The following is a 57059-nucleotide window of genomic DNA, read 5'->3' on the forward strand; positions in this document are numbered from 1 at the left end:
GGTTCACGCCAAGGTGGCGAGCTTGTCGATCGCTTCGGCTGGGATCGGAGCAGGAGCGGTGACGGTCAGCATCGGATTGGCGAGCGCTGTATCGGCCAGGGAACCGGATGCGGTGCTGACGGAGCTGTACCGCCGTGCCGATGCTGCGCTCTACGAGGCCAAGGCTGGCGGACGGAACCAGACCAGATGCGCGCCACCGAGGGCGGCTCCTGTAGGTCCGCAGAAGCGCCTGCTGCAGTTGGTGAGCGCCTGACTGCACGTGATCCCGACATCCGCCAGGACGATGGGGCGATACCCCTGTTCACGCTGAACCTGGTGTCAGATTATTCCGCTGTTCGCCTGTTAACGGGACTCCGGGTCAGGTGATCCCTGCAGCTTGGCCGAGGATCGGCGTTGCTCGGTATCTGCTTCCGCGGCGGCTTGATTGAGGCCCCCCTGAATAACCTGCAAAACCACCTGCGGTGCGGCCGCCGGCGTCTCGCTGGCAAAAATCCCTTTGATGATGGTTGCAACACCAGCGCCCGATCCAGGGGGATCAAACCCATCGGCAACTGCCAGCGCTTCCTGTTTGATCACCTCGGCATCGATCAGCCCAATTTTCGTCAGCTCCCGCAGAAGAAGCGTACAGAGGACGGTGTTGGCACGCATTTGATCGAACAAGGCCTGCAGGGCAGGCCCAGACCCATCGAAGAATTTACCGAGGGCCTGAAGTAGGGGCTCCAGGTCGCGTTCGGTCAGGGGTCGGTCGGGACCGGACATGGCGTTCCTCGTGCTGCCTCAAGTCCAGCTTCGATGCGACCGACACTCCATCGCATAGGGATGGCAGCATTGGACTTGGGGGAGAGTGCCGTGACCGATGTGCCTCCCTGAGAGCCCTCAGATCCGGTAACGCTCGGCCAGAGCCATCAGGGCCTGGGCGAGCTCGGTGAGGTTCGCGGAGGCGGTCTCGACCTCGCGGGTGCCCACGGCGGTCTGCTGGCTCGCCTGCCGGATGTTCTGGAGGGCGCCCGTCACCTGCTCGATCCCGAGCTGCTGCTGGTTTGTCGAGGCGACGATCTGCTGGAAGGTCTGGGCATTCTCCTCCACCCGCGCTGCCATCTCCTCGATGGTCCGCTGCGTGGCATCGGATCGCGTCTTGCCGGTGGCAGCCCGCTTCACCGCCTCCTCGGTCAGCATCACCGAGGTGTTGATGCCGCGCTGGATCTCGCCGAGGATCGTCCGCACCTGCACGGTTGCGGCCTTGGCCTGGTCGGCGAGCTGCTTCATCTCGGCGGCGACCACCGCAAACCCGCGTCCACTCTCACCCGCGGCGGCTGCGGTGATGGCGGCGTTGAGCGCGAGCAGGTGGGTGCGCTCCGAAACGTCATCGACGGTCTCGATGATGTCGCCGATCGTCTGGGTCCTCTCCGAGAGCGCCACGATGTTGCCGGCCACCGTCTCGCCCTGCTCGCGGATCGCGTCCATGGCCTTGGCGGTCTCGGTGGCGGCCCGCAAGCCCGTGCGCGCCGTCTGAGCCGTGGCTTGGGCGGTAGCGATCACCTCGTTGGCACGCTTGGTGATCTGCGCGCCCGAATGCGTGATCTCGTCCAGCGTCGCGGCGGTCTCCTGCACGGCAGCGAACTGCTCCTCCACCGAAGCGGCCTGCTGCTGCGCGGAGGCGCGGATCTCGGCGGCGGCGGCACTGAGATCATTGGTGGCCGCGCAGTTGGTGCGGGCAAGCTCGACCAGCCCGGCTGTCATCGTGTTCAACGTCATCCCGAGCCGGCCGACTTCGTTCCGGCTTGTGGCCACGACGCGGCCAGTGAGGTCGCCGGTACCGATCCGCTCGACGAAGGCGGCGACACCCAAAAGCGGTCGCACGATCAGGCGGTTGATGGCGATGCTGATCCCGAAACATATTAGAAGCGTGAGCAGGCTGCCGATCCATAGGGTCAGGCTCGCGTTGCTGCGTGCGCGGGCGAGGCGCTCGTTCTGAGCCACGCGGTTGGTCTCTTCCACGCTCTCGATCCCGGCGAGCCTCTCTCGGAAGGTATCGAACAGCTGCTTGCCTGATCCGTCCGCCTCGATGCGGATGGCCTCGGGCCGGGTTGCCGGATCTGCGGCACGACGAACCGCGGCCTCGCCGATGTCGGTCTGCCATGTGCGAGCGGCTGCGATGGCATCGGCGAGCAGGCGCGAGGTGACGGCGTCTTTACCGATCAGGAGGCTGAGGCGGTTGATCGCCTCATCCAGGGCCGGCCGACCGGCTTTATAGGGTTCGAGGCTGGCCTCGCGACCGGTCAGCAGATAGCCGCGCAGCCCGGTCTCCTGATTGAGCATCGCACTTCGGAGCTCGCCGAGGCCGCGGATGATCTGGCTCGAACGGCCGCGCGCTTCAGTTGCCTCGTCCAGTTGCCCGAGGGCGAACAGGACCGCACCGCTGCTGAGGGCCGACACGAGGGCGATGACGCCGATCGCGCCTCCCAGGGACCGGTTGAGGCCAAACGAGTTCGGCATGCTTTGGGGGCCCCTTAAAACAGGCTTCGGGGAGCGCTGTGCGATCCAGCAGGATGAGCGTCAAGGACCGGCGCAGGAAGCCTGGATCGGCCCGCAATTAATTGCGCGGCGAGCCATGCGGACCGAAGGCGAGCTCCCGCGGCCAGTTCGCGGTGAAGCGGCCTCGAACGAGATGCTGGGCTTGGCGTTACCCGTCGCGAACACCGCGATCAGATCACCATCCGGGCGCTGACGGTCGGGTGTGGCATGCGCGAAGGCGGGGGCGGTTTGGATGAAGCTGTACTGGGGGCCGCACACCTGCGCGATCGGCATCCACATTCTCCTGGAGGAGATCGGCAAGCCCTACGACGCAGAGAAGATCGACGTTGCGGGTGGCGCGACACACGAGGCCTGGTTCCAGGCGGTCAACCCCAAGGGGAAGGTGCCGACGCTCGTGCGCGACGATGGCTCGGTCCTGACCGAGTACGGCGCCATCGCGACGTGGCTGGCGCGTACGAACCCTGATGCTCGCCTCATCCCAACCGACGCCGAGGCCGAAGCGCGGGCGCTCGAGATCATGGACTACACGGTCGGCACCCTGCACCTCCAGGGCTTCGGCCGGATCTTCAAGCCGGCACTCTACGAGCCGCAGGACACCGTGCACCAGACGCTGAAGCTCGGTCAGGGTACGGTGAAGGAGCAGGGCCGCGAGATGGTCGAGCAGGCGCTCGGCATTCTCGATTGGCAGATGGCCGGTAAGCCCTACGCTGCCGGAGAGACCTTCACGATCGCCGACAGCGCCCTGTTCTACGCCGAGCGCTGGGCACCCCAGGTCGGGATCGACCTTCCCGCCAATCTCGCCCAGCACTTCGAGCGCGTGGCAGCGCGGCCGGCGGTTCAGCGTGTTCGCAAAATCTGGGGCGAGGCGTAAGGCTCAGGAGCCCGAGAGGGGTGCGCCAGCCCTCCAGAAAACTCGTCCGCATGAGGATTTCCGAGTCGGTGGCGGGCGGCCCCACGGGGGGCGTTGAGGAATAGGGGCAAAGCCGAAAACCACCCAGGCGTGTCGGGGTTTTTTTACGCCCACGATCACTCTCCTATCCGGCTCCGATTTCACCTTGCCTATGTGCATGAAGAGAAAAGCATTTCCCGGTCAATGGAGGTCGGATGTGACCCCCGCAAACCCCGCAAAAACGGGGGTCAGAAACCCGTCCACAAACCCGTCCTGGGCGGCTGTCGAAGGACCTGCGCGAGGGTAATTTATGCGTGCCTGAAGAGCCCTGATCCGCGCAATTAATTGCAGATCGCTCTCGGCAAGGCGAACGCGGCTCGCACGCTGGCATGGGCGATGCAGAGTCCACGGCTCGATCGTCGAGATGCCGGTTACCCGTGACCCCTTTGAAGCCTGCGCCGTCGGCTGAGCCACTCGCACTGGGATTGGCTCTGCTGTGTCTGCTCGCAACCGCCTTCTTCGGCTTCATCGCTCTCTGCGCCTTCGCCCCAGCTTGGATCGCGGCTCCCCTCGTGGCCGGCGGTAGCATCAACGCTGCGTTCATGCTGGGCCTTGGGGTGATCGCGCTGGGGGTCGTTCTCACCGGCCTCTATGTCGTCGTCGCAAACCGCGCCGAGGCACGTGCTGCGCGGCCGCGCGTCTGATCGCGAGGAGAACTCATGAACCTCGTCGCCATCGGCCTCTTCCTCGCCTTCGTAGCACTCACCCTTTGGATCACGTGGTGGGCTGCGCAGCGCACCCGCTCCGCTCGGGATTTCTACGCGGCCGGTGGACGGATCACTGGTTTTCAGAACGGGCTCGCCATTGCGGGCGACTTCATGTCGGCCGGCGCCTTTCTGGGTCTCACCGGGCTCGTCGTCGCCAATGGGTTCGATGGATTGATCTACGCGGTGGGCTACACGACCGGCATGCCGATCGTCGTCTTCCTGCTGGCTGAGCGCCTGCGTAGGCTCGGACGCTTCACCTTCACGGATGTGGTCTGCACGCGCCTCGCCGAGCGCCCGATCCGCATTTTCGCGGCCTGCGCCTCGCTGGTCGTGGTGGCCTTCTACCTCATCGCCCAGATGGTCGGCGCCGGCCAGCTCATCCAGCTCCTGTTCGGGCTCGACTACCTCTACGCCGAGTTCGTCGTCGGCATCCTCATGATTTGCTACGTGATGTTCGGCGGCATGGTCGCCACCACCTGGGTGCAGATCGTCAAGGCGGTGCTCCTGCTGATCGCCGGCTTCACGATCGGTGGCTTGGTGCTGGCGCGGTTCGGCTTCGATCTCGGCGCGATCCTGGCGCGGGCTGCGGCTGTGCATCCGAAGGGAACGGCTATCCTCGCACCCCAGTTTCCCGCCAAGGACCCGCTCTCGGCCTTCTCGCTTGGCCTTGCCCTGATGCTCGGGACAGCGGGCCTGCCCCACATCCTGATGCGCTTCTTCACGGTACCGGACGCACGCGCGGCGCGTACCTCGGTGTTCTGGGCAGCGGCCTTCATGAACGCGTTCTTCGCGCTGGTCTTCCTGCTCGGGTTCGGCGCCCTGGCGTTGACCGCGGGCAATCCGGCCTATGTCGATGCCACAGGTGCCCTCAGGGGGGGCGGCAACATGGCCGCGATCCATCTCAGCCACGCGGTCGGCGGCGATGCCATGATGGGCTTCGTCTCGGCGGTGGCCTTTGCGACGATCCTAGCCGTGGTCGCCGGCCTCACCCTCGCCGGTGCCTCGGCCGTCAGCCACGATCTCTATGCGAGCGTCCTGCAACGTGACCATGCCGATGAAGCCAAGGAGGTTCGGGTTTCACGTATCGCGACCTTCGCGCTCGGCTTGGTGGCGATCGGGCTCGGCATCGCCTTCAAGGGGCAGAACGTCGCCTACATGGTCAGCCTCGCCTTCGCGATCGCCTGCTCCTCGACCTTCCCGGTTCTGATCCTGGCGCTCTACTGGCGTGGGCTGACGACGCTGGGTGCGGTCGCAGGCGGCACGGTCGGTCTCTTGGGCGCACTCGGGCTCACGGTTCTGGGGCCACCCGTCTGGGTGAAGGTTCTGGGTCATGCCGCGCCGCTCTTCCCACTCGATCCACCGGCGCTCGTCACCCTGCCCCTCGCCTTCGCGACATGCTGGCTGGTGTCCCAACTGGATCATAGCCGTCAGGGCGAAACAGACCGGATGCGCTTCGACGGGCAAATTGGTTCTGCCGTTGCGCAGCCGGCCGAGTAGCGCATCCTGCAGTTCAGAGCGGGCGAATATGTACCAGCTGATCAGTGCGACCCCGAGCCCGTACGCACGCAAGGTGCGGATCGCACTCGCCGAGAAGGGCTTGCCGTTCGAGCTTTTGACGGAGGTACCCTGGGACTCGAGTACGAGCCTGCCGAAGCACAACCCGCTCGAGAAACTGCCCGTCCTGCTCCTGCCCGATGGGAGCAGCGTCTATGAGTCGAGCTACATCCTGCAGTATCTTGAGCTGAAGCATCCCGAGACGCCACTGTTGCCGGCCGATGTCGAAGGCAAGCTGGCAGCGCGCAAGCTCGAGGTTTTGTGCGACGGCGTCTGCGACGCTCTCGTGCTCACCTTCTTCGAGCGGCAGCGCGCGGAGGGTGTGAGTGCGCCTTGGCTCGCGCGACAGCGTCGCAAGATCGAGGGCGGCCTTGCCGAGATCGCGCGCCTGGTCGGAGCCCAGCAATGGGCGGTCGGTGAGGGCTTCAGCTTGGGAGATATCGCGGCCGGGACGGTGGTCGGCTACCTCTCGGTCCGGTTCGCGGAACTCCCTTGGCGTGATCTCCATCCCAACTTGGCGGCGTTAAGCGATCGCCTGGAACAGCGGCCGTCTTTCCGCACCTCTGTCCCCTATGCCCAAGCAATCACAGATCGCGTCGTGTAGGCCGAAGGTGACCGGCTACGCCTCGGCCGTGACGTGGCTGGTGCATATGAGTCCGACGTCCGCGTCAAACCCGTCCAATTTCGTGATGTCCACCTAGCCCAGCGGGCAGGGCGCCACGGGAGTGTGAGGGGGATTTGGGTGGGTGAAAGGGGCCTAGAAAATGGCTCGGCGTGTCGGGGTTTTGCTTGCCGCGTCCGCTCTCGTATCCGGGCTCGCTATCGCCGTAGCTATGTAATTGGGTTACAAAAGATTTACCCGCAGATGGCTGTCGGGAATTTCGCCCGCAACTCCTCCCAAAACGGGCTCGGGAAACCTGTCCAGGCCGTGTTCGGATCTGCCGCGCCAAGCGCGTTTTCATGGCCTTTCGGCCTCGTACCGAACCCACGATGCTCCTGCCCTCAGGCACATCTCTCATCATGACCGACCTGCTCCATCCCAGGCCTATCGCTTCCGACGATTCAGCGTGTGGACAATCCCACCTACGGGCCGCTTCGCAGTTCGGGAGCCAGCCTTGAGAAGCTCCGGAATGCGTTCGCTGCGGCCGGCGTGACCGTCAGCGGAGACGGCGGCCGGGGAGGCGTCTGTCTCGATGTTCAGTCACGGACACGCAGTGATCAACCTGTGTGAGCCATAGCTGCGAACATCCCCGAGACCAGGGGCGGAGTCGGGATCCGATTTCGAGAGCGAGCAGTTTATGACGCGAGGCGAGCAAAACGCTGAGACTAAAGCGCAGGCGGCCTGTCTGAATCTCGGAGAACCGTCAAAAGACATGAGCCGCGACTGCGTCATCATCGGCATCCATGGCTTGGCGAACAAGCCACCGGTCGATGAGAAGACCCGCTGGTGGAAAGCGGCCATGGCCGAAGGGTTGGCCCGGAACGAGGGACTGGCCGACCCACAATTCGCCTTCGCGTTCATCTACTGGGCGGACCTGCGCTACGACACCCCGCTCTCGGGGGACGACAACCGCGAACCCTACGAGCCGTACGACGGCTCCGGGCCGCTGACGGCGGGTGCGGAAGCGCCGTCCGCGACCGCCAAGGACGTGCTGGCGCCGGTCTACGCCGGCATCGACGCAGTCGAAGAGGCGACTGGCGTCACACTCCTGGACGACCTGATCTTGGAGCACCGCTTCGACGACCTGTGGCACTACCATGGCGAACGCGATTTCGCTCGGCAGGTCCGGGCAAGGCTGGCCGAGCGCCTGCGGGCGTTTCAAGACCGGCGCATCCTGCTCGTCGCACACTCCATGGGTTCCGTCGTCGCGTACGACGTGCTCCGGCAAATCGAGGGTGAGGATCCGTCAGTGCGGATCGAGCATCTCGTCACCGCGGGCGCTCCCCTGGGGCTTGCCAAGGTGAAGCTGACGTTCGAGGCCGAGCACGGGACCTTGCGGGTGCCGAACAACGTCTCAGCCTGGACGAACCTTGCCGATGGCGAGGACATCGTCGCGGTCATGGGGGCCTTGGGAGCGGATTACGGGCCCAGCGACACCGGCGTGCGTGTCGATGACCGGCGCGTCGTGAACGCCTACCGGCGATCCGGTGGCGAGCCGAACCCGCACAAATCCTACGGCTACCTTCGGACGCCGGAATTCTCACGGATTGCCCGTGCCTATGTCAGCACGGAAGGGACACCTCCGCCCGTGACGCGCAGCCTTTTCCGCTGGCCATGGCAAGCCTGAATCGGAACCTGTCACGGCCGTCGTCGGGCCCGGGCCGCCATCAATCGATCTGCGCCTCCGCCCGCGGTGGGAAATGAGCGGACGGACCGCACGCGACCCAACGACGCCATAGCCAAGCTTCTTCCGGGTCCTCGGAAGCGGTCGTTTGTGTTGAACGACAGCTCGGTCAGGCCCGGCTGGCAGCACGGCATGGTGCTTCAGCCCGTGCCCGCCTTCACGGTGCCGGTGAGGCCTTGCGCTTCAGGGACCGAGGCTCTCCGGCGGGCAGGCGCATCGGGCGGGCCAGGTGTCGCGGCGTGCCAAGCCGCCTCCGCCCCGCCGATCGACCGCGCCCCCTCGGTCGCGCTGAGGGTGCGACAGCGCGGCATTCTTCCTCGGCCGGTGGGCATAGGGCTTCGGGGGGCCCGCCGGTCATGCAGGCCTGCGCGTTGTGGCCGAAGGCTGTCTCCGGCGCCCGACCAGGGTGCGTGGGCGGACCCGCACGCCGAACGGCTTCGGCTTCAGGGCCGGGGACGCCGAGAAGGCGTTGACCGCGGCCCTGCTTGCCTGGTCCTCAGAGGCCGCGGATGAGGCCGCCGTCGATCCGGATCTTGGCCCCGGTCACATAGGAGGCGCGCTCGCTGGCCAGGAAGGTCACGACGTCCGCGAACTCCTCCGGCCTGCCGTAGCGGCCCGCCGGGATCGCCGCGATGGCCGACTTTGCGACATCGTCGCGCGTCGTTCCCGTCCGGGCGGCCGCGGCGTCGTCGAGCTGGTCGACGCGCTCCGTGTGGATGCGGCCGGGCAGCACCACGTTCACCGTCACGCCCTGGCTCGCGACCTCGGCGGCGAGCGTCTTCGACCAGCCGACAACGGCGGCACGCACGGCGTTGGAGACCACCAGCCGCGGGATCGGCTGCTCGACGCCTGAGGAGGCAATGGTGACGATGCGGCCCCAGCCGCGCTCGGTCATCAGCGGGAGCAGGCCCTGCACGAGGTGGAACAGGTTGGCCGCCATCGCCTCGAAGTGCACGAGCCAGTCCCCCCGGCCCGTGTCCCGTGCCTCCCCGGGCGGCGGGCCGCCGGAATTGCCGATCAGGATATCCACGCCTCCGCGCTCGCGCAGCGCCCCCACCAGGGTGTCGACCGTGGCGACGTCCGAGAGGTCGACGGTGATCGCCTCGACCCGTCCCCGCTGGTCCGGGGGCAGGGCCTCGATCCAGCCGGCGAGCGCTCCGGCGTTGCGGGCGGCCGCCACGACGGTCGCCCCCTCCTGCAGCAACGTCCGGGCAATCGCGGCGCCGAGCCCGCGGCTTGCCCCGACCACCAGGGCCCGCTTACCAGCCAGTCCAAGATCCATCTTCCATCCTCCGGTCAGGTCGCGAATGAAACGCCTGAGAGGCGGGTGCCTCCGGCCTGCCAGGTTCGCGTCGGTCAGCCGCGCGCATTCAACATCGGGACGCCGCGCTGGTGCCAGGCCGGATGGGCAGGAGGAACGTCGCCGGCCGCGTCGCGCCGTGCGCCCTGTCCGGCTGAGAGGCTCCAACCCAGCGCACCGATGGCCTCGATGCGCTGCTCCTCGTCGCGCGCCCCCACCACGATGCTGGCACTTGGACACCCTTGTCGCCCAGCGCAAGCGCCGGCGACCGGGTCAGGTTCGTCGCGGCCCCCGTGGCGGCGTTGGAGACGCTCATGGTCCGATCGTCGGCGATGCCAGGGGACGACCCGCTTCTCGAAGCGGGGCATGTTCGGCCTCCGTCCTGACGGGCGATGCAGGATCTCAGGCGACGGGCGGAATGACCTTCAGGTCGCTCAGCTGCCGGAACTGGTTCCGGAACATGTCCTCGGTGTCGATGCAGGCATGGAAGCCGGCCTGACGAGCCTTGATCGTGCTGCTGATGTTGTCGAAGCCGCTGGCGAAGATGAAGTCGCCGAACGGCCACGAGGCCACCTTGTCGTAGGGGATCGGCTGCAATCCGTAGCGCTCGGTCATCCTGTCCCAGAGCGGCCGCTTGTCGGCCATGTAGGTCGCCAGCGGCATCGGGACCGGATCGGCCCACGCCATGCCGAACAGGCGTGCGATCCGCGGCCACATGTGCTGCCAGCGGAAATAGTCGCCGTTGGTGATGTTGAAGATCTCGTTTCGCGCAGCGGGCGCCGTCCCGGCCCAGTCGGTGGCCTCGGCCAGGATCTCGGCCGAGCTGACCTGATAGAGGGCCCTGTAGGCGGCCTCGGTCCCGGGGAAGCGAAGCGGGATGCCGAGCTCCTTCGAGATGGCCGCATAGACGGCGATGACGGTGAGCAGGTTCATCGGGTTGCCGATGGCGAAGCCGCAGACCGCCTCGGGCCGGAGAGCCGTGAACGACCAGTCCTTCCCCTTCCGGCGCTCGCGCAGGAGATCCTCCTGGTCATAGTAGAAGTTCGGCGGCATCAGGCGCGGGTCGTCCTCGCGGGCGGGCGTCTTGAACGGGCCGAGATCGGAGCCGTAGGCCTTGCCGCCCTGGTAGAGCGTGACGTGCCGCAGGCCCGGCGAGGTCTCCTCGACGACGTCGAGCAGGTTGCGCAGGATCGCGACGTTGACGGTGCTCTTTTCTGCCGGGGTCGGCTTCTCGATGTAGGCCCCGAACACGATGTGGGTGACGTCGCGGACGCCGCCGAGGCTCTGCCGGACCCGTGCGGGGTCGAGCAGGTCGAAGGAGACGGCTTCGACGTTCGGGATGGACGGCTCGGTCCGACGGGAGAGACCCAGCACCGTCGTGTCGGGCTGCGCAGCGAGGCGGATGGCCGCCGCCCGACCGATGACGCCCTGGGCGCCGGCGACGAGGACTTTTCTCTGCATGATCGGCGGGTTCCTGTTTCCCGTAGGCTGGGGTTGCCGAGAGGCCCAAGACGCGACCGCATCGGGAGCCGGCCTGACCCAGGGGAAACGCTGCCTGCGTCGGCCGAGGTTCGCGGCCTCGACAATCGGGTCCAGGCTACGTCCCCGGGGCCGCTCCGGCGCCTCGGACGCTGCTCAACGCCCGCTCCGAGGCAGCGGGCCGTTCGACGAGAAGACGCGGCCGGTCGAGGACAGGGCACCCGGGATCGGCGACCGGCGCATGCAGCAGCCGCAGCCGGCGGGATGGGCCGCCGACGCCGAGCGCGAGTCGAGCGCGCTCGGCTCGGTGGCCGCGAAGGCGGCGCGGCCCCCCGCAGGGCCGCCGACGATGGCCGGTGCGCTCAGGAGTGTCCGGGTCGCCCCCGCGCCGCAATCCGGGCAGGCACACGGGTCCCGGAACTGCGCCATGGGCCGCAGGGTCGTGAACGGCCCGCACGCGTCGCAGGCGTAGGCGTAGATCGGCATGGCGTCCTCACGCGCGCGCCCGTCCGGCGCGATGGCGGCTCGACCGGGCGCGCGGCTGCCCGCCCGGCGTGGCACGGTGGCTGGGCGGGCCGGTCCGGTCAGGCGGCGGGCTTGAGGATCACCTTGGTCCAGCCCGCGTCGCGCGCGTCGAAGTGCCGGTAGGCCTTCGGGGCCTCTTTGAGCGGAAGCTCGTGCGAGACGATGAAGGCCGGCTTTGCGCGGCCGGTCGAGATGAGGTCGCGCAGCTGCCGGTTATAGGCCTTCACGTTGCACTGGCCGACGCCGATCGTCTGACCCTTGAACCAGAACAGGCCGTGGTCGAACACGATCTCGCCCTGCTTGTAGAGCGGGTCCTGCGGGGCCGGATCCTGGGGCGTGAAGACGCCGACCACGCCGATGCCGCCGGTGAACTTCACCGATTTGACCAGGTCGTTCATGGTCATGTTGGGGTGCTCGTGACCTTGCGGATCATGCGCCTGGTAGCCGACGCACTCGCAGCCGCGATCGGCCCCGATGCCGTTCGTCAGTTCGAGCACCTGATCCACCGGGGAGCCCTTGGAGTCGTCGATGGGCCGGGCGCCGATCGACTCCGCCAGGCGCAGCCGGTCGGGATGGCGATCGACGACCATCACCATGCAGGCGCCCTTGATCATCGCCGCGTGGGCCGCCATCAGGCCGACCGGGCCGGCCCCGTAGATGACGATCGACTCGCCGGGACGCAGCCCCGCAAGCTCGGTGGCGTGCCAGCCGGTCGGGAAGATGTCGGCCAGCATCACATACTCGTTCTGCCGCTCCTCGGCATCCGGGGGCAGCTTCAGGCAATTGTAGTCGCCGTAGGGGACGCGCAGCAGGTCGGCCTGCCCACCCCGATACGGCCCCATATCGGCGAAGCCGTAGGCGGCGCCGGCCATGTTCGGCAGGACGCTGCGATCGGCGGTGGTGAGGCAGAACGCGCTCAGGCCGCGCTCGCAGTTCTTGCAGAAGCCGCAGCCGATGTTGAAGGGGATGGCCACCCAGTCCCCGACCTTGACCCGATCGACGGCTTTGCCGATCTCGGCCACCTGGCCGAGGTTCTCATGCCCGAACACGCCCCCGCGCGGGAAATCGGTCCGGCCCTCGTACATGTGCAGGTCGGAGCCGCAGATGTTGGTGCTCGTGATTCGCACCAGCACGTCGGTCGGCCGCTCGATCCGCGCGTCGGGCACGTCCTGCACGGCGACGTCGCGGGGGCCATTATAGACGACTGCTCGCATCGCGCTCTCCTGACCTGAAGCTGTTTGTCAGGAATCACTAGCATACTCAGTCCGTCGCAATGATATAAGGATGATCTCTACGGTATTTCCCGTATCGCAGCGCGAGCTGATCAGCCGATGACACGAGTTCAGCGAGGCTTACGCTCAGGCTTCCACGCATCACGCGCCGTGTGAATTCTCTGCCCCCGTCAGCGCACGCGGTCGGCGGACCCCTCGACGGATGCGCCATTCAAGGTCGGAACTGACGCCGGTCAGGGCGCAGGCTCCGCACCGGCCCCAGTCTCACGTCTGCCAACGCCGCACGGTCCAAGACGAGGGTTGCCCCATGAACCCTGCATCGGTTCGGCAAGTCGCAGCCCCACAGCCCTATACGGACTTCGACCCACTCAAGGTGGGCAATCCTGAGGAATCCGACACGATGATCGGCCCGATCATCAACGAACAGCAGCTGAAAGGTCTGCGCCAGCGCATCGACGAGGCGCGCGCGTCCGGCGCACGACAGCTGGTGGGCGGAGAGGCACAGGGCCTCGTTCTGCCGCCCCATGTCTTCGCCGATGTCACCTCCGACATGCCGTTGGCGCGGAACGAGATCTTCGGCCCCGTCGCACCGGTCATGCGCGCCCGCGGCGAGGACGACGCGCTCAGACTTGCCAATGACTCGGAACATGGGTTGTCCGGAAGTGTCTTCACCCGCGATCTCGAACGCGGCGAGCGGTTTGCCCGGCGCCTTCAGATCGGCATGGTGCATATCAACGACCAGCCGGTCATCGATCTTCCGAACAGTCCATTCGGTGGCGAGAAGAATTCCGGGATCGGCCGCTTCAACGGCGCGTGGGTGATCGAGGCATTCACGACGGATCAGTGGCTCACCGTTCAGCATGCGCCGCGTCACCCGCCACTGGACGCGCGCTCGGTCAAGGGCGCCTGGGCGTGAGCGCCGCAAGACGACGTCTTCGAAACTGCGCTGAGGCTCGACCATGTCGATGATCGATAGCTGCCGCGACCAGATGTTCCCGAAACTGAGTCCTGCGGAAATCGGTCGTCTTCGTCGGTTCGGTCAAGAGCGGCATTACGCGGCCGGCGATGCGCTGTTCGTGACCGGCGACACCTCACCGGGCATGTTCGTCCTCGTGTCCGGCTCCGTGGAAGTCAGGCGCCACGACCCACTGGGGCATCTTGCGCCGATCACGACGCAGGACGCCGGCGAGTTCGTGGCTGAGGTGGGACAGTTGGCGGGCCGCGCGGCGCTCGTCGATGTCGTGGCCGTGAGCGACCTCGAGACCGTGCTGATCCCCTGCGAGAACCTTCGTGTGCTCCTGATTGCCGAAGCGGAACTCGGCGACAGGATCATGCGGGCCCTGATCCTGCGCCGGGTCGCATTGATCGAGACCGGCGCCGGCGGCCCGGTCCTGCTCGGGCCTGCCTTGAGCGGGGACATGATCCGGCTGGAGAACTTCCTGTCCCGGAACGCCTATCCGCACTCAGTGCTCGATCCCACCCAAGACCGTGATGCCGCCACGCTGGTCGAACAATATGACGCCAAGCCGGCGGACCTCCCCTTGTCGGTCTGTCCCAACGGCTCTGTACTCAAGAATCCCAGCGAGGCCGAGCTGGCACGCAGCCTGGGCATGACGCCGATCGATCAGCCCGGCCGCACCTATGACGTTGCCGTTATCGGCGCCGGCCCGGCCGGCCTCTCGACGGCTGTCTATGCCGCATCCGAAGGCCTGTCGGTCATCGTTCTCGAGGCCCACGCCTTCGGCGGCCAAGCTGGCGCAAGCGCACGGATCGAGAATTATCTCGGTTTTCCCATGGGCATTCCGGGCCAGGTCCTCACCGGCCGCGCCTGGGTCCAGGCGCAGAAATTCGGCGCGCATGTTGTCATTCCGAGCGAGGTCGTGAGGTTCGATTCCGCCAGCGATGGCCTCGGGCTCGAATTGTCCGACGGGCGCCGCATACACGCACGCAGCGCCGTCGTTGCCAGCGGCGCTCGTTACCGGCGGCCCGACATTCCGCATCTCCAGGCCTTCGAGGGTCATGGCGTCTGGTATTGGGCGTCCCCGATCGAAGCGCGCTTGTGCCAACGGCAGGAGGCCATCCTGGTGGGCGGCGGCAACTCCGCGGGGCAGGCCGCCGTCTTCCTGCGCGATTTTGCGGCCAAGGTGTGGATGCTGGTGCGCGGGCCCAGCTTGGCGGACAGCATGTCCCGCTATCTCATCGACCGGATCGAGGCCACGGAGAACATCGAGGTCCTGACCGAGACGGAGATCGTCTCGGTTTCGGGATCGGCGGAGCGGCAATTGGAGCGCGTGCGCTGGCGGCACAGGCCGACCGGAGAGGAGACGGAGAAGCCGATCCGCAATGTCTTCCTGATGATCGGTGCCGATCCTGCGACCGGCTGGCTGAAGGGCTCCGGGATCGCCCTCGATCAGAAGCAGTTCATCCGAACGGGCACCCGTGATCCGGCGCAAGACGCCGGTGCGGGGGGGCCATCAGGGCGTCCGCTTCCCCTCGAATCGAGCATCCCCGGCGTCTTCGCGGTGGGCGACGTCCGCTCGGGCTCCGTCAAGCGCGTCGGCGGCGCAATCGGAGAGGGTGCGGCCGTTGTGGCGCAACTGCACACCGTTCTCTCGGATGCGGCCGCCGAGAACCGGGGCCGCCGAACGGGATAGCGCCGTCTCCCACGCCCTACGGCCGAAGCCCGCCGGACCAGTGCCGCGCCGGCTCAAGTCAGGCACTCACGAAAGGCGGGCCCGTAAAGCAGCGGCACGGGCATCCGATGGAAGCGCAGCGACTGGATGCGGTGCCGGTCAGCGCAGCGACTCGCGCCCCTACATCGAGAGAGGGCGAGCGGTAGCGGGCACATAGAAAACCATGTGGCCGAGCAGAATCAGAAGTCCATCCCCCCCATTCCACCATCCATGCCCCCGCCGGGCATGGATGGCGGTGGGTCCTTGATCGGCGCTTGGGCGATCATCGCCTCGGTGGTGACGAGGAGGCCGGCGACGGAGGCCGCGTCCTGAAGGGCGGTGCGCACGACCTTCACGGGATCGACGATCCCGGCCTCGATCATGTCGACGTACTCCTCGGTCTGGGCGTCGAAGCCGAATGTCGGTGACGTGCTGTCCATGACCTTGCCGACCACGATCGAGCCCTCGACGCCGGCGTTCTGGGCGATCTGACGGATCGGGGCCTCGAGCGCCTTCAGCACGATCTTGATGCCGGATTGCACGTCGTTGTTGTCGGTCTTCAGGCTGCGGGCCACCTCCTTTGCCCGGAGCAGTGCCAGGCCGCCGCCGGGGACGATGCCTTCCTCGACCGCCGCGCGGGTGGCGTGCAGGGCATCCTCCACCCGGTCCCTCTTCTCCTTCACCTCGACCTCGGTCAAACCACCGACGCGGATCACCGCGACGCCGCCCGCGAGCTTGGCCAGACGCTCCTGCAGCTTCTCACGGTCGTAGTCCGAGGTGGTCTCCTCGATCTGCGCCTTGATCTGCGCGACGCGGGCCTCGATGTCCGCCTTCTCGCCGGTGCCGTCGATGATCGTGGTGTTCTCCTTCTCGATGCGCACGCGCTTGGCGCGGCCGAGCATGGGGAGCGACACGTTCTCGAGCTTGATGCCGAGGTCCTCGGCGATCATCTGGCCCTTGGTGAGGACGGCGATGTCCTCGAGCATCGCCTTGCGGCGATCACCGAAGCCCGGCGCCTTCACGGCCGCGACCTTGAGGCCGCCGCGAAGCTTGTTCACCACGAGGGTGGCGAGCGCCTCGCCCTCGATGTCCTCGGCGATGATCAGCAGCGGCTTGCCGGTCTGCACCACGGCCTCGAGCACGGGCAGCATCGCCTGGAGCGAGGAGAGCTTCTTCTCGTGGATGAGGATGTAGGGATCCTCGAGTTCGGCGACCATCTTCTCCGCGTTGGTGACGAAGTAGGGTGAACTATAGCCGCGGTCGAACTGCATGCCCTCGACGACGTCGAGCGTGGTCTCGGCGGTCTTGGCCTCCTCGACCGTGATGACGCCCTCGTTGCCCACCGTCTGCATGGCATGGGCGATCATCTCGCCGATCTCCTTGTCGCCGTTGGCTGAAACCGTGCCGATCTGCGCGATCTCGTCGTTCTTGGTGACCTTGCGCGCGCTCTTCTTCAGATCCTCGACGACGGCCTGGGTCGCGAGGTCGATGCCGCGCTTCAGGTCCATCGGGTTGATGCCGGCGGCGACGAACTTGGCGCCCTCGCGCACGATGGCCTGGGCCAGCACGGTCGCGGTGGTGGTGCCGTCACCCGCGACCTCGTTGGTCTTCGAGGCCACTTCGCGCACCATCTGGGCGCCCATGTTCTCGAACTTGTCGGCGAGCTCGATCTCCTTGGCGACCGTGACACCGTCCTTGGTGATGCGGGGCGCGCCGAAGCTCTTCTCGATCACGACGTTGCGGCCCTTCGGGCCGAGCGTCACCTTCACCGCATCCGCGAGGATGTCGACGCCGCGCAGCATCTTGTCGCGCGCCGTGACGGAAAATTTGACTTCCTTGGCCGCCATGACCCTGCTCCATAAAACCAGTCTTCAAAGCGAATTTTTCCATCCTTCTTTCACGGAGCGGCTCGGTCTAATCTTCTATGATGCCCATGATATCGGATTCTTTCATAACCAAGACATCTTCACCATCGAGAACCATTTCAGTTCCGGACCATTTTCCGAAGATGATTCTGTCGCCAGGCTTGACGTCGAGCGCCATGATATGTCCGTTGTCGTCGCGTATCCCCGGACCGACGGCGATGATCTCACCCTCCTGGGGCTTTTCTTGCGCCACGTCGGGGATGATGATGCCGCCTTTGGTCTTCTCCTCGGCACTGACGCGCCTGAGGACGACCCGGTCGTGTAACGGACGGAATGTCATCGTCAGTGTCCTTGATGAGTCGGTTCGGCTGATGACGGGGATCTGAATTCGTCCGACCGAGCATGGCTTTGCGTGCTCGCACGGGCATCCCCGTGCAATCCAAGTGCGCTTCAGCGTGCCTCCATCTGGCTCCTTCGTCGCAAGGAGAGCCGGCGCCACCATGTGGTTTCAATCAGGCGTCGCGCCGCGACGCGTCACGTCAAGTAGTGGAACTCCGGCAGTTTCCTCAGCTCATCCTTGCTGGCACCAGGCAGCACGACTTTTCCTTTCTCGTCATCGAATCTCAGTTGATCGAAAGGCATTGCGATCAGGTGACCGCCCAATCCGAGGAATCCTCCGACCTGTAGGACGACAAACAGGACCTTGTCCTTCCCAATGACCATGTCGTCGATGGTGCCGATCTTCTCATCCTTGTCGTTGACGACGGCGCTGCCGTGCAGTTTCGTCGTGCGCCAGCCCTTCGCGACTTCTTTTACGTCGACGCTCAGGAGGCGGACGACCTGGGACAGCGCCGGTGTTGCGACCCCGACATGCGCGATCCCGCCCCCAAACACGGCACCCGCCACGAGCATCGCAACGACGGGAAGGCGCGCTTGGCCTGCTCGCCCCAAGCCGGGAAGCCGGGGAACTGGGTGACCGGCGTCGTTGGCCGGGGTTTCCTGCCGAGCTGCGTCAGGTCGGACGTGGCGATAACGGGGCATGGGAAGACTCCCTGGCAAGGGCGCTGGACACGGCGTTCGACCGATACAGTGACCGGTGCCGTGGACAGCCACTTCGCCCGAGATGCTGCTTCCGAAATGGACCTTGCACATTGATCCGCGTCAGACGCACGCGCGATTGGTGGCCGCGTCGGTCGAGACTTGGTGTCTGTCGAGGCTTGGTGTCTGTCGAGGCTTGGCGTCGGTCGAAACTTGGCGTCTATCGAGGCTTGGCGCGGGCGGACTTCGGGCGCTGACGGTCTCCGAGGCGGACGCGGTTCTGCGCCGCGTTGCTGCCCGGCGCCGTGCGACCCGCCGCGACGATACCCCTCGCGGCACGGTCGCCTGTCCTCAGGGGGTCATCTCCAGCTCCGATCGACGCACGCGCCGGGCTGCTCGCCGCGGTCCTGCGCGAGACACGGATAATCCGTGTAGCCCTTCTCGCCGCCGCCGTAATAGGTGGTCGGGTCGTCGGCGTTGAGCGGGGCGCCGGCGCGCAATCTCTCCGGCAGATCGGGGTTCGCGATGAACTTGCGGCCGAACGCGATGAGGTCGGCCCTTCCCGCGCGGATCCATTGCGCAGCGGTCTCGGCGTCGAACCCTCCGGCGGCGATCAGCGTCCCCCGGAACCGCTCGCGGATCAGTTTGACGAGGGCGAGAGACCGCTGATCGGGAGGCGCCCCGTCCTGCATCTGCGCCGTGGCCGGATTGACCAAGTGGAGATAGGCGAAGCCGAATTCGGCAAGCCGCTCGACGAGATAGCCGAAGGTGGTCTCCGGGTCGTCGTCGCTGATGTCGTTCATCGTGCCGAGCGGCGAGATCCGGACGCCGATACGGTCGGGTCCCCAGATCCGAGAGAGGGCCTCGGCAACCTCCAGAAGCAGTCGCGTCCTGTTCTCCACGGAACCGCCATACGTGTCGGAACGACGGTTCGTGCTGCTCTCTATGAACTGGTCGAGCAGATAGCCGTTCGCGGCATGGATCTCGATCCCGTCGAAGTCCGCGGACAGGGCGTTCCTCGCCGCGCGCTCGTACTGCGCCACGATATAGGGCATCTCTTCGAGAGTCAGGGCACGCGGTCGGACGAAGGGGACGAGCGCCCCTTCACCCCGCTCGTTCTCGATGAAGGCCTTGCCCTGCGGGGTGATGGCGGATGGGGCGACGGGCAGCATGGTGTCGGGCTGCAGGGCCGGATGCGAGATCCGACCGACATGCCACAACTGGCAGACGATGCGACCGCCGGACTCGTGCACGGCTCCGGTGACGCGGCGCCACGCCTCAACCTGCTCGCCGCTGTGGATGCCGGGCGTCCAGGCGTAACCCTGCCCCTGCATCGAGATCTGTGTCGCCTCGCCCACGATGAGCGCCGCGGACGCGCGCTGCGCGTAGTAGCAGGCCGTGAGGGCACCCGGCACGGCACCCGGTAATCGCGCGCGCGAACGCGTGAGGGGTGCCATGACGATGCGATGCGGAAGTTCGAGCGGGCCCAGCCGGTAGGGCTGGAACAGCGCGTCCGTATCCGTGGATTGCGCCGGGCCGCGCGTTCGCGAGAGGGTCGCCGTGTCTTCCATGGAGTGCCTCCTTCGGACGCATTCCGGCCGACATGGCCAGGCCGCCCGTGTTGCGCGATCCGGAAGCCCTCCGCCCGCGGCGGACTCCCCGCTCGGGCTCCGAACATAGGCACGGCGCCACCGCAGGCCCTGATGTCCGTCAGCGTCGGACGACCTTCAGGCGGTTCGCAGGCGTGAAGCGCGCCGGGCGCACGGTGTCCTGGCGCCTCAGAAAGCGTAACGCAGGATCGCCGCCAGGGCGTGTCCGGCCGGCATCTCCTCGCTCCGCGCGCACACGACTCGGGCGTCGGTGCAGAGGGCACGTCGGGCCACTTCATCGAGAACCGAATAGGTTTCGGCGTCGTCGGACGTGGCGTACGTCACGCTGCCGTCGATATCGCTGACGAGGCCTGGGATCACGCGGTCGAGATCGACGACGAGCCGGTCGACAGCTGCCGCTGTCGCGGCATGAGCCGCATGCGAGACGTCGCTGGTGGCCCGATAGGGCTTCAACTCGTCGTAGAGGGCGAGGATGCCTTTCACTTCGGCCCGGTAGAGGCGATCGAGGATCGGGAGTGCAGCGTCGCCGAGCTGCGCGTCGCTGCGGTGGTCCGGGTTGCCCGCGATGCACTCCGCGATGAGATGCGGATACGTGTTCACGTTGCGGAAGATGCTGCGCATGGGCTCCGCCGCGGCCAGGACCATCGGTGTCGAGCGACCCGCAAGCGCGTCCCCAACCGCACGGTCCACCTGTCGCGCATACTGCGCTTCCAGAATCTTCTCGCCCTCGAGGTTCTGAAGGCGGCGGCGCGGGGCCCGCACGTGGAGCGAGGGCCGGCCAAGGGTCTCCGCAGGATCCTCGGAGAGATGGGCAAGAGGGACCCGCGCCGGCGGCATGTTCACGACCACGTCGAGAAGCCGCGCCCCGCCTTCCGAAATGGCGAGAACGAGAATCTCCAGCGGCGACGTCATCGTCCGGATCAGCGGAGCGAGGTGGAACCGGTCGGCGACCTCGGCGAGGGGCTTCGGCCGGATCGGCAAGCGGTACGTATGCATGGACTTCGTCTCTGGCCGCGTGAGCACTCCAAGACCGTGCGCTTGCGATTTCCAGAACTCCTCCACCGATGCGAGCGGATCCGCGCCGCTGAGCCGGTACTTGTTGTCATCGAGGCTCTTCTGGATTCTGCCCGATAGAACGCCGAACTGTCGTTCGAGATCATCGATGATGCGTTCCGAGGCGTCGGCTTCGCGCAACTGCGAAATCGCATCCTTGGCGAGATCCTTGAAGGCGATGCGGTTGGCATCCGGGTGCAGGGGCGAAGTCGGCAGATAGAGCGACACGAACACGCCGCCTCGCGCCGTCGCCAGTGCCTTGAACTCCTGCAATTCGGGGATGTCGATGTGCATCATCTCGCCATAGCCTCAGCGGCTCGGACCTCGGCGGCTCCAGGCCGTGCGAGGCCGGGCTCCGCTACCTGAGCAGGCCCTTGCCGGGACCGCCCTGACGGGCGTCAGTCCCCGCGCGATCGGCGGGTCCCGAGGCCGCCCGTGTCCATTTTCTGACGCCCGTCATGGGCACGACGGACGATCCGTCCCACCGTTCCAGGCGACGAGACCGGCCTTGGCGGGGCATTGCCTCGCATTGCCGCATCACGCTCTCCTGGGGTGAGCCATGCAGATCCAAGCGAGCAGGACACTGGTTGCTTCACCCGCGAAGGTATTCGGCCTGATCTCGAACGCGGTGGAGTGGCCTCTCGTTTTGCGGTCCGTGGAGAGCGCGGAACTCGTGACCGAGGGTGCCTTGGGCATGGGGTCACGCCTGCGCGAGCGCCGGATTCTCCTTGGCGCCGATGCCATCCTCGAGTCGGAGGTGATCGAATTCACCCGCCCGCATCGCTTCCGGCTGTGGGTCGCGAGTTCCGACCGCTCCTTCGACCGGGATTTCATGATCGACGCCTTGGACGGCGGCGGATCGCGCCTCACGCTCGTGATCCGCCCAGGGTCCAGGGCCTCCACGGGCCGTGCGCTCCTCGATCTTGTCTCGCCTGTTCTGCAGATCCGATTGAGCGACGAACTCGAATTGGACATCGCCGACTTCGCGGCAGCCCTGCGGGGCTGACGGAATCGTGCCGTTTGCTGATTGCCGTCATGGCGGGCCGGCCGGGCGGGCGCAGTCTCTCGACGCGGCTGACGCCCCCGGGAGCCGGGTCCTTATCGGACCCGGTCCCCCGGCTGAGGACGACGGGCCGGCGGCTTCGAGGCCCGAAACGGGTGGCATCACGGACGTGAGAAGGCAGGTGTATCATGACCGGATCGACAGCCCGGGCCGTCATCGTCCAACCGGGCGGCGGCTTCGAGAAGGTGACCTTCGGCGAGCGTCCCGTGCCGGAGGCGGGTCCCGGCGAGATCACGGTCCGCCTGCGGGCGAGCTCTCTCAACTATCACGACTACGCCGTGGTCAGCGGTCTGTGGGGACCGAGTGAGCCGCGCATCCCGATGTCCGACGGCGCCGGCGACGTCGAGGCCGTGGGGCCCGGCCCAGCTGAGTTCGCCGTGGGCGACCGGGTTGTCAGCACGTTCTTCCCGACCTGGCTGGAGGGCACGCCGCAGGTCGTGGGCTTCGCCACCGTGCCGGGCGACGGGGTCGACGGCTACGCGCGGGAGCGGGTCACGGCGCCTGCGACGGCCTTCACCCACGCCCCCCGCGGCTGGGACCACACCGAGGCAGCGACGCTGACCACGGCCGCCCTCACCGCGTGGCGGGCGCTCCACGCCGATGCCGGCCTGAAGAGCGGCGACGTCGTGCTGGTGCAGGGCACGGGCGGCACGTCGCTGTTCGGGCTGCAATTCGCCAAGGCGGCGGGGGCCACGGTGATCGCCACCTCGTCCAGCGACGCGAAGCTGGAGCGCCTGCGAGCGCTCGGCGCCGACCACGTCATCAACTATCGCGCCGATCCGGCCTGGGGCGAGACCGCCCGCCGGCTGACGGACGGACGCGGGGTCGACCACGTCCTCGATGTCGGCGGGCCGGCGACGCTGGAGCAATCCATGGTCGCCGTGCGGGTCGCCGGCCACATCTCGGTGATCGGCATCCTGTCGGGGATGGCGGCCGAGCTGCCGCTCGTGCCGGCGCTCCTGCGGCAGATCCGCCTGCAGGGCGTGCTGGTCGGCAGCCGCCGCCACCAGATCGAGATGGTCCGCGGGATCGAGGCCTGCGGGCTGCGGCCGGTGGTCGACAGCCGCTACCCGCTCGACCATCTCGTCGAGGCGTTCCGCCATCAGGAGAGCAACCGCCATTTCGGCAAGATCTGTCTCGAGATCTGAGGGACGTCGCTGCGACCGCCCGTCGGCAGAGTGCGGAGGGAACGCGCGGCGTCGAACATCACGGCAAACTGATAGGCGTCAGGGCTGCGGTGCGCATGATCGGCTAGTCCGATGAGATCGCGCAGCCTCGGCAGCGGACGCACACCGGGCCGAAGGCGACCCATCCGCCACGGAGGATCCACGCCATGTCCCGAGGACTCGTCGCCTTTCCGCGTTCGGGCGGTTCGATCAGGCGCGGCATGCCGAACCCGCTGTTGACGCCGTTTCTCGCCCTCTACCACGACATGAACCGCCTGCTTGAGGACGCATCGGGAGCAAGCGGTGGGGCTGCCGGTGCCGCCAACCACTCCGCGGCCACGATCCTCGTGCCGGACATCAACATAGCCGAGACGGAGCGCGCGGTGCGCATCACCGTCGAGGTGCCCGGCGCTCGCGAGGCGGATGTCGAGGTGGTGATCGATGACGACACCTTGATCGTTCGCGCCGTCAAGGAGACCGAGCATCAGGACGATCGACAGAACGTTCACGTGAGTGAGCGCGTCTTCGGCACGTTCCAGCGTGCGCTCGCGCTGCCGTTCCGCATCGATCCCGACCAGGTCGAGGCGCGCGTCGAGAATGGGGTGCTCACGATCACGCTCCCCAAGACCGAGGCTCAGCAACGGTCGCGCCGCGTGCAGGTGCGGGGTGCCGGCGCCGATCGGGCCGCCGCATCCCCGGGCTCCCTCAGTCAGAACGGCGCCGAGACAAGCCAGCAGGACAAGACCCAGCAGGACAAGACGCCCGAACAGACCCTGCCGCACTGACAGACCGGACCAGAGGCTGGTCCGTCCCGCACACGCCGAACGAGGAGGACACCCATGGCCGGTGCAAGCTCACAACCCTCAGGCCTCGGTTGGACTGCGGGCGAGATCGATGCCTTGAACCACGCGCTGGCCCAGAACTGGTGGGTGGTGGCCCTTCGGGGCGTGCTGGCAATCGCGTTCGCCATCCTGGCGCTCGCGATGCCAGTCTCGACCCTGATCTCGCTGATCCTGCTCTTCGCCGCCTATATGCTGGTGGACGGCGTCTTCGCCATCGTCGCGTCGCTGAGGGCGGCGCGGCACAGGAGGCGCTGGGGCGCCCTCTTCTTCGGAGGCGTCGTCAACATCCTCACCGGGGTGCTGGCTGCCACGTGGCCCGGCATCACCGCCCTGGTGTTCGTGGCGATCACGGCGGCGTGGTCCATCATCTCGGGAGGTGCCATGCTGGCTGCGGCGGTCCGCCTCAAGCGGGATCATGGACGGTGGTGGCTGGCGCTCGGCGGCGTGGCATCGATCGCCTTCGGCACCATCCTCGTCTTGGCTCCGCTCGCGGGCGCCGTGGTGCTGACGTGGTGGATCGGGATCTACGCCTTTGTCCTGGGCATCGCCCTGCTGGTGCTCGCCTTCAGGCTCCGCGAACACCGCCATGATCGACCAAGCCCCGCGATGGCTCAACCGGCCTAGACCGACAGGTGTTGTCCGGCCGCTTGCGGGAGCGCCGCCAGGTTGACCGAGCGCGTGATTCTCGAGCGCAGGCCGACGAAGGGGACGCCGGTTCATCGTTGTCGCGCGCTTCAGAACACGGGCTTCGAGCCGTGCCTAAACCCGAAGTGGTCGGGTGCGGCTCCAGAGGTCGGCTGATGTTTCGATGGACCGTTCACGAGGAAATGCGGCCCGTCGACGGGACGATGGTTGAGCCGGGGACAGCAACCGATGAGCGAGATGGGACGCCATATCGTCTGTCCGCATTGTGCGAGCATCAACCGCGTCCCCCTCTCCAAGCCGGCCAAGGCGGCGCGATGCGGGCGGTGCAAGCTGGCGCTGTTCACGGGGCATCCCGTTTCGGTCGGCGCCGCCCATTTCGACCAGCATATCCAAAGGAACGACATCCCGGTCGTGGTCGATTTCTGGGCCGAATGGTGCGGTCCCTGCAAAGCCATGGCTCCCGTCTTCGAGCAGCTCTCCGGCGAGCTTGAGCCCGAATTCCGGTTCCTGAAGGTCGATACCGAGGCGGAGCAGGGGTTGGCGGCGCGATACGGCATCCGCAGCATTCCGACGATGATCCTGTTCTGGAGGGGCGACGAGCTCGCCCGGCGCGCCGGCGCGGTCAACACCCAGACCCTCCGAGCTTGGCTCCGGCAGCACGAGATCCGATGAGCGCCTGCTCGGGCAAAGAACGGCACCGACCACGCCTGCCCGACGCTGAACCGCCTCGGGTTTCCCGGGGGCCATTCGGTTCGGGTCAGGCGGCCGAGATTCGCGCCTCGACCTGGGTGACGTGGCGCGCTTCGGCCCGGCAGGAGGCACAGGGCCGATGGGTTCGCGCAAGCGGCCGGCGTTGAACCGGTCGACCCATTCGCGGGTCGCGAGCGCGATCTCACGGGCTGATCGCAGTGGATCTCAGGAAAGGCCGTGACGCTCGGTCGAGGAGTCTGATTGATCCGAGCCTGCAACCGATGACGCAAAGTCACGCCCCAACCCGGACGGCTCCCAAGGAGCCCTCTCGCCACCGGCTCGGCCGCTGGGTCAATCCTAAGGGCGATACCGGATAGGCGCCTGTCCGTCCGCCCCGATGTAGCAACGCGCGGAGGGCAGAACCCTTGGACGTCCAGGCACCGACGCATCCGGTCGAACCTCCCGTGACGGGGGACCCTGCTCGCCGCAGGCGCAGGGCATGCCTCGCGGCAGCCGTGCTCGTTGTCGCGCTCTGGACGGCACGCTCCTATCTGGCCGCGGTGGTCTGGGCCGTCATCATCGCCGTTGCGATCTGGCCTCTCTACAGGAAGGCGCGGCGAGCCGGGACGCCCCGCGGTTGGCTCGTCCCCGCTCTGGTCACCCTCTTGAGCGCAGCCGTGCTGATGACGCCTGTGTTGCTGGCCGCCGCCGAGATCGGCCGGGAAGGACAGGCCGTTCTCGGATGGATCGCCCGCGTCCAGCAGAGCGGCATCGCGATGCCGGAATGGCTGACGCGCCTTCCTATCCTGGGCGAGCACGTGGATCGCTGGTGGCGGTCCCACGTCAGCGACCCGGCAGGATTGCAGGCGCTCGTCGCAGAGATGAACTTCGAAGCCTGGGCGGCTTGGATGCGCAGCTTCGGCGGAGAGATCGCCTATCGCGCGCTCCTGGCGTTCGTGACCTTCCTCACTCTCTTCGCGCTCCTCCGGGACGAAGGGAAGGCCGGAACGCGCGTGCTCTGCCTGTCTGAAGCGTGGCTTGGAAATCCGGGCGAGCGGCTGTTCGAGCGATTGGCCTTTGCGATCCGGGGCGTCGTGAACGGAACGGTGTTGGTCGCCCTCGGGGAGGGATTGCTGATCGGCTTCGGCTACTGGGTCGTCGGGCTGCCTCAGGCTGGGCTCTTCACGCTTCTGACGGTCGCGTTCGCGATGTTGCCCTTCGGCGCCTGGATTGCCTTCACGGCCGCGGCGCTGGTGCTGGTGATCCAGCGTGACGCATGGTTCGATGCGGCCAGCCTCTTCGGGTGGGGAGCCGCCGTCATGCTGGCTGGCGACAACGTCGTCCAGCCAGCCCTCATCGGTGGGGCCGCGCGGATGCCGCTGGTCTGGACCATGATCGGGATCCTGGGCGGTCTCGAGACCTTCGGGCTCGTCGGCCTTTTCGTCGGGCCGGTCGTGATGGCGGCGCTCTACGCGATCTGGCGGGACTGGACGGAGCCTGGGGTGGCGGTCGTCGAGACAGCAGGCCGGCCCTGAGGGCTTCGCAGAGACGCAGGGAGCGAACAGCAACACGCCTATGAGTCGGATCCTTCGGCGTCGTTCCTAAGCCGCAAAGTGACGCGATCGGCGTGGCATTCAGCAGCCGCGAAGCGGGTCCAGCTGTGTCACAGGGCGTCCGAGAGGTCCGGGACGGCCCGCGCGGCCGTCGCTCCCGCGTCGCGACGACGTGCCCCGGGTCTCGCCGTGTGACCTCGTGTATCGGGCCCTCCACGCAGGGGCTTCGAGCGCCGCCCGCGCCAGCGACAGCGAGCGGATCGTCGCAAGTTGCAGTTCGGCGTTGCCGCCGGTTTCGCGCCCGACCGCGATCGTGTAGGGCACGCCGGCCGGCACTGGCAGGATCCGCTTCGATGCAGCGCCGTCCGGAAGCCAACGGGCAGGAAACCACCCAGCCCGGGCGTCGGTGGCGCTTCGGACGCCGCGAAGGCGTTCGGCCGCAGCGCCGCCGCCAAGCCGCGGCTCGACAAAGCGGGCATCGCGGGGGATGAGGGCGTGACCGGCCTCGACGGCTTCGTCGAGGCGGCGAGGGAACGCCACCGTGGCCCTAAGGCGAAGATCTGCACGCTGGCATGACCCTGAGAATACGGCCGCTCGAAGCGCTGCCGCGCAGGTCTATCCCCAAGACCAACCCACCTGTGACAACGTCTGAAGCACGCTCTGCTGAGGGATCATGGACAGACTTATCCTCTACACCTCGCCGTCGGCCTTCCCGAACCCGCAGCGGGTGCGCCTGCTCATGCACGAGAAGGGTATCGCGCAGCATGTCGAGGAGCGCGTGCTCGACATGGCACCGGGCGGCGAGCAGCGCGGCTGGCGACACCTCAAGCGCAATCCCTGGGGTGAGACCCCGACCCTTGAGCTGCCGGGTGGCGGTTATCTCGCCGAGAGCGTCGCGATCGCGCGCTACCTCGACGAGAGCTTCCCGGGCCGCAAGATCCTGGGCGCAGGCGCGCTGGAGCAGGCGCAGGACGTGATGTGGAACGACCGGATCTGGGTGCAGATCCTGTACCGGCTCACGACGCTGTTCCACGTTCGCCACGAGGGGCTCGGGCCGAAGCTGGAACTGACCAGCAACCCGCAATGGGGCGAGCATTGCCGTAAGGAGGCGCTCTCTCATGCCGGCCTCGTCGATCGACACCTGTCGGATGGGCGGGACTGGGTCCTCGGCGGCGCTCACCCGACCTTCGCCGACATCACGCTGTGCACGGCGATCGCGTTCTCGAAGTTCGGCCCGGTCGCGACGCCGCTGGATGAGCGCTTCGAGCAGCTCGACCGATTCTGGCAGCGCTGGAAGGCGCGCCCGAGCTTCCGCCTCGCCTATGCGGATGGCGGCGGCCTTCAGGAACTGAGTGCGATGCAGACCGCCTGACCGGCTCGGGGTCCGGCGGAGCGACGGCGCCGTGCGCCGGCTCGCTTCGCCCGCCTCCTGGGATAGGGGCGCAGGGTCGGGCACAAGAGCCCGGTCTCCGGCGCGTTGGGAGCCCTGACGGAGAGCGTCGCACGATCGCGGACATCGGCATGGGAGCGGGCGCCTGCCGGGCGCCCGTGGGGTCCCGCCTCTCCCCGGATCGCGCCGATGGCGTGCATCGTCGCCCGGAACCGGACCAGTGGAAATCCACCCTTCGAGGATGTGGAGCGGACCCGCTCATTCCGATCCAAATCAACCGTACCAGGTGCTGAGACCATCACTCAAAAGCAGAACAGAATCGATTGATGCTCAACGGCAAGACCTGACCCTTTGCGGAAATCTAAGAGGTCTGCTCTCAAGCAGTCTGTGGATCGGCGCCGAAGGCGCATCCACCCATTCGGCACACCCAACTTTATCTGATAGCTTGCTTTTCGGGCGCGGAGGCGGATTCCGGTTAAATGGCCGATCGGCGCCGAGGCAGCGCCCACTCTCAGCTCCAGAACTCGTCCGGTATGAGTGATTTGCATTCATCGTTGAGGTAAGGTTCATTAGAACGCAGATCCACAAACACTGCCCCGAAGGTATAGATCGGGAAGCGCATGGCGGGGTGGACCGCGGCTGCGGGGCGCTTGAGGTCGGGAGGGCCTCAGGGTCTATGGCCGGAGACGTCCATTTCGCGAAACCAAACAGCCTCCCAGATCGATACGAAGTTCTTGAGGAGCCATTCCGGCCAATCTGTAGGGGCAGGATCAACCAAGCGGGCGGTAGGCTCCCTATCCGCAGCGGCTCGCAAGGCGCGGCGGGCCATACCTGAAATAGCCAACAAAATTTGCTCGGACAGCATCTCGTCTACGTCCCACCACCGCCAGCCGCGAGGATGAGCGCCGAAGTTGTTTCGTATGAAGTAGGCATAGTCGGCTGCGCTTGCTCGTGCTTTCGACAAGCCTAGCTCGCGGCAGACCTGGCCACGGGTAGGCGAGGCAGAACTGGGTTGCCGGACGCTCAGATACCCAGCCATGGCTTGGATGACGCAATCGAAGGCGACAACCGCCTCGAGTGCGAAGTTACTCTTGAGCAATTGCTCGGCTCTTAGAAGGTGGGCGATTCCGAGATGGAGAGATGGGTCCAGAGTGTTCCGGCCTGCCCAGTCCGTCTGAGTCACCTGAGGTATCCGGCCTGAGTTTCGACCCCATTGTCCGAGCGCCCGATCTCGCCCTTCATCGAGAACCGCACCAACCGTTGTCATCGGCTGAATCGGACTATAGCGTTGAAAAATTGCCTCGGCTGCGAACGGGTGAAGAGCTTGTCCGTTCCGCTCTAATGCCTCCATTAGCACGGCAGCGACTCGTGACCTGTGCACGTACTGCCGCGCATAGTGAAGGAACCAGCTTAGTACCTCATAGACCTCTGGCCTTCTTAGAACCTGACTCCACCCAACATTCCAAGCGGGCGCAATGGTGGTCACTCCAACTCCACGGCGAGATGTGAACGCCCGAAAATGGGGCTCTTCTAAGCGAATCGATACTCCTATGCTTTTCTCGATGAGGATGCTTTGAACTTCGAACCATTCACGCCTTTCAGGAAGCGTGTGCATCACCTTCTCTAGACCGCCCAATAGTTGCGGCCGAAGTTGCTGCGGTATGTCCGCATTATCGGACCACTCAGCCAGCTTGCGCTTCGCTTCACTGAACACCCTTCTGTTCTCTGGGGTTCCTCGCTTGCCGATGAGAGGCATAACGCTTCTCCGTTCTGGATGAGGCGCAGCTCATCAGGGCGATCGTTAAGTGCACCCGATTACATGAGCAACCTGTCATCCCTGATCCGGTGCGTAACCTACCGTGTACGCCGTGCTTCGGCCCTTAGCCGAGGCTCGGGCCTACACAGGGTCGCAGAGCATTTCGGGTCCGCTCTCGGGAGGGCAGTCGATGTCCGCTCATGGCGCGAAGCGGCAGCCCGTAAGGATTCAAACGAACGTCTGGTTCCATGTTTCTGCTTCTCAAAAGCAGAAGAGCAAAAATCCACCCAACCCAGCCACTCAGCGGTGCCCGCCGCGGGGACCGGAGATGGCCGTAAGCAGAACGGCCGCTTCGGATCCTATCGGCAGGCGAGGAGGACGGACGCCTGCCAACCCGGCGCTGTCGTTCACGCGTGGCCGTGCGGGTCCAGGCAGCAGAGCGGGTGGAGGCCGCCCGCTCCGACTGACGGCCTCTGCGAGCCGCTCGCTGCACGGTGCGGGTGATCTCCTTGGGGCCGCACCGTGCTCCGCCAGCGTAGCGGCATAGACGTGAGCGAGAGGCAAACAGAATCCGCCCGGTTTCGGCCGGTCCGAACGGGATGGGGACGTGACCGCCATGCCACGATCGTCGGGATTTGAGCCTCCGTTAGCCCATGTGCTTGTCGCCGCCGGGGCGAACTGCTCTCTGGCACCGTGATCAAAACGCGCCGCGCTGCGGCCCTCCTGGCCATCTCCCTCGCTCTCGCGGCGCCTGCCAGCGCCGGGAACGACGCGTTCGAAGGCATGGCCGGCCCCTACGGCGAGCGGTTGCGCTACGATGAGAAGGGGCTGACCCTCACGTTCCGTGACCCGGATGTGACGCTGAATATCGGCGGCCGTCTGCACATCGATGCCGGCGCAGCCCGGTTCAGCCGGCCGGGCCTCCCCGAGGCGTTCCCGGACCATGTCGCGGTGCGCCGCTCCTGGATTGAACCGACGCTCACGATCGGCCGCGACTGGGTGATCGCCTTCCAGTACGATTTTGCCGATCCCGTTCTGCCGATCAACGACGCCTTCGTAGCCTGGAAAGGGCTGCCGGACACGATCCTGACGCTCGGCAACATGAAGGTGCCGTTCAGCCTCGAATGGCTGCAAAGCAACAACGACACCCTGTTCGCCGAGCGCTCGCTGGCCAACGCCTTCGTGCCGGACCGCCGGTTCGGCTTCGCGATCGGGCATCACGGGCAGGCCTGGACTGCGGCGGCGGGGGTGTTCGGCAATGCCGCCAGCAACGGCATCTCCGGCGACGGCGTGGCGGTGGCCGCACGGGCCACCGTGGCGCCCGTCCTGAAGCAGGACGAGACCCTGCATCTTGGGCTCGCTGGCATCTATCGCCAACGCTCCCGGAGCGACGACGCTTTCAGCGTCTCCACCCAAGCCGAAGCCTCCTTGTTCGCGCGCTCCTTCGTCGACACCGGCGACGTGCCCGACGTTGCACGAGCGACCCGCATCGGGGCGGAGCTTGCCTATCGCAACGGCCCCTGGCTGCTCCAAGCCGAGTACATCCACGCCGCGATCGAGCGGTTCGAGGGGCTGGGTGGCCCAGTGCCGGTCCTCGGTTTCCAAGGCGGCTATGTCGAGGCGGGCTTAGTGCTGAACGGCGCAGGCCGCAGCTACGCGATGACACCGCAAGGCGGCACGACCTACGCGACGTTCAAGGGCGTGACCGTTCCGGACGGTCAGCGGGTCTCCCGGGGCGGGATCGGGATCTTCGAGGCAGCCGCCCGCTACAGCAGCATCGACCTCAACGCGCGGGGGTTTCGTGCCGGTTCGGAGCGGGACGTGACCCTTGGCCTCAGCTGGTACCCCGAGCCGAATGTGCGCCTGATCGCGAACTACATCCATGGGCGGGTCCAGCCGAGCGAGACCCAATCCGACGCCCTCGGCCGCCCGTCATTCGGGGTCGACACGATCATCACACGCCTGCAGATCTACTGGTGAGCGCCGTCCAGGCGGCCGGCGGCGCGGGCGTTCGAGGTCAGGCCTGCACCGCAAGGTCGGGCGGATCTGTGCCACGCTGCTCTTGAGCTTAAGGTCAGCAAGCGGACATGCGTCGGCCGGCGAGCGCTGACCGATGCCGTGCCGCTGGTTCCGGAGCACGCGACACCCTTCGAAGCCCAGCACGGGACGAACCATCGATCACGGAACGGCTCGACCGCGTCGCGGGGCCAGTCCGTGCGAATGCGCGTGTGGCCGCCCGTTCGGCTTCGGTTGCAGGACGCGGGTGGACTCTCGCGTTCGCGATGAAGCGACCGGGAACGGTCGCACTTATCCCGAGATCCCGCGTTTCCCTCATGCTCGGCCGAGCTCTCTCAAGTCGTTGCTTCGTTGGAGGAAAGAATGGCTAGGCAACTCGGACCGGGCCATACACCCAGGCCGCTGCACTCGTTTTTCGTCGGACTGGGTGGAGCTTTGCTGATGGCCGCCCTGTTCACCGACTACATGTATTCTCGGAACGCGTTGATGCAGTGGGCCAACTTCTCGGCGTGGCTGATCACCGGCGGCCTCGTGCTTGCCCTGATCGCCGCAATCGTCCTCGTGCTCGATGTCATGCTCGGTCGGGCTGGGCCGATCAGCTGGCCCGATTTCGGCCTGCTGGCGGTCGCCGCGATCCTCTCGATCATCAACGTGTTCATTCATACGCGCGATGGCTGGACGTCCGTCGTTCCGTCCGGGATCACCGTGTCGGCCATCGTCGCGATCCTGCTTTTCTTCGCGGGCCTCCGCGGCTGGTGCGTGACCGGCTCGAAGACCGCCGCCCGGGGAGACAACGCATGACCCTCAAGCGATTCCGCGCGGCTTCGAGCCTGATGATCGTCGCTCTGCTCGCCGGCTGTAGCGACACGGGAGGCGATCCCGCGAAACAATACGGGCCCAATCCGGACCTTCCGGAGCCTCACCAGTACCTCATCCCCCCGATGAGCGTACCGCAGGCCGTCGGCTGGAAGACCGGAGAAACGCCGACGGTTCCCGATGGCTTACGCATCCAGGCGATGGCGAACGGGCTGATGCATCCACGGATCGTCTACCCGTTGCCCAACGGCGACATCCTCGTCGTCGAAAGCAACAGCCCCGGCACCAAGCCATTCCGGCCGAAGGACTACATTTCGGGTTTGATCAAGGCCCGCGGCGGAGCTGCCGATAAGGGCGGCAATCGCATCACGCTGTTGCGTGATGCCGACGGCGATGGCGTTCCAGAACTCAAGACGGTGCTGATCGACCATCTGCACTCGCCCTACGGCGTCACCGTCGTGGCCGACACCCTGTACGTGGCCAACACGGACGCGATCGTCGCCTATCCGTTCAAGCTCGGACAGACGGAGATCAAGGACGCAGGGACCAAGCTCACGGATCTCCCGGCCGGCCCGATCAATCACCATTGGACCAAAGCGATGGTCGCCAGCACGGACGGGTCGAAGCTCTATGTCGGTGTCGGTTCCAACAGCAACGCTGCCGAAAACGGGATGGATATCGAGGAGGGACGCGCGGCGATCTACGAGGTCGATCGACTGAGCGGCGCCAAGCGGCTCTACGCGACCGGAACGCGCAATCCGACGAATCTCGCCGTCCAACCCGGAACGGGGCAGCTCTTCGCCGTCGTCAACGGGCGCGACGAGATCGGGCCGGACTTGGAGCCGGATTATCTGTCATCGATCCAGGAGGGCGGCTTCTACGGTTGGCCCTTCAGCTACTGGGGGCAGCACGTGGACGAGCGCGTCCAGCCGCAGAACCCCGACCTGGTGGCGAAGGCGATCAAGCCGGATTACGGACTGAGCTCCCACGTCGCCGCCCTCGGCGTCGCGTTCAGCCAAGGCCAGACAGTGTCGCCGCACTTCGCCAACGGCGCGTTCGTGGGCGAGCATGGCAGCTGGAACCGCGACCCGCTGAACGGCTACCAAGTGATCTTCGTCCCCTTTGTCGATGGGCGGCCCAATGGGGCGCCCATCGCGATCGTCACCGACTTCCTCGCACAGGACAGGAAGACGGTCCGGGGACGCCCGGTCGGTGTGGCCCTCGATCGGACGGGCGCTCTCATCGTCGCCGACGATGTCGGCAACACGGTCTGGAGAGTGAGCGCGGCAACGACCACGCACTGAGCGCGGACGGTGGCCAACCCGCCGCCGACCTGACCGGCCGGCTTTGGACCGGGCCGATCGAGAGGATCGGCCGGGACCCGAGGGAATCGGACAGGCGGCGCGGTCAGACGACGGGCGCGGAGCGAGTCGTGCTGACGCTGCGCCGGTCCGTTCAATCCCCACCCTAGCGGCGGGCGGTTCCAGCGCTCGCTTGCTGGGATCGGCGCCATTTCAGATAGGCTTGGTAGACCTGTTCCTTCTCAGCCGCATCGGCGGTGGCCGGCTGCTCGCGCAGGAAGCGCGCAATTTCGTCCGGCGACGCGACAGCTTGCTCTCGGGACGCGTCGAGCCAATCCTGGGCTGGACGGAAGCGTGTCCAACCCGGGACCGTGGCGGCGAGGTTGACGTCACGCCACTTCGGATGGCGCTGCGGCGCCAGGAACGCGTCGAACTTGCCGAAGAAGGCCGAGACGAAGCGCTCGAGCTTCCTGTACCGCGCGGATCCGCGCGGGTGGTTGTAGACCCCGAGCACGGTCCCGACCGCGAGGGTCTCGACCGGACCGGGCCCGTCGACGAGCTTCGGATAATCGGTCCGCGTCAGCTTGGCTGGCACGTAGGCCTCGCTGACGCTCGTGAGATAGGGCGCCTTCACGAGGTGAAAGCGGTCTTGCGGATCGAAGGCCGCCACCACCGAGACGGGTTTGGCCGCGACTGAGACGACGGCATCCAGCTCGCCCTTCCGCAACATCTCGAAGGCCGTTGGCTGATCGACGTTGACCGGAACGATCCCGATGCCGAGCTCTCGGAACAGGGCGCGCCCGCTGTAATCCGTGCCGCTGCCCTTCACGTCGAAGCTCACCCGCTTGCCTGCGAGTTGGCTCACCTCGGTGATCTCCTTGGGGGCGATCACGTGAAGCTCGTCGTCAAAGAGCTTGGCGATGTAATGCATCCGCTGATCGATATTCTTCAGGCGCTTGTCATGGCGGAGCTGGTCGAGCGTGTCGGTACGGACGAACCCGAGGTCGACGCCCTTCAGGAACCGGACGTCGTATGCGTTCTCTCCGGCGCCCTTGCCGAGGATCGGTAGGATCCGAAGGGTGTTCCCGTCATCGAGGACGAATGCGAGATCGGCGCCGATGCGGAAGTACGTGCCGCCCGGCGTTCCTGTGATCACCGAGACGGTGTTCTCGTTCATCTGCTCGCTGAGAGCGGCCTCGGTCGCAGCGTCCCCCGGTGGGGGGCCTGGAATGGGCTCGACGGCCCATGCGAACCCAGCGGCTGTGATCAGGCCCAATACCACGCCTGAGACGAAGCCGACCGATCTCGACACGGGGGAACGTCTCACGGTCATTTCCCTGCTCCGTTCGAGGGAGCCGCTCCGCCGGCGGCCGCGGCGAGGCTTCCCGAGCCGCTCAGGTCTTCCCGCGCGGCCCGCTCGTAGAGCACGCGCGCGCGGTCTGGATCGGGCTTGAATCCCTGGACCTTCCAGGTGCGCAGCATCCGGGGATCGTGGGTCTGCGCCAACAGGAACGCGGCTCCCGGCACGTCACGGTCCATCGCGCGCTCGAGGATGAGACGCGCGGCGCTGATATCGCCGAGGCGGATCAGCCGTTGCGCGCGCTGGAGAAGAAGCTCGGGACCCGGCTCCGGTTTCGACGGTAGCCCGGATGCGTTCCGGGCGGGGCTCTGTGGGGTGGGAGCCGCCGCAGGCCGTATCTCTGCAGCCGCGTCGGAGCCCTCCCGTCGTGTCGTGGGCCGCTCGCGTATCGCAGCCGGCGGACGGCGGGGGATGGCCTCATCGGTGGAGGCCGCCGGTCCCTCCGAACGGGTCGCCGGTTGCTCGCGCGCAGCCTGTCGGACGTCGAGTACGAAGCTCGATCGCTCCACGCGCATAGGATTGCCGTTATCGGGCCGGAACAGGGCCACGACGGACAGGGTGAAGGTGCCCGCCTGCTCCGGTGACACCATGGCCGACAGGCTGGGCAGGCTCCAATCCGTCACCTCGACCGTCGCCTCTTCCTCGGCCACGGTCACCATGTGCGTCGCGTCCGCGAGGCGCGCCCCCCTGGGCAGCCCAATCACGAAGATGCTCGCATCCATCCGGCCGCCCGGAGACCGCACGGAAACGGTAAGCGGGATGGCAGCGCCTGCCGCGCCGGTCGCGTCCAGCGCCTGAACGAGCGGCTCGCCCGCCCGCGCGGAAGCCTCGGGGTGGGTGGAACCGACGCTTGGTGCCGAAGACATGCTGTCGGGCGCGGCAGGCGTCGCCTCTCGGCTGCGGGATTGCTCGGCATCCGCTGCAGATGCTGCCCCGCAGAGGACGGCAAAGCCGCCGACGCTCACCGCAATCGCTGCCCGGACACGGCGACTTCGCTCGAGGCGAGCCGTGGGTCTCATCGGCATTTCTCCCTACGCTCGACCAGTCTACACCGGACATCGACCCGTAATCAGCCGTCTCTGGGCCGTACGACTTCGTCATCCGGGCGGTCGGACGCCAATGGTATTATGATGATGCGATGACCTCATCGCAGAGCGAAATGCGTTGCCTCCGATGTGCGCAGCAGTGGATACACTGTGCCGCAGATTTGCTACGGACCGTCATTAACAATTGAAACATTATCTAGCATTTTTGTTTGCAGTAGCTGTAAAAGCGTGGACAGTACCGATAGAATGTACAAATCTGTACCGAATTCCTCCGAGCGGAGATTTGGCTGCGACAGGGCCGCTACGGTTGTCAGCTGAAGCTGGAATATGGCAGGCGCTCCGCCACGTCAGTCGCGGATCGGGCATCCGACACTCTCGGCTCGGGGCCTGTCATGCGTGAAGACGGAAATCGTCGCCCGTCGGCGCCCGGCCGTGGCAGGGCGCGCAAGGCCCCGTCAGGGCGTCGCTGCAATTGGGCCTGCCGCCTTCGAACCGGCCACAGCCCCAGCCGCCGGTCTCGGCGTAGCGCGTGGCCGCCGTGACGCTGATCTGCAGGGTCGTGGGCGCGCCCGGGACGAAGGCCTCGCCGGTATCGGCGCGCCAGCACGACGGTTTCGCGGCCGCATCACAGCGAGACGATGGTGGTGGCGGCCAGATAGAGGCCGAGCACCAGCATCGCGATCAGAAACCACCGTCGGAACCCGTCCGGATCCATCCGCCGGCGGACCGCCTGGCCCGCGAACATGCCGGCGAAGGCCGTTCCCATGGCGACGATCCCGGGCAGGGCGGTCGAGGCGTTGAGAAGGCCCACGCGCGTCAGATTGAACGCCTGCGCCAGGGTCGCCACCGTGAAGAAGACACCGAGCGCCTGCACCAACTCGTCTTTTTCCAGGCCGATCGACTGCAGGTACGGCATCGACGGGATGACTTGGATGCCCGTGGCGGCCGAGATCACACCCGTGAGGAGGCCGACGATGCCGCCGACCCATTTCTCTTTCCCGGGTGACGTGCGGAACTGCAGTCGCGTCAGCCCGAGGCCAGCATAGATCACGAGCAGAAGCCCCAGCACGATCGTCGCGTAGCGCGCGTAGGGGCCCGCCATCAGCGCGCCGGATCCCCAGATCGCGACGCCGGTGCCGAGGAGCAGCGGCCATAGCCTGCGCAGGATGGCAGGAAGGTACGGCCCGGCGAAGGTTTGCCAGATATTGGTGACGATGGCGGGCACGATGACGATGGTCAGGGCCTGCAACGGCGTCATCGCCACGGCGAGGAGGCCCATCGAGACGGTGGGCAGTCCAAGGCCGATCACGCCCTTCACGAAGCCGGCAATGCCGAAGACGGCGGCGATCAGGAGGAGCATCGTGGGAGCCTCGTCGTAGGGCCTTTCTGGCGGCCCGACCTCCGCAGCGTCGTGGGAGGCTGACGGGCGACGCGGCAAGGCGAGCCCTATCCCAGTCCGCCGCGTTCGAGAACAGCGCCGGACCAAACGTCGCCCGACGTGTCAGCATTCCGTCGGCGGGATGGTGGCGGTCATCGCGGACGGATCGACGATGCGGTCGTAGGCCTCCCCCGTCACGTAGCCCAGGGCGACCGCCGCGGCGCGCGGGGTCAGCCCCTCGACCATGGCCTTGCGGGTGATCGCGGCGACACGGTCGTAGCCAAGCGTGGGGTTGAGCGCCGTCGCGAGCAGCAGCGCGTTCGCGACATTGTCGGCGAGCCGTGCCCGGTCGACGTCGAGGCCCCGCACCAGCTTCAGGGCGAAGACCCGGGCGGCGTCCGCCAGAAGCCGGATCGATTGCAGCAGGTTGTGGATCAGGACAGGCTTGGCGACGTTCAGCTCGAACGTCCCCGACGCCCCAGCGGCCGTGACCGTCGCGTGGTTGCCCACGACCTGAAAGGCGGCCTGGATCAGGGCTTCGGCGATGGTCGGGTTGCGCTTGCCGGGCATGATCGAGGACGACAACCCGTCGTCGGGGATCACCAACTCGCCGAGGCCGCAGCGCGGTCCCGAGCCGAGCAGGCGGATGTCGTTGGCGATCTTGATGAGGGACACGGCCAGCACGTTCAGCGATCCCGAGACCTCGACGAGCGCGTCGTGGGCGCCCATGCCCTCGAATTTGCTCGGGTTGGGCGTGACCGGCAGCCCGGTGAGGCGCGCGACCTCCTCGCAGAAGGCCGCATCGAACCCGGCCGGAGCGTTGAGGCCGGACCCCACGGCGGTGCCGCCTTGGGCGAGCCGGTGCAGGCGCGGGGCCGCGGCCTCGATCCGCTCGATTCCGTATTCCACCTGCCTCGCGAAGGCGTCGAACGCTTGGCCCATCGTCATCGGGACGGCATCCATGAGGTGCGTCCGGCCGATCTTCACCACGCCTTGGAACGCGGCCGCCTTGGCCGCGAGGGTGTCGCGCAGCAGCCCCAGCGCCGGCAGCAGCCGGTCGCGCAACTCCGAGGCGGCGCTCAGGTGCATCACTGTCGGGAAGCTATCGTTCGAGGATTGCGAGCGGTTGACGTGGTCGTTGGGATGGACCGGCCGGCGCGTGCCCAGGGACTGCCCCAGGATCTCGTTGGCGCGGTTGGCGATGACCTCGTTCGCGTTCATGTTGGTCTGGGTGCCCGAGCCCGTCTGCCAGACCGGCAGCGGGAAATGCCCGTCGAAGCGCCCCTCCCAGACCTCGCGGGCCGCGGCCTCGATGGCGTCGGCGAGCGGCGGCTCCAGGGTCCCGAGCCGGCGATTGGCGCGGGCCGCCGCCAGCTTCTGGAGGCCGAAGGCGCGCACGAGGCAGGTCGGGAAGCGCTCCTCTCCGATCTCGAACACGCCGAGGGCGCGCTGCGTCTGGGCCCCCCAGTAGCGGTCGGTTGGGATCTCGACGGGACCGAAGGCGTCGTGCTCGATCCGGATGTCCGCAGGCTCCATCATCGGCGTCGCTCTCGTCTCGATCTGGCATCCATGTCCGACGGAGCCGGGAGCGCGCAAGCTCTCCGGCTCCCATCGCCATAGGACGGGGCGATGGGGCGGGTCAGGCCGAGGCGGCGCGCTCCGCGCGAAGGCGGGCCATCGCGTCCCGCCCCATGCCCGGATCGAACTCGCCGGCGAGCTTGGCGGTCACCACGGTGGCGACGCTGTTACCGATGACGTTCGTCGTGGCGATGGCGATGGACATGAAGCGGTAGACACCGAACAGGATCGGCAGGCCCTCCAGCGGCAGCACGCCGGTCGCCGCCACCGTCGCGGCGAAGACCACGAAGCTGCCGCCCGACACCGTCGCCGCGCCCTTGGAGGTGAGAAGCATGATCGCCAGGATGCCGATCTGCTGACCGAGGTCGAGCGGCACGTGATAGGCGTTTGCCAGGAAGATCACCCCCATCGACATGTAGATCGAGGTGCCGTCGAGGTTGAACGCGTAGCCGGTTGGCAGGACGAGGCCGACCGACTGGCGCGAGCAGCCGTAGGTCGGCAGCTTCTCAAGGAGGCGGGGCAGCACGCTCTCCGAGGAGGCGGTGCCGAGCACGATGTAGATCTCCTCTCGGATGAAGTTCAGGAACTGGAACAGGTTGACCTTGAACAGCGCCGAGATCGTGCCGAGCACCACGACGATGAAGACGAGTACCACCGCGTAGAAGCTTAGGATCAGGTAGATCAGCGACAGGAGCACGTTGGTGCCGCTCGATCCGACCGCGAAGGCCACAGCCCCGAATGTGCCGATCGGCGCCGTCAGCATGATCAGGTGGATGAACGCGAAGAAGACGTCCGAGATCCTGTTCAGGGCCGCCTCGATGGGCGCGCGCTTGTCGGCGGGGAGGTGGAGCAGCGCCGCACCGAAGATCAGGGCGATGACGAGCACCTGCAGCAGCTCGCCCTTGGCAAAGGCGCCGATGAAGTTGTCGGGGAAGACGTTGAGGATGAAGTCGAGCGTCGAGTGCGGGGCGGCGGCGCCCGTGGGCGCCTTGCCCTGGGCGAGGTTGGCACGGGTCGCGTCCGCCATGCCCTGGCCGACCCCGAGCAGGTTCCCCGCGAGCAGGCCGACGCCGAGCGCGAGGGTCGAGACGATCTCGAAGTAGAGCATCGCGATCAGGCCGACCTTGCCGACGCGCTTGAAGTCCCCCGCCGAGGTCACGCCGACCACGACGCACAGGAAGACCAGCGGGGCGACCGCCGTCTTGATCAGCCGCAGGAAGATGTCGCCGAGGATCTTGAGCGGCACGGCGACCTCGGGAACGAGGAAGCCGGTGGCGGCGCCGAGCACCATCGCCACCACGATCTGGAAGCCGAGGTTGGTCCAGAGCGCTGTCTTCTTCCGTGTCGGGACAGAGGGCGTCGGACTCGGGTGCGCGTTCGCATCGGTGCTTGCGGTGGGCATGGCTTCCTCCGGTCAGGGCCTCGGCGGCCGCGCACTCTCGTTGGCGTCGGGCGGTGGGCCCAAGGATCGGTGCGTACGGCGGGTAGGGCGGATCGTGTGCGGCCGGCTCGAAGGGCTCAGGCGCCGCGGGGGGCCGAGGCCAAGACGCGATCGACCATCTCGGGGGCGCAGCCGAGGTAGTTGGCCGGGTCGGTCAGGCGTTCGATGGCGGAGCGGTCAAGATGCGCCGTGACCTCGGGCACCTGCGCCAGAGCCTCGGCCAGTGTGCCGCCCCGCTCGTTGACGACGCGGCAGGCGGCGTAGACGAGGTCGTGGGCCTGCTGGCGGCCGGTATAGGGGGCGAGCGCCATCATCGCCGCCTCGGCGACGATCAGGCCGCGGCTGATGCCGAGGTTGTCGCGCATGCGCCCCTCGTCGACGATCAGGCCACCGAGCGCGAACTTCGCTTGGTGCAGGGCGCCGGCGGTGAGGACGAAGCTCTCCGGCAGGGCCATCCACTCGGCGTGCCAGGGGCCGGTCGCCCGCTCGAAGTCCTGGACCATCGCGTCGAGCATCAGCCCGGCATGCTGGCGGACGCCCTTGGCGGCGGCGAGCATGAGCTCGGAGGAGATCGGGTTGCGCTTCTGCGGCATCGTCGAGGAGGCGCCGCGGCCCGTGACGAAGGGCTCGTAGACCTCGGCGAACTCCGTCGAGGCCATGATCATGATGTCGAGGGCGATCTTGCCAAGCGAGCCGGTGATCAGCGCCAGGAGGTTGAGCGTCTCCGCGAACCCGTCGCGGGCGACATGCCAGGTCGAGGCGGGCTGCCCGAGACCGAGTTCCCGGCAGAACGCTGCCTGGACCTTGAGACCGTCGTTGCCGAGCGAGGCCAGCGTGCCCGCGGCGCCCGCGAATTCGCCGACCAGCACGCGGGGCTTTACCTGCTGCAGGCGCTCGGCGTGGCGGTCGAACATGGCGAGCCAGATCGCGGTCTTGTAGCCGAAGGTGACGGGCAGCGCCTGCTGGAGGTGGGTGCGCCCGGCCATCGGCGTATCGCGGTGGCGCCGCGACAGGTCCGCCAGGATCGTGCGGAGTTCGGCGATGTCGGCTTCCACGATCTTGAGCCCGGCACGCACTTGGAGGGCGTTGGCCGTGTCCATGATGTCCTGGGTGGTGGCGCCCCAGTGCAGGTAGCGGCCGGCCTCGCCACATTGGTGCACGAGCTGGTGCACCAGCGGCAGGATCGGGTAGCCGACCGTGTCGGTCTCCCGGCGCAGCAGGTCGAAGTCGAGCGTCTCGAACGCGCACCGGGCGGCGATGACCTCGGCGGCCTCTGCCGGGATGACGCCGCAGCTGGCCTCGGCCTTGGCGAGGGCGATCTCGACCTCGATGTAGCGCTGGATGACGGCGTGGTCGGAAAACACGGCCCGCATGGCCGGCGTGCCGAAGGCGTCGCGGAACAGGAGGGAGTCGATGGCGGTGGTGGCGGTCGGGGGGAGCTGGCGGCTCACGATATCCTCCTGGCGGACGCGCGTCGACTTTTATGTTCGGACATAATCAGCTAGATCATGTTCGGACATTATGTCAATCGACATCGTCTTGGGGGGAACCGGCGCGTGGAGGGTCGCGATGGGTGAGACGCTTTGGGCGCAGGTGGCGCAGGATCTGACGGCCGGGATCAGCTCGGGCCGCTTCCCGGTCGGCTCGCTGCTGCCGACCGAGCTGGACCTCTGCGCGCATTACGGGACGAGCCGGCACACCGTGCGGTCCGCCATCAGGCAGTTGCAGGAGCAGGGGCTGGTCTCGCGCAACAAGAAGGCCGGGACGCGGGTCGAGGCCGCCGCTCCGACCAACGGCTACCGGCAGGCGCTGGCCTCCCTGGAGGACCTGGTCCAGTTCGGTGAGGCCTACATCCGCGAAGTCCAGGCGACCGGCTCGGTGACGGCCGATGCCGAACTCGCGGCGGAACTCGGATGCGCGCCGGGCACACGATGGTTCCGGATCTCCAGCCTGCGCCTGGATGGCAGGCCGGGCAGCGCACCGGTCGGCTGGACGGACGTCTACGTCGACCCGGCCTATGCCGACCTCGGCGAGATCGTTCGCGCGGCGCCCGACCTGCTCGTCATCACCCTGATCGAGCAGCGGCACGGTCGAAGCTGCGCCGAGATCCGCCAGGACATCGAGGCGGTGGCCCTCCCGCCCGCGCAGGCCGCGCCGCTCGGCGCGCATCCTGGCAGCCCCGCGCTTCGGATCGTTCGGCACTATCTGGATCAGGCGGGCAAGGTCATCGAGATCTCGTCGACCCTTCACCCGGCGGGTCGGTTTTCTGTCTCGCAGCGCCTGCGCCGGATGATCAACGCGCAGGATGGTTAGCGGCCCCAGGCGCCGTAGCCGCGACCTCGGCGACGTCGACGCTCGGATCTCACGACCCCACTACCCACGGTTGCCGCCATGTTCTAAACTCTGAGCCGGTTCCGTCCGAAAAAGCTGGTTCGGCAAGATGCCTATGCCGTTCAAGACAAGCCTCGTTGCGACACTCCTGATCGCAGGCTTGGTCGAACCTGCCCCGGCTCGGGCCTGGGGAATACCAGGTTGCACCGATCTACCCGAATATGAGCGGGCCCTGGGTGCCCTCCAGGGTATGACGAGCACCTGCAACATGAGCGTCGAGGAGGCGCGTCGGATCGTGGCCGCTCACGGTAACAGGCCCGGAGGTCTGATCGGGTCGCTCCTGAGCGACCCCCACCAGCCGATTGCTGAAGCGCAGCCCACCGCACGCGCCCCTCATAGCCGCACGCGTCGGCTCCACCAGTATCGGCCTGACCACGACGCCCGGTCGTGAGCGGCTGGCGAACGGGGATCTTATTCCAGCTGTTGTGCACGCCGCGTTGCGCGCTCGGTCTGCGACGGTGCAGGACGTGACGATGCGTGAATCATACTCCGGCCTCGTGCACAGGGTCGAGGCAGTCACGGTCGAGGCGGAAGCGCTCGCCGGCCTCCGAAGCGCTGCGGGCGATCGAGATGCGTGGGGATGCGCGATACGACAGCCGGCCTCGTGCTGACCCTGACCGGCGCGAACGCCGACCTGCACGCCTTGCGCTTCCATGACGTCGCTCATCGATACCGATGATCTTGAGAGGATGACCCCATGCGCCCAGTCCTGCTCGCCGCGGCGTTCTGCGCTCTCGCCGTCCCGGCTCTCGCGGAGACGCCGCGACCTGAGCCCGGCCCGCTCACCGTTGCCAAGCAGGGCAGCTTCTTCGTCGGTGGCCGGGAGGTGAAATCCGACACCTTGTCGACCCTGCCGAACTACGACCCATCCGGCACGATCACAGTCGACCAGATGTACGTCCGCTATCAGGTGCCCGCCGGTCGAACCGGTGTGCCGATCACGCTGATCCACGGCTGCTGTCTCACCGGCAAGACCTGGGAGACGACGCCTGACGGCCGGATGGGCTGGGATGAGTACTTCGTGCGCCAGGGTCATCCGACCTACGTGATCGATCAGGTCTGGCGCGGACGCTCTGCCACGGATCCGTCCGCGATCAATGCCGTCCGCTCCGGCAAGAAGCCGGTCGATCAACTGCCCAGCGTGTTCTCCGCCGGGCACGAAAGCGCCTGGGTCATATTCCGGTTCGGCCACGCGCATCCGCAGGTGATGCCCGGCCTGCGCTTCCCGCTCGCTGCGCAGGCCGAGTTCTGGAAGCAGATGGTCGCCGACAGTGCGGCGAACCTGCCGACGCCGAACCCGACCGTACCCGCACTGTCTGAACTCGCACGGAAGATCGGCGGAACCGTGCTGATGAGCCACTCGCAATCGGGCATCTACCCGTTCCAGACTGCAGCACTGAGCACACAGGGCGTGGCCGGGATCGTCTCGATTGAGCCGGCGGCCTGCCCCGAGCCCACCTCGGACCTCGCCCCCTACAAGAGCGTGCCGGTTCTCGTGGTGTTTGGCGATTACGTGGACGCGTTCCCGCGCTGGGCTCCGCGCTTGAAGACCTGCCGCGCCTTCGTGGCGGCCGTCTCGGCTGCCGGCGGCAAAGCGGATCTCCTGGTGCTGCCGGAGATCGGCATCAAGGGGAACTCGCACATGCTCATGCAGGACGATAACAGCCTGGAGATTGCAGACATCCTGTTGGACTGGATCGGAAAACACGCCACGGCAGCCCATTAGCTTGGAATGCTCCGAACTCCAGCGTATTCCGGAGGCAGCCAGCCTCCGGTTCATTCCCGAGAACGGGGCGGTGCCGGGCCCCGGATCCGGGCAGACGGCACTCGCGAGGAGCACGGAGCGCGGCGAGCCACGGGTCCCCCCCATCCACCGGATCAGGAAGACGGTCTCGAGATCACGGGCCGCTGCACGCAACGTCGCATCGACGCAACCGGAGCGGTCCAGACTGTCCTTTTCACCATCGATGGCGAGGATTCCGGTGTCGGTCAAACCAACATCGATGGTCGGATGCGGATCTCGATCCGACATCCTGCAGTCGGCCCGTATGGCGCGGCTCTAGAGCCAGGCCAGCAACGCCTTTTGCAATGTGACAGCTTCGACCGGCTTCTCTCGGTGCGGCACACCTGCAAAACGGTCCGGAAGGACGGTATTTTCGTACCCGGTGGCAAAGATGAACGGGATGCCGCGCGCTTGCAGCGCCTCGGCGATCGGATAGCTCATGACGTCGTGCAGGTTGACGTCGAGCACGGCCGCATCAAGATCCGGGGTTGCCGCGATCAGCTGCAGCGCGGCCTCGACATTCCCGGCAGGTCCGATCACCTCCGCGCCAACCGCCTCGAAATCCATGCGCATCCCGAACGCGATGAAATAGTCATCCTCGATCAAAAGCACACGGCGGCCAGCGAGCAGGTTCGGTGCCGATATCATCGGGCCCTCATCGTCGGATTGTCACCGAGGGGTAGGTCGATCGAGCAATGCAAACCCTCTTCACCCAGCTCGTAACTGGTTCGCGCATTGAGCGCGTAGGGGAGGGCCTTCTCGATCAGATCGCGTCCGTAGCCCTGTCGCGTTGCGCCCTGCGCATCGCGGAGAGGGCTGATATCTTCTTCCATCCAGGTCAGGGTGAGCCGTTGCTCGCCCGTCGCGGCAGCATAGGTGTCCCAGCTGATCCAAAGCTCCCCCTGATCGCCCGCGAGCGCCCCATATTTGCGCGCGTTGGTGGCCAGTTCGTGCAGAGCGAGCGCCAGCGTTTGTACGCTGGCTTTGCGCAGCACGACATCAGGTCCCTCCAGCGCGACATGGCCGCGGATGCCGCTCGCGCCGAGCGCATCGAGTTCCAGCTGGATCAGGGATCTCAGGGTGATCGGTTCTTGGTCGGAACGCGAGAGGAGGCCCTGCACACGTGAGAGCGCTGCCAAGCGATCGTTGAACTGCTCGCGGAACAGCTCGGTCGGACCGGTCTGGGCCATCGTTTGCTGGGCAATGGCGCGGATGACGGTGACAAGGTTGCGGGTGCGATGCTGCAGCTCGTCCACCATGACGGCCTGTTGCCGTTGCAGCTCGTGCAGCTCGTGGACGTCCATGGCTGCACCGAACCATTCGGTTACCTGGCCTTGGCTATCCAGGATCGGGACCTGACGTGCGAGAAACCATCGGTGCTGTCCATCGCGGCCGCACAGGCGGAATTGCGCGTTGATCGGCTGCCGAGATTCGATCCCATGAACGAACGCCTCACGCACACTTTTGCGGTCGTGAGGATGCATGGGTGCCAGCCAACCGAAATCCTGCACCTCGTCGGCCGTCTGCCCCGTATAGTCGAGGAAGGACTCGTTCTCCGAAAAGGTGAGCCCGCTCACGTCCGAGCGCCAGAGGATAACCGGCACTAGGTTCGCCAATGCTCTGAACCGCTCCTCACTCTCGCGCAGGCGTTCCTCCGCTGCCCGCCGCTCGGTCAGGTCGGCTGTGACGGCCAAGAGGGTTTTCGGTCCGCCGGCCGCGTGGTGCAGCGCCTTCACACGGCTGTTGGACCACACGAAGCTGCCGTCTGGGCGCATGTACCGCTTGTCGAGAGACGCCGTTTGGCCGGTCTCGAGGGCTTGGCTGACCGCACGCAAGCTCGCGGGGATGTCGTCCGGATACGTGATGTCCAGGATGCTGAGGCTCAGAACGTCTTCGCGGTCGCGTCCGAGAATACGACAGATCTCGTTGTTGGCGCGCAGAAAACGGCCATCCTGCGCAAGCTCGGACAGACCCACCGCAGCCTCGGCAAAAATGGAGGCGAGCTGTTCCTCGCTTTGCCGAAGGGCACCTTCGGCCAGGTGCTGGCGCGTGGACTCCACGGTGGCCAGAAGTATGCCGGCGACCGAACCCGTCTCATCGTGAAGCGGGCTGTATGAGAGCGTGAACCACGCATCCTGCAGACTGCCGTGTTGGATCACCGGATACGCTGCGTCCTGAAGCGTCAGTGTTTCTCCGGCCCAGACGCGCCGGTAGATCGGCTCCGTGATGTGGCGGATCTCCCACCAGCATTCCGACGCCGGCTGACCCAGGCCATGGGGATGCTTGGGCCCCATGAGATCCCGGTAGGCGTCATTGTAGATCTGGATGAGTTGCGGCCCGCAGAGGGCTACCATCGCGAAGCCGCTGGGCAACAGAATGTCGACGGCCGACCTGATGTACTGAGGCCAAGTTTCGATCGGACCGAGTGGCGTTGCGGCCCAGTCATGCGCGCGTATCCGCATGGCCATTTCGCTATGGCCGAATGGCCACCCAGGCGAGCCGCTGCTGCCCACTGGGGATCTCCTTCGCGTCAGCGTGCAAACCTATCCCAAATTCAGCTGCGCGCCAGTCCGGTGCGCCGGGTGCCTGCCTGGTCGGCCGGATCCGCGAGGGTCATAGTCTCGGACGCTGACAAGCTCGGGGCGGATCGGGCGCGACCCGTCATGTCCGCGAGCCCAGGCACGGTCCGGCGATCGAATGCGGCCGGCACGGCAAAACCTCGGACGAGGACGGTCGCCGGCGCGGACCCCATCCCGTTCTACGGACTCCATCCGGTTGGCGTCTCGCCACGAACGCCCGCGTCGACGGCCATCTCGACCAAGGCATCCTGCGCTTGCCGGCAGGGACGCGTCAGCGCGAACCGGTTCCATGGCCGGAGGCCCGCAGCACATACGGCCGAGCCAAAGGCCTCGCCACGGCTGCGGTCGTTTTCGAAGAGGAGCGCAAGCGGACAGTGCTTGCTGCGTCGCCACATCCTCCAGCAGGGTCATGCGGAATGGGCCCGCTTCCGACCCTCTCGAGATTCTCGGATGGGCCGCTTGCCGGAGGCTTGACCGTCTCCGAATGAGCGTGAGGGCCGGAAGCGGACGGCCGCCTTCGACGGCAATTCACCAACGCTGCCGGTCTGGGCGGTGATCCTCATCGGGCATCGAAGGGGACGCTCACCGCAGCCGCGTTGCGTCGATCACCAGGAAGTACTGGCAAGGCTCCGCCCCGAGATTGGTGAAGGCGTGCCCGGCATCGGCCTCGAAATACAGGCTGTCTCCCTCCTCGACCACGAGGGACCGCTCGCCAATGACGGCGCGCAGGCGCCCCTTCAGCACGAAGATGTATTCCGAGACGCCCCTGCGGTGAGCGACGAACTCCCCCGCCGTCGCTCCCGGCGGCAGGGTGTTGAGCACCATGTCGATCCCCCGGCCGGGCAGAACGGGCGAGAGGCAGCGGCGCAGGAAGCCCGATTCCTCGTCGCGCAGCACCGGTTGGCGGGCGGCGGGGATCAGCAGCACCTCCCGGTCGGTGGCCGGCGACATCAGGCGCGAGAAGGTCACGTCCAGGGCCTCGGCGAGGCGCGAGAGCACCGCCGTCGACGGCACCGCCTCGCCGCGCTCCACCTTGGAGATCATCGACCGGCTCACCCCCGAAAGGGCGCTCAGCGCCTCTAGGGAGAGATCTCGCTCCTTGCGCCGCCGCCGGATCTCCCCGGCGAGCACCTGGAGCTGCGAGCGGGCCTCCGCGTCGGCCTGCTCGCGCCGCCCCTCTGTCATGACCGTCATCGGCACGTCGTCCTGGTCCCCCGGCCAGAGCGCTCCCGAGTTCCCGGAAGCTCTTGGGAGAGACTTAGCACGACCGGCGCGGCCCTGTCCGGCGGCACGGCGTGTCGGGTTGGCACGCGGCTTGTATCGCCTCAAGTGGAAATTCCTCTTGCAAAGTGGATGTCCGACATGCTCGACGCCGCCCTCCCGATGGATGGAACCCTGCTGGCTGCGCAGGATCCCGTGACCCCTGCGGACCGCCGCCAGATCGTCTGGTCGAGCGTCATCGGCACCACCATCGAGTGGTACGACTTCCTGATCTACGGCACCGCCAGCGCGCTGGTGTTCAACAAGCTGTTCTTCCCCAGCATCGACCCGGTGGTGGGGACCATCGCCGCGTTCGGCTCCTACGCCGTGGGCTTCCTGGCGCGGCCCCTCGGCGGGGCGGTGTTCGGCCATTTCGGCGACCGGGTCGGGCGCAAGGCCATGCTGGCCCTGACCCTGATGATCATGGGGATCGGCACCTTCCTGATCGGTTGCCTGCCGACCTATGGGCAGATCGGCATCCTCGCCCCGGTGCTCCTCGTCGCCCTGCGCCTGATCCAGGGCATCGGGATCGGCGGCGAATGGGGCGGCGCCGTGCTGATGGTGGTGGAGAGCGTGCCGCAGGAGCGGCGCGGGTTCTTCGGCAGCGTCGTCCAGCTCGGCTACCCGATCGGGGTGATCCTCTCGATCGGCGCCTTCGCACTGACCGGCCTCCTGCCGGAGGAGGCGTTCCTGTCCTGGGGCTGGCGCGTGCCGTTTCTGGCGAGCGCGCCGCTGGTCCTCCTCGGGCTGTTCATCCGCCTGCGGCTGCACGAGACCCCCGCCTTCCGGGCGGTCAAGGCAAGGGCGGCAACAGCCCGCCTGCCGGTGATGGAGATCCTCACCGAGCATCCCGGCCTGTTCCTGAAGGCGGTGGGCCTGAAGGTCTCGGAGATCGCCTATGTCAGCGTCGTGACCGTGTTCTCGATCTCCTACGTCACCGGCCAGCTCGGGCTGTCGCGGGGCGTGATCCTCAACGGCATCCTGATCGCGGCGGTCATCGAGCTCTTCACCATTCCGGCCTTCGGCTGGCTGTCGGACCGCTACGGCCGCAAGACCCTGTTCGTGGCCGCCTGCCTGTTCTCGATCGCCTTCGCCTTCCCGATGTTCCAGCTCCTCGACACCCGCAACCCCACCGTCATCGCCCTGACGGTGGCGGTCGCCCTCAGCTTCGGCCAGGGCATCATGTTCGGGACCGGGGCCGCCTGGATGTCCGAGATGTTCCACGCCCGCCTGCGCTACAGCGGCGCCTCCCTCGGGTTCCAGGTCGGCGCGGCGCTCAGCGGCGGCTTCACCCCGTTGATCGCCGCCGCGCTCCTCGCCTGGAGCGGCGGGGCGACCTGGCCGATCTCGATCTACCTCATCGTCCTGGCCTGCGTGACGCTCGTGGCGACCTTCCTGGCACCCGAGACGGCCCGCCGGCCCATCGACTGAGCGAGGCGACGGCCGCATCATCGACGCGGTGCGACGCGATCCTGCAGTGGACATTCGTCCACTGCAGTGGAATAAAAACCGGCGGCAATGCCTCACAGGAGGGCGACTTTGACTCGAACGATCATCGCGACGGAGACCGCCGCGCCGGCGGTCGGACCCTATGCCCAAGCGACCCGGGTGGGCGACCTCGTCTTCGCCTCGGGGCAGCTGCCGATCGACCCCGCCACGGGGGCGTTCCCGGAGGGGATCGAGGCGCAGACGCGCCGCTCGCTCGCCAACCTCGCGGCGGTGCTGGAAGCCGGCGGCGCCAGCCTCGCGAGCGTGGCCAAGACCACGGTGTTCCTGAAGGACATGAACGACTTCGCCGCGATGAACGCCATCTACGCGGAGCACTTCCCCGAAGCCGCCCCGGCGCGCTCGACCGTGGAGGTGGCGCGCCTGCCGCGCGACGCCCTGGTCGAGGTCGAGGCCATCGCCCTCGCCACAGGACCCGCCCGATGAGCACGACCTCGGCCCCTCCCCATATCGAGGCCTTCGCCCACAAGGTCGGCTCGGTCGCCCACGGCGTGCCCGGTGGTGCCACCGGATGGCAGGGCAGCCTGCTCCACATCCACATCGCCCCGGCCGCGAGCTACGAGATGGAGGAACTGACGGAGGCTCGCTGCGTCGCCGGCCGGGGCATCGAGGGCGACCGCTACTTCCTCGGCACCGGCACCTACTCGCCCAAGGCCGACACCCGGGAGGTGACGCTGATCGAGCAGGAGGCTCTCGACGCCCTCGCACGCAACGATCCGCCGCTTCAGGAGGGGCCGATCCAACTCGCGCCCATCGACCACCGCCGCAACCTCACGGTGCGCGGCGTCCCCCTCAACCACCTCGTCGGGCGCCGGTTCCAGGTGGGCGAGGTGATCCTGCGCGGGGGGCGGCTGAACTTTCCGTGCAAGTACCTGGAAGAATTGCTCGGCCTCTCCGTCTACCTGCCGCTCTACAACCGCTCCGGCCTCAATTGCGGGATCGAGCGCGGCGGCGTCATCCGGCCGGGCGATCCGATCACCTTGCTGGAGTAAGGCGATGTCCGCCCGCATCGTCATGAAGCTGACCGTCGTGGAGGCCGTTGCCACCACCCCGGAGGTGGTGCGCCTCACCCTCGTTCATCCGCAGCGTCCCCAACTGCCCGCCTGGGAGCCCGGCGCCCATGTCGACCTGCGCCTGCCGGACGAGCGGGTGAGGCAGTACTCCCTCTGCGGCGACCCCGCCGACCGGAGCCGGTACGTCCTGGCGATCAAGCGCGAGGCGGCCGGGCGGGGCGGCTCGGCCTGGGCGCACGCCCACCTCGCCGCCGGGGCAACCGTCCCCGTCTCGCACCCGCGCAACCATTTCCCCCTGGCCGCCGGGGCGCGGCGCCACGTGCTCATCGGCGGCGGCATCGGCGTCACGCCCGTCGCCGCCATGGCCCGGCATCTGGCCACGACGGGGGGCGACTTCACGCTCCACCTCTGTGCGCGCTCGGCCGCGCAGGCTCCCTTGCTGGAGGAGTTGCGCGCGGTCTGCGGTGAGCGCCTGCGCTGTTGGTTCTCCGCGGAGGGCCAACGCCTCGATCCCGCGACGCTCGGGCCGCCGGAGGAGGGCGTCCACCTCTACGCCTGCGGGCCGCAGCGCCTGACCGAGGCGGTGCAGGCGCTGGGCTGGCCGGCGGAGCAGGTGCATGTCGAGCATTTCGCGCCGCTCGTCGATGAGGGCTACACGCCCGAACCCTTCGCCGTGCGGATCGCCTCGACCGGCGCGACCCTGCATGTCCCGGCCGAGACCTCGCTCCTGGAGGTCCTGCGCCAGAACGGGGTCAAGATGCCCTCGTCCTGCGAGATCGGCGTGTGCGGTGCCTGCGAATGCGGCTACCGGGCGGGCGACGTGATCCACCGCGACGTCGTGTTGCCCCAGGCCAGACGCCGGGACCACTTGATGCCCTGCGTCTCCCGCGCCCGCGGGACCCTGACGCTCGCCCTTTGACCCCCCGCAGCGCAGCCCCGGCTCACGGTCAGGACAGCCATGATGCCCCCGGGACGCCGCGTGACCCAAGCCGGATCGATGCTCCGGGGTATCACTCGGGTAACGGAATCATCGTGCCCGCCGGCGTTGCCCCGTGATCGAGGATTGCGCGATCAACCCCCGCCGAGGCCTTCGACCTCGGCGGCGTGCTGATCGATGGAGGCACGGATTTGCGCGGCCTGTGAACCATCGAGCACGGACTTCCAATCGGTCGGTCCTGGGTTCGAGCCCCGGCGCTCACCATCAATGTCGCCCGTTCGGTCGAGGACGGTGCGGGTTTTTTCAGGCCTGCGTCCGGCTCCGTGAGCCTGCCATGCGCTGTGCCACGAACCCTGGTTTTACAACGCGCTCCAATGCGACGTAGGGTGCCCCGCGCGACATCGGCGGGACACAGAGGACGTGTTCGCGTGGCGCAATCCGAGCCTCGCACGGGCGGCGACGGCTCATGCCGGTCCCCGGATCTGGAGGTTCCGATGCGCGTCCTGATGGTGGGCTATGAGCCGGAGGCGGTCGATTTCTCGGACCCCGCTCTGCCCCCTGGCCTCAACGCCGAGAAGATCCACCACGGGATCAAGAGCGTGCTGGAGGAGATGCGCGCCCGCGGCTGGACCGCCGAGCAGTGCTTCATCCGACCGGACGATCAGGCGGGGCCGATCCTGAAGCAGAGGCTTGCTGCCGGCACCTACGATTGCCTCGTGATCGGCGCCGGCGTGCGCGCCTGGCCGCGGCACCTGCCGGTGTTCGAGATCCTCATCAACACGGCCCGCGCGGTCGCGCCGAATGTTCCGATCGCCTTCAATTCACGGCCGGAGGACAGCGTCGACGCGGTCGAGCGGGTGTGCGGACGCAGCACTGCCGGCTCGTAAGCTGGCGCCGCGACACCAGCCGCGCCAAGGAGCTGGAGAAGATCAGGATCGAGGCCCTGACCGTGACGGCGAAGATGCGAGTGCCGTCGTCCCATGAAGAGATAGCTACAGAGACAGTGGTTTGGCAGCGCTGCTGTCAACCGCCGCCAAAAGTCAGTTGGCAAGGCTCACTGCGTATTGCCAAGTGTCATTCCCTGAACGCATCCTGCGCTCGGCAGGAGACTTTGATATGCTTAGGTCAGTATCAGCGGTTGCGTTTTTGCTCGCAGCCTTCGGTAGCTCTTCATTGGCGGGCGAAAGAAAGCTCTTTGAAAATGTCAAAGGCTGGGAGGTGGAGCAGAACGTCGATAAACCTGGGCCACAATCCTGCCAGATCGCCTATTCCTACAAAGACAAAGACGACAATAACGCAGAGAATGTCATTGTGGCTGCGTTGGATGGCCAGAAACTCAATCTTGTTCTTGGGTATGAGAACTGGTCCTGGGACAAAGGCGAGAAGGTCGCCGCACCCATCTCCGCCGACAAGCAGGTCCTGTTCCCCAAGCAGGGTTGGGTCGGTGACGGTACGATCCTCATGACGCAGCTTCCGGATTCCGTGGTCTCGAAGCTCGCCAAGGCCAAGCAGATCATCCTGGACATGGGGGATGGCACGGCGGAGTTCCAGATTCCCGGCTTCGCGGACAGCTTCGAGGCCATGAAGCGCTGCAATACGACGTTCGATCCGGCGAACGCGAGCGCCAAGGTCGCCGCCCCCGTGCCGGTTCCGAGCGAGGACCGCCAATTTGCCTATGGGGCGGCCCTGGCGCTGCAGCAGATGGTGGCAAAGTGCGAAATCAACACCACAGCCAAGCAGAGGGCCACGCTCGATTCCAAGATCCTGAGCCTTCAGCCCGAGATGGCAGCCTTTGACGCCAAGGTCCGGGCGGACCTCAGCAAGCCTGACGGTGTGACCTGCCCGACGAGTCAGGTCGGCACCGAGACGATCGCGTTCGGGATCAGATCCTTCGTCGAATCGAGCCCCGAGGCGTTCACGGCCGCCTTCAAAGGCCGCATTGCCGAGAACGAGGCGCGCGCCAAAGCGGAAGCCGACGCTCAGGCGAAGGCTGAGACGGAAGCGAAGATGCGGGCCGAGATCGAAGCCAAGATGAGGGCTGACGCCGACGCGAAGAGCAAGGCGGAAGCGGATGCCAGGGCGCGGGCGGAAATGGAGGCCCGGATCCGTTCGGAAGTGGAAGCCAAGCTGCGAGCGGAAGCCGATATCAAAGCGAAGGCGGAAGCGGACGCGAAAGGCGATGCTGCGGCGAAAGCTTCGAACGAGAGCGGACCGAAGCCCTAGGGCGATACCGAGCGGCGCCGGATCGAACGGTGGGGTTCCCGCGACGCTGTCAGGCCCATTCGGGGATCGCTCCGGAGACGGAGCGAAGCATGGGCCGACCTTGCAGCCAGGAGCGGCACGCGCGTGGTGAGGCCGCGGCCCTGATCGCGCGTCGCCACGCGGCGGAGCGGTTCGGGGTCGGCCTCGCGGCGGCGCTCCGCCGGATGGCCGTGCTCACGACGATGGGGACAGGGGTAGTCCGTCCAGCGCGAGGGCCCCGCGACATCACCCCGGATGAGATGCGCGCCCGGCTGCGGGACGAGCACGCTCGCGCGGTCGTGCGGGCGCCATCATGGATGTTCCTCGCCCATCCGGTCTCACGTCTTAAAGGCTGGTCACACCAGCGAGCAGGGGCCCCGGACGGGACGGTGGCGCGCGTGGCGCGGTGTGCGGGCCAGCCCTATCGCCACGCGGCTCGCCTCCTGGTTCTCCACGAGACGCTGATCCCCCGCCGACAGGGCCCGTGCCCGTAGGCGTTCACCGCGCGAGGCGCGCGTCCTGATCCTTCCGCCCGGCAGCCCCGCCTTCAACCCAATCGAGACCGCCGTCCCCGAACGCGAGGCTCTGCTGCGCAAGGCCGGCGAACGCCCTGTCGCGGGCTTATCGCCCAGCATCGGGCGGCCGATCGGGACCGGTACGCCCGATGCGGGGGCCGACGTCCTGGCGGCCGAAGACTGCGAACCGGATCGAACCGACGCCTCCTTCGCATACGGCTGGGAAAGTCCCGAGACGGAGAAACGGTCTCCCGATTCGTCGCCGCGGCAATAGAAATTTTGGCGGAATACTATCGAAGACGGCAAGCAGTCCCCGTCGGTGTTGGATCGCGTGGCGTGACGGGCATCACTGCAGAACCGGATTGGTTCAGTGGCCTGATAGGGCCGGCCCCACCGACGGCTTGGCGAGGTGTTGCCGCAGAAACGTCAGGATTTCCTCTTTCGCTCGACGAGCCTCGGGAATCGGCAAAAGCGGGTAGGTGTGCATGAGGCCGGGTTCCTCGTGATACGTGAGGTCGATGCTCTCACCGTACCCTGGCCCGGACTCCGCGCGGCGCGTTCGTTCGGCGAGACGCCGCGCGTCCGTGACAAGGATGTCGTGCGATCCGCAGAACATCAGGACCGGCGGCAGTCCGGCGAGGCTCCCGAATATGGGACTGACGCGCGGATCCTTGCGGGACAGATCGCCGGCATACCAACGTCCGGCCGTCTCGAGGCCGGGGCGCATTAAGATCGCATCCAGGGGCTCGATGACCGCTTGCGCCGGGTCGGACATCGTCACGTCGAGCCAGGGCGCGATCAGGACGAGACCGTTCGGCAACGCGAGGCGCGCGTCGCGCACCTGCATCGCGAGCGACAGAGCGAGCCCGCCCCCGGCGGAATCGCCCATCACGACGAGCGGTGAGCCCGGATGCGCATCCGAAAGCCGCCGGTAGACGGTCGTCGCGACGCGACCGACATCGGCGCAGGTACGGACCGGGGCCAGCGGATAGAACGGCACCGTGATCGTCATGTCCGTCGCCTCCGCCAACCAGGCGATGAAACGCCAGTGAAGGCTCATGGCTTCGAGGATGTACGCGCCGCCGTGCAGGTAGAGCACGTGTCCGACGCCGGGCCGGTGCCGTGGCGCGACCGTATAGACCTCACACCCGTCCACCACATCCCAGCCCACCGCGAGGCGTCTGCGCATCGCCCGCGTGGGGCGTGCGGCGACGGCTCGGGTCCGGACGACCGTCTCAGGCGGGACGGCGCCGCTCGCGAGCGCTCTTCGGACACCGGCAAGACGAAGGCCGACATCCAGCAACCGGGCGGACAAGCTCGCCATCGCGTTCACCGATCTCCGACATCAAAGGTCGTGCAGCGGGGAAGCGTCATCCGCCCTGCCGGATGACGCTCCTGCCCGGTCAAAGGCCGAACGACCTTCACCCGACCGGCTTTGCCCCATCGCGGCGCGCTCCGAACCGGATCGTCGCGCGACATGCCGGACCGGCTCGTCCGACGAACGGGAGGCCGGTCCGGTGCGCCCTGCGGCCCGATCGTCCTCAGAACTCCAGGAGATAGGAGAGACCGACACCGACCGCCCAACCCGGCCCGACGCGCCCGTCGAACTGAGCGCCCGCCCGGACGGTCTGCGAACCGGGATCGAGGCGGGCGAGCAGGACGCCCGAAGCGACCTTGCCCCAATCGAGCTTGTATTCGAGGCCCAGCCCGACCGACGTGCTGCCGGGCACGAAGAAGGTCCCGGTGCCGGTCTTGCGGTCCCAGGTCAGGTTGACGGTGCCGCCGAGCTTCTCGGTGAAGCTGTGGCCGAGCCCGATCTGGGCCGTGTAGCCGTCCTTGATGTTCAAGGCTTTGCCCGATGGGCCCAAGGTATCGATCGTATAGTTGAGAGCGGACAGAACGGTCCAATCGACCCAGAGCAGAGAACCG

Annotated in this window: 51 protein-coding genes (2 of these 51 cut by a window edge); 27 read left to right on the plus strand and 24 right to left on the minus strand. The window is 67.0% G+C overall.

What is annotated here, in order from left to right; genetic code table 11:
- A protein-coding gene (locus ACS5RC_RS08050) for a sensor domain-containing diguanylate cyclase (protein WP_478343295.1) crosses the window boundary here: on the plus strand, window positions 1-253 show its final stretch. Its footprint begins 1286 nt before the window's first position; the window shows 253 of its 1539 coding nt (coding positions 1287-1539); the start codon falls outside the window, past its left edge; its stop codon occupies window positions 251-253.
- An 89-nt stretch (window positions 254-342) separates the two neighbouring features.
- Here the strand turns inward: ACS5RC_RS08050 and ACS5RC_RS08055 are convergent, their stop codons facing one another.
- Window positions 343-759, minus strand: coding sequence for a hypothetical protein (locus ACS5RC_RS08055; RefSeq protein WP_478343296.1), 417 nt, complete (start codon window positions 757-759; stop codon window positions 343-345).
- A gap of 117 nt (window positions 760-876) precedes the next feature.
- Entirely contained in the window at window positions 877-2496 is a 1620-nt protein-coding gene (locus tag ACS5RC_RS08060; protein ID WP_478343297.1) for a methyl-accepting chemotaxis protein, read from the minus strand.
- Window positions 2497-2767: 271 nt separating this feature from the next.
- On the opposite strand from ACS5RC_RS08060, the gene ACS5RC_RS08065 reads away from it, so the two are divergent.
- The 5 genes from ACS5RC_RS08065 (at window position 2768) to ACS5RC_RS08085 (ending at window position 8033) form a co-directional block, all read left to right on the plus strand.
- Window positions 2768-3406, plus strand: a complete 639-nt coding sequence (locus ACS5RC_RS08065; RefSeq protein ID WP_478343298.1) for a glutathione S-transferase family protein — start codon at window positions 2768-2770, stop codon at window positions 3404-3406.
- 455 nt (window positions 3407-3861) lie between these two features.
- Window positions 3862-4128, plus strand: a complete 267-nt coding sequence (locus ACS5RC_RS08070) for a DUF485 domain-containing protein (protein ID WP_478343299.1) — start codon at window positions 3862-3864, stop codon at window positions 4126-4128.
- A 15-nt stretch (window positions 4129-4143) separates the two neighbouring features.
- Window positions 4144-5688, plus strand: a complete 1545-nt coding sequence (gene actP, locus ACS5RC_RS08075) for a cation/acetate symporter ActP (RefSeq protein ID WP_478343300.1) — start codon at window positions 4144-4146, stop codon at window positions 5686-5688.
- A 28-nt stretch (window positions 5689-5716) separates the two neighbouring features.
- The gene (locus ACS5RC_RS08080; RefSeq protein WP_478343301.1) at window positions 5717-6349 is read left to right on the plus strand and encodes a glutathione S-transferase family protein; all 633 of its coding nucleotides are present in this window, start codon (window positions 5717-5719) and stop codon (window positions 6347-6349) included.
- Window positions 6350-7118: 769 nt separating this feature from the next.
- Window positions 7119-8033: an alpha/beta hydrolase gene (locus tag ACS5RC_RS08085; protein ID WP_478343302.1), complete on the plus strand. Its 915-nt coding sequence runs from the start codon at window positions 7119-7121 to the stop codon at window positions 8031-8033.
- Window positions 8034-8586: 553 nt separating this feature from the next.
- On the opposite strand, the gene ACS5RC_RS08090 is transcribed toward ACS5RC_RS08085, so the two are convergent.
- The 4 genes from ACS5RC_RS08090 to ACS5RC_RS08105 form a co-directional block, all read right to left on the minus strand.
- Entirely contained in the window at window positions 8587-9372 is a 786-nt protein-coding gene (locus tag ACS5RC_RS08090; RefSeq protein WP_478343303.1) for an SDR family oxidoreductase, read from the minus strand.
- 420 nt (window positions 9373-9792) lie between these two features.
- Window positions 9793-10851, minus strand: coding sequence for an SDR family oxidoreductase (locus ACS5RC_RS08095; RefSeq protein ID WP_478343304.1), 1059 nt, complete (start codon window positions 10849-10851; stop codon window positions 9793-9795).
- A gap of 174 nt (window positions 10852-11025) precedes the next feature.
- The gene (locus tag ACS5RC_RS08100; protein ID WP_478343305.1) at window positions 11026-11355 is read right to left on the minus strand and encodes an FmdB family zinc ribbon protein; all 330 of its coding nucleotides are present in this window, start codon (window positions 11353-11355) and stop codon (window positions 11026-11028) included.
- A 98-nt stretch (window positions 11356-11453) separates the two neighbouring features.
- Window positions 11454-12608: a glutathione-independent formaldehyde dehydrogenase gene (locus tag ACS5RC_RS08105; protein ID WP_478343306.1), complete on the minus strand. Its 1155-nt coding sequence runs from the start codon at window positions 12606-12608 to the stop codon at window positions 11454-11456.
- Between the two features lie 325 nt (window positions 12609-12933).
- Between ACS5RC_RS08105 and ACS5RC_RS08110 the strand changes: the two genes are divergently transcribed.
- Both ACS5RC_RS08110 and ACS5RC_RS08115 read left to right on the plus strand, forming a co-directional pair.
- Complete coding sequence (locus tag ACS5RC_RS08110) at window positions 12934-13542, plus strand: aldehyde dehydrogenase family protein (protein ID WP_478343307.1); 609 nt, start codon at window positions 12934-12936, stop codon at window positions 13540-13542.
- A gap of 43 nt (window positions 13543-13585) precedes the next feature.
- Complete coding sequence (locus ACS5RC_RS08115; protein ID WP_478343308.1) at window positions 13586-15280, plus strand: FAD-dependent oxidoreductase; 1695 nt, start codon at window positions 13586-13588, stop codon at window positions 15278-15280.
- A gap of 218 nt (window positions 15281-15498) precedes the next feature.
- Here the strand turns inward: ACS5RC_RS08115 and groL are convergent, their stop codons facing one another.
- The 5 genes from groL to ACS5RC_RS08140 form a co-directional block, all read right to left on the minus strand.
- Complete coding sequence (gene groL / locus ACS5RC_RS08120; protein WP_478343309.1) at window positions 15499-17145, minus strand: chaperonin GroEL; 1647 nt, start codon at window positions 17143-17145, stop codon at window positions 15499-15501.
- A 67-nt stretch (window positions 17146-17212) separates the two neighbouring features.
- Window positions 17213-17503, minus strand: coding sequence for a co-chaperone GroES (locus tag ACS5RC_RS08125; protein ID WP_478343310.1), 291 nt, complete (start codon window positions 17501-17503; stop codon window positions 17213-17215).
- A gap of 194 nt (window positions 17504-17697) precedes the next feature.
- The gene (locus ACS5RC_RS08130) at window positions 17698-18204 is read right to left on the minus strand and encodes a PRC-barrel domain-containing protein (protein ID WP_478343311.1); all 507 of its coding nucleotides are present in this window, start codon (window positions 18202-18204) and stop codon (window positions 17698-17700) included.
- 356 nt (window positions 18205-18560) lie between these two features.
- Window positions 18561-19772, minus strand: a complete 1212-nt coding sequence (locus ACS5RC_RS08135) for an alkene reductase (RefSeq protein ID WP_478343312.1) — start codon at window positions 19770-19772, stop codon at window positions 18561-18563.
- Between the two features lie 207 nt (window positions 19773-19979).
- A complete protein-coding gene (locus ACS5RC_RS08140; protein WP_478343313.1) occupies window positions 19980-21161 on the minus strand; it encodes a baeRF11 domain-containing protein in 1182 nt (393 codons plus the stop codon).
- Between the two features lie 262 nt (window positions 21162-21423).
- On the opposite strand from ACS5RC_RS08140, the gene ACS5RC_RS08145 reads away from it, so the two are divergent.
- From ACS5RC_RS08145 to ACS5RC_RS08180, 8 genes are all read left to right on the plus strand, one after another.
- Entirely contained in the window at window positions 21424-21870 is a 447-nt protein-coding gene (locus ACS5RC_RS08145; protein ID WP_478343314.1) for an SRPBCC family protein, read from the plus strand.
- Window positions 21871-22055: 185 nt separating this feature from the next.
- Complete coding sequence (locus ACS5RC_RS08150; protein ID WP_478343315.1) at window positions 22056-23075, plus strand: zinc-dependent alcohol dehydrogenase family protein; 1020 nt, start codon at window positions 22056-22058, stop codon at window positions 23073-23075.
- Between the two features lie 185 nt (window positions 23076-23260).
- A complete protein-coding gene (locus ACS5RC_RS08155; RefSeq protein WP_478343316.1) occupies window positions 23261-23878 on the plus strand; it encodes an Hsp20/alpha crystallin family protein in 618 nt (205 codons plus the stop codon).
- 54 nt (window positions 23879-23932) lie between these two features.
- A complete protein-coding gene (locus ACS5RC_RS08160) occupies window positions 23933-24559 on the plus strand; it encodes an HdeD family acid-resistance protein (RefSeq protein ID WP_478343317.1) in 627 nt (208 codons plus the stop codon).
- A gap of 249 nt (window positions 24560-24808) precedes the next feature.
- Window positions 24809-25252: a thioredoxin TrxC gene (trxC, locus tag ACS5RC_RS08165; RefSeq protein WP_478343318.1), complete on the plus strand. Its 444-nt coding sequence runs from the start codon at window positions 24809-24811 to the stop codon at window positions 25250-25252.
- Between the two features lie 443 nt (window positions 25253-25695).
- Window positions 25696-26805, plus strand: coding sequence for an AI-2E family transporter (locus ACS5RC_RS08170; RefSeq protein WP_478343319.1), 1110 nt, complete (start codon window positions 25696-25698; stop codon window positions 26803-26805).
- 288 nt (window positions 26806-27093) lie between these two features.
- Complete coding sequence (locus ACS5RC_RS08175) at window positions 27094-27399, plus strand: hypothetical protein (RefSeq protein WP_478343320.1); 306 nt, start codon at window positions 27094-27096, stop codon at window positions 27397-27399.
- Between the two features lie 97 nt (window positions 27400-27496).
- Window positions 27497-28195 carry a glutathione S-transferase family protein gene (locus ACS5RC_RS08180; protein WP_478343321.1) on the plus strand — a complete coding sequence of 233 codons (699 nt, stop codon included), beginning with the start codon at window positions 27497-27499 and terminating at the stop codon, window positions 28193-28195.
- Between the two features lie 685 nt (window positions 28196-28880).
- Here the strand turns inward: ACS5RC_RS08180 and ACS5RC_RS08185 are convergent.
- Window positions 28881-29969, minus strand: coding sequence for a hypothetical protein (locus ACS5RC_RS08185; protein WP_478343322.1), 1089 nt, complete (start codon window positions 29967-29969; stop codon window positions 28881-28883).
- 693 nt (window positions 29970-30662) lie between these two features.
- On the opposite strand from ACS5RC_RS08185, the gene ACS5RC_RS08190 reads away from it, so the two are divergent.
- The 3 genes from ACS5RC_RS08190 (at window position 30663) to ACS5RC_RS08200 (ending at window position 34105) form a co-directional block, all read left to right on the plus strand.
- A complete protein-coding gene (locus ACS5RC_RS08190; RefSeq protein WP_478343323.1) occupies window positions 30663-31949 on the plus strand; it encodes an OprO/OprP family phosphate-selective porin in 1287 nt (428 codons plus the stop codon).
- 399 nt (window positions 31950-32348) lie between these two features.
- Window positions 32349-32786 (plus strand): DUF2231 domain-containing protein, encoded by a 438-nt coding sequence (locus ACS5RC_RS08195; protein ID WP_478343324.1) that lies wholly within the window; start codon window positions 32349-32351, stop codon window positions 32784-32786.
- On the plus strand, window positions 32783-34105 hold the full coding sequence (locus ACS5RC_RS08200) for a PQQ-dependent sugar dehydrogenase (RefSeq protein WP_478343325.1): 1323 nt from the start codon (window positions 32783-32785) through the stop codon (window positions 34103-34105). The genes ACS5RC_RS08195 and ACS5RC_RS08200 overlap by 4 nt, the downstream gene beginning before the upstream one ends.
- Before the next feature lie 163 nt (window positions 34106-34268).
- Here the strand turns inward: ACS5RC_RS08200 and ACS5RC_RS08205 are convergent, their stop codons facing one another.
- From ACS5RC_RS08205 to pcaB, 7 genes are all read right to left on the minus strand, one after another.
- Window positions 34269-35435 carry a TAXI family TRAP transporter solute-binding subunit gene (locus ACS5RC_RS08205; RefSeq protein ID WP_478343326.1) on the minus strand — a complete coding sequence of 389 codons (1167 nt, stop codon included), beginning with the start codon at window positions 35433-35435 and terminating at the stop codon, window positions 34269-34271.
- Window positions 35432-36427 carry a hypothetical protein gene (locus ACS5RC_RS08210; RefSeq protein WP_478343327.1) on the minus strand — a complete coding sequence of 332 codons (996 nt, stop codon included), beginning with the start codon at window positions 36425-36427 and terminating at the stop codon, window positions 35432-35434. Before ACS5RC_RS08210 ends, ACS5RC_RS08205 begins: the two co-directional genes overlap by 4 nt.
- A gap of 471 nt (window positions 36428-36898) precedes the next feature.
- Window positions 36899-37165, minus strand: a complete 267-nt coding sequence (locus ACS5RC_RS08215; protein ID WP_478343443.1) for a cytochrome P460 family protein — start codon at window positions 37163-37165, stop codon at window positions 36899-36901.
- Entirely contained in the window at window positions 37134-37868 is a 735-nt protein-coding gene (locus tag ACS5RC_RS08220; RefSeq protein ID WP_478343328.1) for a sulfite exporter TauE/SafE family protein, read from the minus strand. Before ACS5RC_RS08220 ends, ACS5RC_RS08215 begins: the two co-directional genes overlap by 32 nt.
- A 141-nt stretch (window positions 37869-38009) precedes the next feature.
- Entirely contained in the window at window positions 38010-39425 is a 1416-nt protein-coding gene (locus ACS5RC_RS08225) for a class II fumarate hydratase (RefSeq protein ID WP_478343329.1), read from the minus strand.
- Window positions 39426-39525: 100 nt separating this feature from the next.
- The gene (locus ACS5RC_RS08230) at window positions 39526-40866 is read right to left on the minus strand and encodes a cation:dicarboxylate symporter family transporter (RefSeq protein WP_478343330.1); all 1341 of its coding nucleotides are present in this window, start codon (window positions 40864-40866) and stop codon (window positions 39526-39528) included.
- A gap of 116 nt (window positions 40867-40982) precedes the next feature.
- On the minus strand, window positions 40983-42356 hold the full coding sequence (gene pcaB / locus ACS5RC_RS08235; RefSeq protein WP_478343331.1) for a 3-carboxy-cis,cis-muconate cycloisomerase: 1374 nt from the start codon (window positions 42354-42356) through the stop codon (window positions 40983-40985).
- A 118-nt stretch (window positions 42357-42474) separates the two neighbouring features.
- On the opposite strand from pcaB, the gene ACS5RC_RS08240 reads away from it, so the two are divergent.
- Together ACS5RC_RS08240 and ACS5RC_RS08245 are read left to right on the plus strand one after the other, a co-directional pair.
- A complete protein-coding gene (locus ACS5RC_RS08240) occupies window positions 42475-43218 on the plus strand; it encodes a GntR family transcriptional regulator (protein WP_478343332.1) in 744 nt (247 codons plus the stop codon).
- 904 nt (window positions 43219-44122) lie between these two features.
- Window positions 44123-45022, plus strand: coding sequence for an esterase (locus tag ACS5RC_RS08245; protein ID WP_478343333.1), 900 nt, complete (start codon window positions 44123-44125; stop codon window positions 45020-45022).
- Between the two features lie 333 nt (window positions 45023-45355).
- On the opposite strand, the gene ACS5RC_RS08250 is transcribed toward ACS5RC_RS08245, so the two are convergent.
- The 3 genes from ACS5RC_RS08250 to ACS5RC_RS08260 all read right to left on the minus strand — a co-directional run bounded on the left by ACS5RC_RS08250 (window position 45356) and on the right by ACS5RC_RS08260 (window position 48852).
- Window positions 45356-45727, minus strand: a complete 372-nt coding sequence (locus ACS5RC_RS08250; protein WP_478343334.1) for a response regulator — start codon at window positions 45725-45727, stop codon at window positions 45356-45358.
- Window positions 45724-47541 carry a PAS domain-containing sensor histidine kinase gene (locus tag ACS5RC_RS08255; RefSeq protein ID WP_478343335.1) on the minus strand — a complete coding sequence of 606 codons (1818 nt, stop codon included), beginning with the start codon at window positions 47539-47541 and terminating at the stop codon, window positions 45724-45726. The genes ACS5RC_RS08250 and ACS5RC_RS08255 overlap by 4 nt, the downstream gene beginning before the upstream one ends.
- Before the next feature lie 699 nt (window positions 47542-48240).
- Window positions 48241-48852, minus strand: a complete 612-nt coding sequence (locus ACS5RC_RS08260) for a helix-turn-helix domain-containing protein (protein WP_478343336.1) — start codon at window positions 48850-48852, stop codon at window positions 48241-48243.
- A gap of 168 nt (window positions 48853-49020) precedes the next feature.
- On the opposite strand from ACS5RC_RS08260, the gene ACS5RC_RS08265 reads away from it, so the two are divergent.
- From ACS5RC_RS08265 to ACS5RC_RS08290, 6 genes are all read left to right on the plus strand, one after another.
- Entirely contained in the window at window positions 49021-50349 is a 1329-nt protein-coding gene (locus ACS5RC_RS08265; RefSeq protein ID WP_478343337.1) for an MFS transporter, read from the plus strand.
- A 108-nt stretch (window positions 50350-50457) separates the two neighbouring features.
- Window positions 50458-50850 carry a RidA family protein gene (locus tag ACS5RC_RS08270; RefSeq protein WP_478343338.1) on the plus strand — a complete coding sequence of 131 codons (393 nt, stop codon included), beginning with the start codon at window positions 50458-50460 and terminating at the stop codon, window positions 50848-50850.
- Window positions 50847-51416, plus strand: a complete 570-nt coding sequence (locus tag ACS5RC_RS08275; protein WP_478343339.1) for an MOSC domain-containing protein — start codon at window positions 50847-50849, stop codon at window positions 51414-51416. Before ACS5RC_RS08270 ends, ACS5RC_RS08275 begins: the two co-directional genes overlap by 4 nt.
- 4 nt (window positions 51417-51420) lie before the next feature.
- Window positions 51421-52356, plus strand: coding sequence for a PDR/VanB family oxidoreductase (locus ACS5RC_RS08280; protein WP_478343340.1), 936 nt, complete (start codon window positions 51421-51423; stop codon window positions 52354-52356).
- A gap of 512 nt (window positions 52357-52868) precedes the next feature.
- Window positions 52869-53261 carry a hypothetical protein gene (locus ACS5RC_RS08285; RefSeq protein ID WP_478343341.1) on the plus strand — a complete coding sequence of 131 codons (393 nt, stop codon included), beginning with the start codon at window positions 52869-52871 and terminating at the stop codon, window positions 53259-53261.
- A 121-nt stretch (window positions 53262-53382) separates the two neighbouring features.
- Complete coding sequence (locus tag ACS5RC_RS08290; RefSeq protein WP_478343342.1) at window positions 53383-54597, plus strand: hypothetical protein; 1215 nt, start codon at window positions 53383-53385, stop codon at window positions 54595-54597.
- A 900-nt stretch (window positions 54598-55497) separates the two neighbouring features.
- Here ACS5RC_RS08290 and ACS5RC_RS08295 read toward each other — a convergent pair.
- Together ACS5RC_RS08295 and ACS5RC_RS08300 are read right to left on the minus strand one after the other, a co-directional pair.
- The gene (locus ACS5RC_RS08295) at window positions 55498-56454 is read right to left on the minus strand and encodes an alpha/beta hydrolase fold domain-containing protein (RefSeq protein ID WP_478343444.1); all 957 of its coding nucleotides are present in this window, start codon (window positions 56452-56454) and stop codon (window positions 55498-55500) included.
- 217 nt (window positions 56455-56671) lie between these two features.
- Window positions 56672-57059, minus strand: partial view of a long-chain fatty acid transporter gene (locus ACS5RC_RS08300; RefSeq protein WP_478343343.1) — the final stretch only. 791 nt of this gene lie beyond the right edge of the window; the window shows 388 of its 1179 coding nt (coding positions 792-1179); its start codon lies beyond the right edge, outside the window; the stop codon is at window positions 56672-56674.

This window comes from Methylobacterium sp. HJ2, assembly GCF_056431005.1.

What these genes read in the sequence shown, in the direction of transcription:
- ACS5RC_RS08230 (WP_478343330.1), bottom strand. Translation starts at nt 40,866, where the DNA reads ATGCCCACCGCAAGCACCGATGCGAACGCGCACCCGAGTCCGACGCCC.
- ACS5RC_RS08110 (WP_478343307.1), top strand. Translation starts at nt 12,934, where the DNA reads ATGAACCCTGCATCGGTTCGGCAAGTCGCAGCCCCACAGCCCTATACG.
- ACS5RC_RS08160 (WP_478343317.1), top strand. Translation starts at nt 23,933, where the DNA reads ATGGCCGGTGCAAGCTCACAACCCTCAGGCCTCGGTTGGACTGCGGGC.
- ACS5RC_RS08100 (WP_478343305.1), bottom strand. Translation starts at nt 11,355, where the DNA reads ATGCCGATCTACGCCTACGCCTGCGACGCGTGCGGGCCGTTCACGACC.
- ACS5RC_RS08180 (WP_478343321.1), top strand. Translation starts at nt 27,497, where the DNA reads ATGGACAGACTTATCCTCTACACCTCGCCGTCGGCCTTCCCGAACCCG.
- ACS5RC_RS08080 (WP_478343301.1), top strand. Translation starts at nt 5,717, where the DNA reads ATGTACCAGCTGATCAGTGCGACCCCGAGCCCGTACGCACGCAAGGTG.
- ACS5RC_RS08095 (WP_478343304.1), bottom strand. Translation starts at nt 10,851, where the DNA reads ATGCAGAGAAAAGTCCTCGTCGCCGGCGCCCAGGGCGTCATCGGTCGG.
- ACS5RC_RS08085 (WP_478343302.1), top strand. Translation starts at nt 7,119, where the DNA reads ATGAGCCGCGACTGCGTCATCATCGGCATCCATGGCTTGGCGAACAAG.
- ACS5RC_RS08115 (WP_478343308.1), top strand. Translation starts at nt 13,586, where the DNA reads ATGTCGATGATCGATAGCTGCCGCGACCAGATGTTCCCGAAACTGAGT.
- ACS5RC_RS08105 (WP_478343306.1), bottom strand. Translation starts at nt 12,608, where the DNA reads ATGCGAGCAGTCGTCTATAATGGCCCCCGCGACGTCGCCGTGCAGGAC.
- ACS5RC_RS08280 (WP_478343340.1), top strand. Translation starts at nt 51,421, where the DNA reads ATGTCCGCCCGCATCGTCATGAAGCTGACCGTCGTGGAGGCCGTTGCC.
- ACS5RC_RS08060 (WP_478343297.1), bottom strand. Translation starts at nt 2,496, where the DNA reads ATGCCGAACTCGTTTGGCCTCAACCGGTCCCTGGGAGGCGCGATCGGC.
- ACS5RC_RS08090 (WP_478343303.1), bottom strand. Translation starts at nt 9,372, where the DNA reads ATGGATCTTGGACTGGCTGGTAAGCGGGCCCTGGTGGTCGGGGCAAGC.
- ACS5RC_RS08200 (WP_478343325.1), top strand. Translation starts at nt 32,783, where the DNA reads ATGACCCTCAAGCGATTCCGCGCGGCTTCGAGCCTGATGATCGTCGCT.
- ACS5RC_RS08220 (WP_478343328.1), bottom strand. Translation starts at nt 37,868, where the DNA reads ATGCTCCTCCTGATCGCCGCCGTCTTCGGCATTGCCGGCTTCGTGAAG.
- ACS5RC_RS08145 (WP_478343314.1), top strand. Translation starts at nt 21,424, where the DNA reads ATGCAGATCCAAGCGAGCAGGACACTGGTTGCTTCACCCGCGAAGGTA.
- ACS5RC_RS08205 (WP_478343326.1), bottom strand. Translation starts at nt 35,435, where the DNA reads ATGACCGTGAGACGTTCCCCCGTGTCGAGATCGGTCGGCTTCGTCTCA.
- ACS5RC_RS08140 (WP_478343313.1), bottom strand. Translation starts at nt 21,161, where the DNA reads ATGATGCACATCGACATCCCCGAATTGCAGGAGTTCAAGGCACTGGCG.
- trxC (WP_478343318.1), top strand. Translation starts at nt 24,809, where the DNA reads ATGAGCGAGATGGGACGCCATATCGTCTGTCCGCATTGTGCGAGCATC.
- ACS5RC_RS08195 (WP_478343324.1), top strand. Translation starts at nt 32,349, where the DNA reads ATGGCTAGGCAACTCGGACCGGGCCATACACCCAGGCCGCTGCACTCG.
- groL (WP_478343309.1), bottom strand. Translation starts at nt 17,145, where the DNA reads ATGGCGGCCAAGGAAGTCAAATTTTCCGTCACGGCGCGCGACAAGATG.
- ACS5RC_RS08240 (WP_478343332.1), top strand. Translation starts at nt 42,475, where the DNA reads ATGGGTGAGACGCTTTGGGCGCAGGTGGCGCAGGATCTGACGGCCGGG.
- ACS5RC_RS08130 (WP_478343311.1), bottom strand. Translation starts at nt 18,204, where the DNA reads ATGCCCCGTTATCGCCACGTCCGACCTGACGCAGCTCGGCAGGAAACC.
- ACS5RC_RS08125 (WP_478343310.1), bottom strand. Translation starts at nt 17,503, where the DNA reads ATGACATTCCGTCCGTTACACGACCGGGTCGTCCTCAGGCGCGTCAGT.
- actP (WP_478343300.1), top strand. Translation starts at nt 4,144, where the DNA reads ATGAACCTCGTCGCCATCGGCCTCTTCCTCGCCTTCGTAGCACTCACC.
- ACS5RC_RS08055 (WP_478343296.1), bottom strand. Translation starts at nt 759, where the DNA reads ATGTCCGGTCCCGACCGACCCCTGACCGAACGCGACCTGGAGCCCCTA.
- ACS5RC_RS08265 (WP_478343337.1), top strand. Translation starts at nt 49,021, where the DNA reads ATGCTCGACGCCGCCCTCCCGATGGATGGAACCCTGCTGGCTGCGCAG.
- ACS5RC_RS08185 (WP_478343322.1), bottom strand. Translation starts at nt 29,969, where the DNA reads ATGCCTCTCATCGGCAAGCGAGGAACCCCAGAGAACAGAAGGGTGTTC.
- ACS5RC_RS08275 (WP_478343339.1), top strand. Translation starts at nt 50,847, where the DNA reads ATGAGCACGACCTCGGCCCCTCCCCATATCGAGGCCTTCGCCCACAAG.
- ACS5RC_RS08285 (WP_478343341.1), top strand. Translation starts at nt 52,869, where the DNA reads ATGCGCGTCCTGATGGTGGGCTATGAGCCGGAGGCGGTCGATTTCTCG.
- ACS5RC_RS08065 (WP_478343298.1), top strand. Translation starts at nt 2,768, where the DNA reads ATGAAGCTGTACTGGGGGCCGCACACCTGCGCGATCGGCATCCACATT.
- ACS5RC_RS08225 (WP_478343329.1), bottom strand. Translation starts at nt 39,425, where the DNA reads ATGATGGAGCCTGCGGACATCCGGATCGAGCACGACGCCTTCGGTCCC.
- ACS5RC_RS08295 (WP_478343444.1), bottom strand. Translation starts at nt 56,454, where the DNA reads ATGGCGAGCTTGTCCGCCCGGTTGCTGGATGTCGGCCTTCGTCTTGCC.
- ACS5RC_RS08150 (WP_478343315.1), top strand. Translation starts at nt 22,056, where the DNA reads ATGACCGGATCGACAGCCCGGGCCGTCATCGTCCAACCGGGCGGCGGC.
- ACS5RC_RS08260 (WP_478343336.1), bottom strand. Translation starts at nt 48,852, where the DNA reads ATGACGGTCATGACAGAGGGGCGGCGCGAGCAGGCCGACGCGGAGGCC.
- ACS5RC_RS08255 (WP_478343335.1), bottom strand. Translation starts at nt 47,541, where the DNA reads ATGCGGATACGCGCGCATGACTGGGCCGCAACGCCACTCGGTCCGATC.
- ACS5RC_RS08250 (WP_478343334.1), bottom strand. Translation starts at nt 45,727, where the DNA reads ATGATATCGGCACCGAACCTGCTCGCTGGCCGCCGTGTGCTTTTGATC.
- ACS5RC_RS08155 (WP_478343316.1), top strand. Translation starts at nt 23,261, where the DNA reads ATGTCCCGAGGACTCGTCGCCTTTCCGCGTTCGGGCGGTTCGATCAGG.
- ACS5RC_RS08135 (WP_478343312.1), bottom strand. Translation starts at nt 19,772, where the DNA reads ATGGAAGACACGGCGACCCTCTCGCGAACGCGCGGCCCGGCGCAATCC.